Below are 56,914 nucleotides of genomic sequence, written 5' to 3'. Positions count from 1 at the left end.
ACCCAGCCGGTGCTGCCGGCGTGGCCCTGCTTGATCGCCCACAGGGTCTGCGGGAACGCGGCGCAGATCTGAGTGAAGATCAGCACCGACATGCCGTTGCCGACACCGCGTTCGGTGATCAGCTCACCCAGCCACATGATGACGCCGGTGCCCGCAGTCATGGTGAGGATCATCACCACGATCGGGAAGATGCCGGTGTCGTGCAGCAAGCCGGTGCAGTTGGTGAAGAGCTGATCGTTGCGGGCCAGGGTGATGAAGGTGGTCGACTGCAGCACGCCGAGCACCAGGGTCAGATACCGGGTGTAGCCGGTGATCTTGTTCTGCCCGGACTGGCCTTCCTTCTTGAGGGCCTCCAGTCGGGGGATGACCACCGTCAGCAACTGCAGGATGATGCTCGCGGTGATGTACGGCATGATGCCGAGCGCGAAGATCGCCAATTGCAGCAGCGCGCCACCGGAGAACAGCGAGAGCAGCGAGTAGAGCCCCGCCTGGGCGCCGGTCTGGGCTGCGGTGGCGCAGGTGTGGAGTTGGCCGACGTTGACGTTGGGTACCGGGACGACGGAGCCGATCCGGTAGACGACGATGATCCCGAGGGTGAACAGGAGCTTCTTGCGCAGGTCGGGCGACCTGAAAGCCCCGGCGAAGGCGGTGAGCAAACTGATTCCTTCTCTCTGCTGCGACCCGTCCGGATCAGACTCGATCGGTCACCCGGGTGCGATTCCGGATTTCGTCACCGAACCGCTCGACAATATCAAGCGGGAGCCCGGAACCAAGACTTACGGCTGAGGGCTGGTACAGATGAGGGGACGGACTCCACAGGTGGAGCCGTCCCCTCACATGTCCAGGCGGGTCCGAAGCCTCAGAGTTCGGTGGTGCTGCCGCCCGCGGCAGCGATCTTGTCCTTGGCGGAGGCAGAGAACTTGTGCGCGCTGACCTGGACCGCGACGCTCACCTCGCCCGAGCCGAGCACCTTGACCGGCAGGCCGGCCCGCACGGCGCCCTTGGCGACCAGATTCTCCGGGTTGACCTCTCCGCCCTCGGGATAGAGGGCCGAGATCCGGTCCAGGTTGACGACCTGGTACTCGGTCCGGAACGGGTTGATGAAGCCGCGCAGCTTCGGGGTCCGCATGTGCAGCGGCATCTGGCCACCCTCGAATGCCTCGGGGATGGTGTTGCGGGCCTTGGAGCCCTTGGTGCCGCGGCCGGCGGTCTTGCCCTTGGAGCCCTCACCACGACCGACCCGGGTCTTGGCCTTGTGGGCCCCCGGAGCCGGGCGAAGGTGATGGACCTTGAGCCCGGTCGCCCCATTGCTCTGGGACTTGGGGGCCTCAGTCTCTTCGTTGGCCATAATCAGTCGACCTCCTCGACGGTGACCAGATGGCGCACCGTCGCGATCATGCCTCGTACGGTTGGGGTGTCCTCGTGGGCGGAAACGTCACCGATCCGCTTCAGGCCGAGCGTCCGCAGCGTATCCCGCTGGTTCTGCTTGCCACCGATCGTGGACTTGGTCTGGGTGACCTTCAGCCGGGTGCTCATACGTGAGCCCCCTCTCGGGTTCCGGCCGCCCGTGCCTTGAGCAGCGCCGCCGGGGTGACATCCTCCAGCGACTTGCCGCGCCGGCGGGCCACCTCCTCGGGCTCCTCGAGCATCTGCAGGGCCGCGACGGTCGCATGCACCACGTTGATGGCGTTGGCCGAGCCCAGCGACTTGGCGAGCACGTCGTGCACACCCGCCGCCTCGAGCACTGCGCGGCAGGCGCCGCCGGCGATCACGCCGGTACCGGGGGAAGCCGGACGCAGCATGACCACGCCGGCAGCCTTCTCACCCTGGACGGGATGCGGGATGGTGCCCTGGATCCGCGGCACGTGGAAGAAGTGCTTCTTGGCCTCTTCAACGCCCTTGGCGATCGCGGCCGGCACCTCTTTGGCCTTGCCGTAGCCGATGCCGACGGAGCCGTCGCCGTCGCCGACAACGACCAGCGCGGTGAAGCTGAACCGGCGACCACCCTTGACGACCTTGGCCACGCGGTTGATCGCGACGACCTTCTCGACGTAGTTGCTCTTGTCCTGGCCCTGACCTCGGCGGTCACCACCGCGGCGGTCTCCGCCGCCTCGACGCTGTGATCCACTCATTTCAAATACCTCTCAGTCTTCCTCGTCAGGACCGTCTCAGAACCCAAGGCCCTGTTCGCGGGCGGCATCAGCCAGCGCCGCGATCCGGCCGTGGTACTTGTTGCCGGCCCGGTCGAAGACGACCTGCTCGACACCGGCGGCCTTGGCCCGCTCGGCGACCAGTTGGCCGACCTGCCGTGCTTTCTCGGTCTTGGTGGCCTTCTCGGTCTTGTCGCCCTCGACTCCGCGCAGGGCGGTCTCCATCGTGGACGCGTAGGCCAGCGTGTGGCCGCGGGTGTCATCGATCACCTGGGCACTGATGTGCTTGGCGGACCGGGTGATCACCAGGCGCGGCCGCTCGGCCTCGCCGAAGATCCGCTTCCGGCCGCGCAGCTGGCGGCGCAGGCGCGATGCCGTGCGACCAGCGGTGTGCTTGCGCGCAGACAGGGAAACAGCCATCGTCACTTACCAGCCTTTCCGACCTTGCGGCGGACGATCTCGCCCTCGTACCGCACACCCTTGCCCTTGTACGGCTCGGGCTTGCGAAGCTTGCGGATATTGGCCGCAACCTCGCCCACCTGCTGCTTGTCGATACCAGCCACCGAGAACCTGGTCGGCGACTCGACGGCGAAGGTGATGCCCTCCGGCGCCTTGATGTTGATCGGGTGGCTGTAGCCCAGGTTGAACTCCAGCTCCGTCGGACCCTTGGAGATCACCCGGTAACCGACGCCGACGATCTCCAGCTTCTTGGAGTAACCCTCCGAGACGCCGGTGACCATGTTGGCGACCAGGGTGCGGGACAGACCGTGCAGGGACTTGGACTCCCGCTCGTCGTCCGGCCGACCCAGCACCAGCTGGCCGTCCTCGCCACGCTCGATCGTGATCGGGTTGACGACCGTGTGCTGCAGCTGGCCCTTGGGGCCCTTCACCGAGACCACGGAGCCGTCGATGGTCACCTCGACCCCGGACGGCACCGGAACCGGAACCTTGCCAATGCGTGACATGTTCGCTAGTCCTTTCTTCTTGGTCTCGTGCTCACCAGACGTAGGCGAGGACTTCTCCGCCTACCCTGCGAACGTGTGCTTGCTTGTCGGTCAGCAGGCCGCCCGACGTGGAGATGATGGCGATACCCAGGCCGCCGAGAACCTTCGGCAGGTTCGTCGACTTGGCATACACCCGAAGACCCGGCTTGGAGATCCGACGGATGCCGGAGATCGACCGCTCGCGGTTCTGGCCGTACTTGAGGTTGATCAGCAGGGACTTGCCGACCTCACCCTCGGCAGGCTCCTTGACCTCGAAGCCGGCGATGTAGCCCTCTTCGGTGAGGATCTGGGCGATCCCGACCTTGATCGTCGAGGACGGCATCACGGCCGTGTCGTGGTACGCCCTGGAGGCGTTCCGTACGCGGGTCAGCATGTCCGCGATCGGATCTGTCATGGTCATTGGTGGTTGTTCCTTCTCGAGTGGTTTCCGCGCCGGCGATTCAGCTCGACGGGACCTGTCTCGCTGTATGGGTCTTGGGTTTGGTGGATCACCAGGAGGACTTGGTGATGCCCGGCAGCTCGCCGGCATGCGCCATCGTCCGCAGGCAGATCCGGCACAGCCCGAACTTGCGGTAGACCGCTTTGGGCCGTCCGCACTTCTGGCAGCGGGTGTAGGCACGGACGCCGAACTTCGGCTTACGAGCCTGCTTGACCCTCAGTGCTGTCTTCGCCACGAAAGTTCTTCCTAACTCAGTTGGCCTGGAACGGGAAGCCGAGATGCCGCAGCAATGCCCGGCCCTCGTCGTCGGTGGTCGCCGTGGTCACGAAGGTGATGTCCATCCCCCGCACCCGGTCGATCTTGTCCTGATCGATCTCGTGGAACATGACCTGCTCACTCAGACCGAAGGTGTAGTTGCCGTTGCCGTCGAACTGGCGCGGCGACAGACCACGAAAGTCACGGATCCGCGGCAGTGCCAGGGTCAGCAGCCGGTCGGCGAACTCCCACATCCGATTGCCCCGCAGGGTCACGTGGCAGCCGATCGGCTGACCCTCGCGCAGCCGGAACTGTGCGACGGACTTGCGGGCCCGGGTGATCTGCGGCTTCTGCCCGGTGATCGTGGTCAGGTCGCGTACGGCGCCGTCCATGATCTTGGAGTCGCGAGCGGCGTCGCCGACACCCATGTTGACCACGATCTTGGTCAGCCGCGGGATCAGCATCGGGTTGGCGAAGGTGAACTCGTCCTGCAGAGCCGGCGCGATCGCGTCGGCGTAGCGCTGCTTCAGCCGCGGCACGTAATGCTCTGTTGATGAGTCAACGGTTGCGCTGGTCATCAGATCTCCTCCCCGGTCTTGCGCGCGATCCGCACCGACCGGAATGTGGTGTACTCAGTGCCGTCGGGGCGACGCTTGGTCACCTCGTCGCGGCGGTGGCCGATCCGGGTGGCGACCTCGTTGCCGTCACCGTCCTTGACCAGCAGGGCCACGTTCGACACGTGCACGGGTGCCTCGCTGGAGACGATCCCGCCCTGGGTCCGCTGGCCACTCTGCGGCTGCGCGGACGTGTCCTTGAGATGCCGCTTGACGATGTTCACACCCGAAACCGTGACCAACTCACGATCGGGCTGCACCGCCAGCACCTCGCCGACCAGGCCCTTGTCCTTGCCGGACAGCACCTTGACGCGGTCACCCTTGCGGATGTCGACCTTGCCGTGCGCGCGGGTCGTCGTATGGCTGACCTTCGCCATTCAGATCACCTCCGGAGCGAGCGAGATGATGCGCATGAAGCGCTTCTCGCGGAGCTCCCGGCCCACCGGGCCGAAGATACGAGTGCCGCGCGGCTCACCGTCGTTACGCAGGATCACTGCGGCGTTCTCATCGAACTTGATGTACGAACCGTCCGGGCGACGACGCTCCTTGACGGTGCGGACGACGACGGCCTTGACGACCTCGCCCTTCTTGACGTTGCCGCCAGGGATCGCGTCCTTGACCGTGGCGACGATCTGATCGCCGATACCGGCGTAGCGACGGCCGGAACCGCCGAGCACCCGGATGCACAAGATCTCCTTGGCACCCGTGTTGTCGGCGACCTTGAGCCGCGACTCCTGCTGGATCATTTCCTTTTTCTCCTACGACCCTGATTGGCCTACTGGGGTCCTACTTGGCCTTCTCGACGATCCGGACCAGCCGCCAGCGCTTGGTGGCGCTCAGCGGACGGGTCTCCATCACCACGACCCGGTCACCGATACCCGCCGAGTTCTCCTCGTCGTGCACCTTCAGCTTGGTGGTCTGGGTCAGGACCTTGCCGTACAAGCGGTGCTTGATCCGATCCTCGACGGCGACAACGACGGTCTTGTCCATCTTGTCGCTGACCACCAGGCCCTCGCGGACCTTGCGGCGGCCACGATCGGCCGCGGTGTGGGCGATCTCCGCCGCGACGTTCTCGACGTTCTGCTCGCTCACAACATTCCCCTGCTCACTCATCTCACGCACCAGCCTCAACGGTCTCGTCCGCATGGACATCGTCGGAGTCGATATCGGCATCCGGGTCATCGACGATGCCCAGGTTGCGCTCCTGGATCACGGTGTAGATCCGGGCGATGTCCTTGCGGACCTCACGCAGCCGGCCGTGGGACTCGAGCTGACCGGTCGCAGCCTGGAAGCGGAGCGTGAACAGCTCCTCTTTCAGTTCCTTGACCTTGTCGTTCAGCTCGGAGCGACTCTGCGACCGCAGCTCGGCGGCCTTCACGATGTTCGCCATCAGATCTCTCCCTCACGTGTGACCACGCGGCACTTCATCGGCAGCTTGTGGATCGCCAGCCGCAGCGCCTCACGGGCTACCTCGTTGTCAACACCGGAGAGCTCGAACAGCACGCGGCCGGGCTTGATGTTGGCGATCCACCACTCCGGGGAACCCTTGCCGGAACCCATCCGGGTCTCGGCAGGCTTCTTGGTCAGCGGACGGTCCGGGTAAACGTTGATCCAGACCTTGCCACCACGCTTGATGTGCCGGGTCATGGCGATACGAGCGGACTCGATCTGCCGGTTGGTGAGGTAGGCGGCCTCGATGGCCTGGATGCCGTAGTCACCGAACGCCAGCTCGGTACCGCCCTTGGCCACGCCGGTGCGCTTGGGGTGGTGCTGCTTGCGGAATTTGACTCTGCGCGGAACCAACATGGCTTATGCCTCCTGACCGGTGGGTGCGGACGCCGGTGCGGCACCGGTGGCTGCCGGCGCCTCGGTCGGCGCGCTCTCCTGGCGGCGACGGCCACCGCGGTCCGGACGGTCGCCACGATCGGGACGATCGCCACGGCCGGGACGGCCACCGCGGGACGGACGCCGGCCACTGCCCTGGGCCGCGTTGCGGGCGGCCTTCTGGGCGGCCCGCTCGGCCCGGGTGCCGGAGACGTCACCCTTGTAGATCCAGACCTTCACGCCGATCCGGCCGAAGGACGTACGAGCCTCGAAGAAGCCGTAGTCGACGTCGGCGCGCAGCGTGTGCAGCGGGACCCGACCTTCGAGGTAGAACTCCGAACGGCTCATCTCGGCGCCGCCCAGACGACCGGAGCACTTGATCCGGATGCCCTTGGCACCGGCCCGCATCGCGGTCTGCTGCGCCTTGCGCATGGCACGGCGGAATTGCACCCGCCCGGCCAGCTGCTCGGCAACACCCTGGGCGACCAACTGGGCGTCGGTCTCGGTGTTCTTGACCTCGAGGATGTTCAGCTGGACCTGCTTGCCGGTCAGCTTCTCCAGTTCGCCACGGACCCGTTCCGCCTCGGCGCCGTTACGGCCGATGACGATGCCCGGGCGGGCGCTGTAGATGTCGACGCGCACCCGGTCCCGGGTCCGCTCGATCTCGATGCTGGAGATGCCGGCCCGCTCCAGGCCCTTGTGCAGGGACTGCCGGATCTTGACATCCTCGCCGACGTAGTCGGAGTACTGCTTGTCGGCGTACCACCGGCTCTTGTGATCGGTGGAGATGCCGAGCCGGAAGCCGTGCGGGTTGATCTTCTGACCCATGATCAGGCCTCCTTCTTCTCTACGACGACGGTGATGTGGCTGGACCGCTTGAGGATGCGGCTGGCCGAGCCCTTGGCCCGCGGCCGGATCCGGCGCATGGTCATGCCCTCGTCAACGAACGCCTGGGACACGAACAGGTCCTCGGCGCGCAGGTTGTCGGTGTGCTGGGCGTTGGCCGCAGCACTGGCGATCACCTTGCTGACCGGCTCGGCCGCAGCCTGCGGCGCGAACTTCAGGGCGTCCAGGGCGTCGGTGACGTCCAGGCCGCGGATCACGTCGACGACGCGACGGACCTTGGTCGGCGACATCCGGACACCGCGGGCGATCGCGTACGAGCCCTGCCGGTCACCGAGGAGGGCAGCCCGCCGGGTCGGCCGGGTCTTCTCTGCGTTAGTCATCAGATAAGTTCCTTGATTCCTCAGCGACGGCGCGACTTGCGGTCGTCCTTCTCATGACCGCGGAAGGTCCGGGTCGGGGCGAACTCACCGAGTTTGTGTCCGATCATCGACTCGGAGACGAACACCGGCACGTGCTTGCGACCGTCGTGCACCGCAATGGTGTGGCCGATCATGTCCGGCGTGATCATCGAGCGGCGCGACCAGGTCTTGATCACGGTCTTGGTGCCCTTCTCGTTCTGAGCATCGACCTTCTTGGCCAGATGATCATCGACGAAGGGGCCCTTCTTCAGGCTGCGTGGCATTCCTCAGACTCCTGCTCAGCGCTTCTTGCCGGACTTGCGGCGACGGACGATCAGACGAGAGCTCGCCTTGTTCTTGTCACGGGTGCGGCCCTCCGGCTTGCCCCACGGGGAAACCGGGTGGCGACCACCGGACGTACGACCCTCGCCACCACCGTGCGGGTGGTCGACCGGGTTCATCACGACACCGCGGACCTTGGGCCGCTTGCCCTTCCAGCGGTTGCGGCCGGCCTTGCCCCAGTTGATGTTGGCCTGCTCGGAGTTGCCGACCTCACCGACGGTGGCCCGGCAGCGGACATCGACCATCCGCATCTCGCCCGAGGGCATCCGCAGCGTGGCGTAGGCACCCTCGCGGGCGACCAGCTGGATGGAGGCACCGGCCGAACGGCCGAGCTTGGCGCCACCGCCCGGGCGCAGCTCCACGGCGTGCACCGTGGTGCCGACCGGGATGTTGCGCAGCGGCAGGTTGTTGCCGGTCTTGATGTCGGCACCCTCACCGGCCTCGACCGGAGCGCCCTGCTTGAGGCCGTCCGGTGCGATGATGTAGCGCTTCTCGCCGTCGGCGTAGTGCAGCAGCGCGATCCGCGCGGTGCGGTTCGGGTCGTACTCGATGTGAGCGACCTTGGCCGGCACGCCGTCCTTGTCGTAGCGCTTGAAATCGATCAGCCGGTAGGCCTGCTTGTGGCCGCCACCGATGTGCCGGGAGGTGATCCGGCCGTTGTTGTTGCGACCGCCGGTCTTCGGGCTCGGCACGACCAGCGACTTCTCCGGGGTCGAACGCGTGACCTCGGCGAAGTCGGCCACCGAACCGCCGCGGCGGCCCGGAGTGGTCGGCTTGTACTTACGAATAGCCATGGTTGATGTCCTCTATCCCTCAGCCGACCGGTCCGCCGAAGATGTCGATGCTCTGGCCCTCGGCGACGGTGACGATCGCCCGCTTGGTGTCGGGGCGCTTGCCGGTGCCGTAGCGGGTGCGCTGCTTCTTGCCCTTGCGGACGAAGGTGTTCACGCTGGTGACCTTGACATCGAAGACCTTCTCGACCGCGATCTTGATCTCGGTCTTGTTGGCCTGCGGCGAGACGACGAAGGTGTACTTGTTCTCGTCCAGCAGTCCGTAGCTCTTCTCGCTGACGACCGGCGCGAGCAGGATGTCGCGATGATCGCAGATCTTGGCTTCGGCGCTCATTCGGCACTCTCCTCGGTCTCGGTCGCCTCGGTCTCGGTGGCGACCGCCTTGACGCTCTTGCCCTTGGCCGGGCCGGCGACGTAGGCGTCGAGCGCGGCAGAGGTGAAGACGATGTCGTCGTTGACCAGCACGTCGTAGGCGTTCAGCTGGTCGGCGACGATCACATGGGCGTTCGCGACGTTGCGCAGGCTCAGCCAGGCGGCGTCCTCGTCGCGCGACAGCACGACCAGCACCTTGTCGGAGCTGCTGACGCTCTTCAGCGCGGCCAGTGCCGCCTTGGTGGACGGGGTGTCACCCTCGACCAGCGAGCTGACCACGAACACCCGGCCGTTGCGGGCCCGGTCGGACAGTGCACCGCGGAGTGCGGCGGCAACCATCTTCTTGGGGGTGCGCTGGGCGTAGCCGTGCGGCTGCGGGCCGAAGACCGTGCCACCGCCGGTGAACTGGGGTGCGCGGATCGAGCCCTGACGAGCCCGGCCGGTGCCCTTCTGCCGGTACGGCTTGACGCCACCGCCGCGGACCTCGCCGCGGGTCTTGGTGGAGTGCGTGCCCTGCCGGGCCGCGGCCAGCTGGGCCACGACGACCTGGTGGATCAGCGGGATGTTGGTGGTGGCGTCGAAGAGCTCACCGGGCAGCTCGGCCGAACCGGACTTGCCGCCCTTGGCGTCGACGACGTCGACCGTCTTTGTCTCGCTCACGCCTTGACCTCCTTCTTGGACGCGGAGCGCAGGACGACGAGGCCGCCCTTGGCACCCGGGATCGCGCCCTTGATCAGGATCAGACCGCGCTCGGCATCAACCGAGTGCACGGCCAGGTTCTGGATGGTCTTGCGCTCGACACCCATCCGGCCAGCCATCCGCAGACCCTTGAAGACCCGGCCCGGGGTGGCGCAGCCACCGATCGAACCCGGCGAGCGGTGCTTGCGGTGCACACCGTGGGTGGCGCGCAGGCCACCGAAGCCGTGCCGCTTCATGACACCTGCGGTGCCCTTGCCCTTGCTGACTCCGGTGACGTCGAGGATCTCGGCCGCCTCGAAGACGTCAGCACCGAGCTCCTGGCCCAGGGTGTACTGATCGGCGTCGGTGGTCCGGATCTCGACCAGGTGCTTGCGCGGGGTGACACCGGCCTTCTCGAAGTGGCCGGCGCTCGGCTTGGTGACCTGCTTGGCCTTGATCGCACCGAAGCCGAGCTGGACGGCGGAATAGCCGTCGGCGTCGGCGGTGCGGACCTGGGTCACCACGCACGGGCCTGCGGCGACAACGGTCACCGGAACCACGCGATTGTTCTCGTCCCAGAGTTGGGTCATGCCGAGCTTGGTGCCCAGCAGTCCCTTCACTTTGCGCTCACTCATAACTCGTGCGTCCCTCAGAGCTTGATCTCGATGTCGACACCGGCCGGGAGGTCGAGACGCATCAGCGAATCAACCGTCTTCGGCGTGGGGTCGATGATGTCGATCAGCCGCTTGTGCGTACGCATCTCGAAGTGCTCGCGGCTGTCCTTGTACTTGTGCGGAGAACGGATCACGCAGAACACGTTCTTCTCCGTCGGCAGCGGCACCGGGCCGGCAACCTTCGCACCCGTCCGGGTCACGGTGTCGACGATCTTGCGCGCCGACCCATCGATGACCTCGTGGTCGTAGGCCTTGAGCCTGATGCGGATCTTCTGTCCCGCCACAGTCCGTCTCTCTTCCTGCTTCAGCTGTACGCACTCTGCTGTTGTCTATGCCCTGCACCTGGTCCGTCACCGGGCCCGGCTCGAGCGGTCCGCAGAGCCACGTTCTTGGCCTTGCGTGCTGCCCCGCCGTGCTTGCGCATGACCCTGGTCAGGTCCCGATCCGTGCGGATCGAGCGACCCCCGAGGTCGGGCGTGTCGCGCCACCCAAGCGCACGACCGCCCATCAGGACGGACTCTGCGTTGTGTGGAGCACCCGATCTTCGAGATCAGGCTCTGCGGGTCTCACGGTCCGGCGACTCGGTCCTCGCCTACGGTGTTTCCACCACGGCTCGGGCGCAACTCACCCCGGCGACCCCGTCGGAGCAACCCGTCTATCTTGTCAGACCGGGCGCGGCTTTCCAAATCCGCGACCGGATCGATCCGATCGGGCGACCCTTGAGGGCCGGGATGCCGTGCTCCTGCGTGCTCCATGGTGCCAGCCCCGGCCCCCGGATCCCAATCCCTGGGGCCGCTGGCCCTTTCGCATCCTTTTCGCAAAACAGCCAGAATCGCGTCCACTTTCCGACCGGGGTCGGATTTGGCCGTGGATCCGGACCGATCTGCGTACGGAATCCGATCGGGACCGAAATCAGTGCGGCAGGTCGAACTGCAGGGTCGCCGGCTGGTCGGAGGCGAAGTCGGCGGATACGCCATGGGCACTGACCGTCCCGGTCGGACGGAAGGTGAGGATCGCAGCGGTGGCGTCCGCGGGCACCTCGAAGGCCCAGGTGATGTCGGTGGCCGGATGCGCGGTGAGGTCGGCCTCAGTGGGGCTCTTGACCGGATGGACCGTGTTGTCCACGGTCAGGCTGAGGCTGGCCGGACGGTTGAGGCCGAAGGTCGCCCCCTTCGTCTTCTGGGTGTAGTCGGAGGTCTTGAGGATCACCCAAGCTTGGCCGGAGGGCGCCCATCCCAGCGCCGGGTCATAGCCAGTGATGCCGACGGAGTCGACAGTCAGTGACCACCGCCCGTCAGCGGTGATGACCTTCGGTTTGGCCGGCGGGGTCTGCTGACCCTTGGGATCGCCGCTGGGTGTCGAGGTCGGCGACGGTGTCGATGTCGCCGTCGAGGACGGTGTTGGCGTCGAGGTCGGTGTCGAACTCGCCCCAGGACTCGCTCCCGGAGTTGTGCCCGGCACGTTGATCCTGGCGTGGTAGGTGTCGGTCTTGACCGACTTGTTGATCTTGGTCGTCAGCTTGGTCCGCTGGTACTCGACCGATGAGACACTCCCCGTCACCGCCCCGGACGCAAGATCGACCGCCTGACTCGCACCGGCCGACTTCGACACCAAGGACACGGTGCCGGAGGCCGGAACCGTTGCCAGCACGGTGATCCGAGTCGTCCGCGGTTCGCACGGGTACGCCGCTGATCCGCTTGCCGCGCACGGCACCGCCAACGTCGACGATGCGCCACTGGCCCCGGTCTGGTCGCTGATCGCGATGTCGGTGCTCCCGGACCGCAACGCAAGCCCGGTGCTCAGATCGGGGGTGGTCGTCGAGCCGGAGGTCGCGGCCGGCACACTGCTGCTCGGCGGAGCGGAGATCTGCAGCTGGTAGGCGTACAACTTCTGCCCGGTGGCCGGCAAATAGTACGCGGCCTGCCCTGCCGGATCGTGCTGACCGGCGACCAGCGCATCTGGTACGTCCTTGGGCTGGGCGACCCCGATCACCGACACCTTCGCCGACGGAGTGATCACCGTGACCGGCTTGTCCGGTTTGCTGAAGGCCAGCCCCGCCGGCTGCGCGTTGTCCGCGACCGCTACGGCACGGTTGGTTACCGACGTCTGCGGCGCGCGCGGTGCCGGGACATCACTCACCGCGGCCGGCTTCACATCCGAGGCCGAGACCAGCAGCGAGGTGTCGACGGCAACGCCCTGGGCGGTGTGGTCGCCGACAGTCGCCACTGCGTCACCGTCGCTGTTGGAGGTGAAGCTCAGCTGGTAGCGGTCCCAGACCTGCGCATCGGAGAGCCCGAGCCGGCGGATCGGCCCGCAGACCGCTTGGTCGGAGACGCCCTTGGCGTCCTTGCCCGCCTTGGCGTAGAAGCAGGCGGTGCTGTTGGAGACGGTGATGCTGTTGTTCTGGATCCCTGCGTAGTTGTCCTTCTTGAGCTTCGCCAGCGCAGTGCTCAGCGCCGCGGAAGGATCGGCGAGCTTCTGCCCGGTACTGGCGACCTTCGGAGCGCACCCGGCGCTGACTGCCAGCACCGCCCCCACTCCGATCAGCGCTGCCACCGACCGCCGCCAACCACGCACGCCCGCACATCCCCCTCGTCACTTGTCGATCCGCCACTGTTCAACTCGGCGCTACCGCCTCCGTCCGATGATCCGTGACGGGCCGACCAATCCCGGCCAGACTCGCCGGACGCTCCCCGATTCCCAGCTTCGCCTCACCCAGGTTTGACAATCCCCGCGCACCTCCGCACCGCGAGCGCAGCGAGGTCGCCGCGGAGCCCGCGGAGCGGCGACGCCCCAAGCCGACCTGAGGACTGGACCGATCCGGGGTGTGGGGTCGCCCCCGCAAACGCAACCTACCCAGACCAGACCGCGGCAGCGGCACGAAGCGGACGAATCAAGTCAGCCAGCCGTTCTCGGTGGCGATCCGTACGGCTTCGGCGCGGGTGCCCGCGCCGAGCTTGCCCATCGCCGAGGAGAGATGGTTGCGTACGGTGCCCTCACTGAGGAAGACCGTCGCCGCGATGGCGCTGGTGGCACCGCCACGGGCCGCCGCACTGAGCACCTCGGTCTCACGTTCGGTCAGCGGCGACGAGCCGACGCTGAGACTGGCCGCTGCCAGCGTCGGGTCGACCACTCGCAGCCCCCGGTGCACCCGGCGGATGCCCTCGATCAGCTGATCCGCGGGCGCGTCCTTGACCATGTAGCCCACCGCACCGGCCTCCATGGCCCGGCGCAGGTAGCCCGGCCGACCGAAGGTGGTCACGATGATCACGCGGATCCTCGGATCGGCGGCGACGATCCGGGCCGTCGCGCTGATGCCGTCGCCGGTGCCCGACGGCTCCGGCATCTGGATGTCCATCACGATCACGTCGGGCTTGGTCTCGGCCGCCAGCCTGACCGCTTCCGTACCGTCGGAGGCCTGGCCGACGACTTCAAGATCATGTTCGAGATTCAGCAGTGCCGCGAAGGCCTGGCGGATGAGAAGTTGATCATCGGCCAGCATCACCTTGATCATCAGGCGGGTTGTCCTTCGACGCGATGGGGTGTCGGTTCAACGAACTCGGCCTCGACACGCTCAGCTGCGCCCGCGGTCTCGACGGCCCGTGCGGTCTCCGGCTTGAGCAGGGCCCGAACGACAGTGCCGCGCGGTTGTGCGGCAGTGACGGAGAAACTGCCGCCGGCCTCGGTGATCCGCCGGCGAAGCCCGTTCAGCCCCGAGCCGTCGGTCCGGCCGCTCGGCATCCCGACCCCGTCGTCGGAGATGGCGACGGCGCGGTCCTCGATCGTGATCATCACCCGGCTGGCCTCGGCATGGCGTACGACATTGGTCACCGCCTCCCGGACCGCATAGCCGAGCAGCTCGCTGTCCTTGTCCGGCAGCACCGGGATCGCCGACGGCACGACCGACTCGACGCCGGCGGCCAGCAGCACCGACCGGGCACTGGCGATCTCGGTGGCCAACCGCACTTGCCGCAGCCCGGAGGCCGTCGCGCGGACGTCACCGAGGGCGACCCGCGCGATCCGCTCGACCTCGACCATCTGCTCGCGCGCGGCCGCCGGGTCGACCTCGGCGAGCCGGGCCGCCAGCCCGGATTTGATCGAGATCGCGGTCAGCGAGTGGCCGAGGATGTCGTGCAGATCGCGGGCGATCCGTTCGCGTTCGGCGGCCACGGCCAGCGTCGAGACCCGTTGCTCGGCCCGGTCCAGGTGGCGGCGCAGCCGACCGCTCTCGATCGCGACACCGGTCGCGACACCGATGAACATGCCGATGCCGGCGATCACCGCAGGCGTCGCGTTCCACAGCACCAGGCTCAGTGCCATCAGCGCCAGATTCCAGCCGGTGAGGACCCACCGGGCCGTACGCCACGGGATCAGCGACACGATCACCATCGAGACGTAGGCGCCGTAGCTGACCCAGTCCCAGCCGTTGAACTCCGCGGTCAGCGCTGCCAGCAGGACGAATCCGACCAGATAGCACCAGCGCGTGACCAGACCGGTGTCAGCCATCCAGGAGGTCGCCAGGTAGGCCAGGCAGATCGCGATCGCGAGTCCGATCCGCAGGCTGAGCACCCACACGTCCGGCTGGCGCGAACCGATGTCGATCAGGGCGTACGGCATGAAGACCAGGCCGATCAGGTAGGTCCAGAACATGTTCTGGATCGCCCGCCGCCAGGTGAACCGCGGGGCCGCATTCGGATCGCAGTGGGCGACGGGCGCCGCGTTCGGGTCCTCACCGTCGGCGAAGGTTCCGGCGTACAGGAGGCGCCGGGCGAAACTGGCCAAGGCTCCTCCTCAGCGTTTGCTGGTAGCCGCAGCTCGACGATAACCCAGAGCACCGAGCACCGTCAGCACGATTGTCCACCCGGCGAGCACCGCGACGCCGTGCCAAGGGAACGCCTCCGCGGTGAACGGCCACCGTCCGAGCGCGGCCAGCCAGAAGGACGGCGTCAGTTCTGCCGCGATCCGCATGCCGTCGGGCATCAGCTGCGCTGGGAACCACAGTCCGCCCAGCAGCGACAGCACCAGCAACAGCAACGTATTCAGCGGTTGTACGGTCTCGGCCTTGACCCACAGCCCGACGACGAGTCCGAGCACCGCCAGCGGCACCAGCGAGACCCACAAGAGCAGCAAACCTGCCACCCAGTCCCCCAACGGCGCCCGGACGCCGCCGACCACGAGGCCGGCGGCGAAATTCAGCACCAGTGCGGGCAGGGTCACGACCATCACCACGGCCGCTTTGGCGAGCAGGAACGACCGGGGTTGCAGGCCGGTCACGCTCAGCTGCCGGAACCAACCGGAGCGCCGTTCGACGGCGAGCTGGGCACCTCCGCTCATCGCACCGCCGAGGGAGCCGTACGCCGCCATCGAGACCATGTAGACCGCCGACCAGTCGATGCCGCCGTCGGCAGTGCCGCCGAAGATCTGGCTGAAGACGACGTACAAGATCAACGGGGTGGCGATCGAGAAGATCACGTAGCCACGGTTCTTGAGTGTCAGCCGCAACGTGTGGAAGGCGTAGTGCAGCGGAGCCGGGACGCCTCGCCCGGCTCGGACCGGACCGGCCAGGACGGTCATCGTGCCTCCTGCGAAACTTGATCATGGTGGGTGAGTGCCAGGAAGGCCTCCTCGAGATCGGCCGACACAATGCCGATGTCGTGAGCGGCAGGGAATCGGGCGACCAGCGCCCGCAAGGTCAGGTCGGAATCGGTGGTGTGCAACGCGACCCGGCGCGATCGGCGATCAACCGAGGTCACAGCCGGAAGCGACGCCAGCTCCTCGGCCCGTAGGCCGTCCTCGGCGACCATGATCATCTTCCCGGCTACCCGGGACTTGATCTCGGCGCTGGTGCCGTCGGCGACGATGCGACCTCGGTCCAGCACCACGATCCGATCGGCGATCTGGTCGGCCTCCTGGAGGTAGTGGGTGGCGAAGAGCACGGTCCGTCCACCGTCGGACAGGGTCCGCATCGACGCCCAGAACGCCCGCCGCAGCTCCACATCCATCGCAACCGTCGGTTCGTCCAGGATCAGCAGGTCGGGATCGGCCATGATCGCCAGCGCGAACCGGAGTCGCTGAGCCTGGCCGCCGGAGAGCTTGTCGGTCTTGGTGGACAGGAAACCCGAGAGGTCGGCCAGCTCGATGATTTCCCCCATCGGCAGCGGGTGAGCGTGCAGGCCGTGCACCAGCCGCAGTACGTCGCGGATGCTGGCGTCGTAGAGCAGCGCGCCGCCCTGCAGCATCGCGCCGACCCGGCCGGCTGCGACCGCGGGCGACGGATCACCGCCGAAGATCCGGACCGAGCCGGCATCGGGACGCACCAGTCCGGTGATCAGCTCGGTGATGGTGGACTTGCCCGCCCCGTTCGGGCCGAGGATCGCGACCATCTCCCCTGCAGTGATCTGCAGCTCGAGGTCGTCGACAGCGCGCACCGGGCCGTACGACTTGGTCAGGCCGGTCATAGCGACCGCCGGAACCGCAGGCAGCGATCCGGATCGGAGTGCGGGTGCGAGCAGGGCGTCCGTCATAGCGTCGACTGTGCCGTCCGGCGGTCAGCGGTGCGTAGGCCGGCTGTCAGCGATCGGCCCTGACAGCTGTCACGTCGGCGGGATGGGACACCTCGCCGGCGCTGTTAAGCTGACCCCGCTGACGGAAAGGGAACCCGGTGCGATTCCGGGACTGCCCCGCAGCGGTGAGTGGGAACGACATCTGTGCCAACGCACTGGGAACTCCCGCGGTCCGGGCCTCGACCCGCTCCGCGGCCTCCTGGGAAGCGACAGAGAGTAGGTGGCCCCGACGGACAGGACGTCGTCAGGGCCGGGCCCACAAGTCCGAAAACCTGCCGTCGGTGTACAGGTCGCCGATCTGTACGTCGTGGGTTCCGAGGGAAGACCGCCGGCACGTCAACGGACTCCGATCAGGTGGCCGCGGGGGTGACGGAGGCAGGACTCCGGCATTCGTCGTACGCCCAGGAGTTTGAGCAGTCCATGATCACGAAGCTGATCACCCGCCTTCGCAGGCCGGCTGCGGTCGCGGTCCTCGCCGGCGCCGTGCTCGTCGCGGCCGCCTGCAGCAGCCAGTCATCCACCACGACCGCGCCCCAGAGCCGGCCCAGCACGAGCACCGGGGCCGACGGCTGCATCACCGACTTCAAGGCCGGGACCGACTATTTCCCGGTGAAACAGCACCTGCAGTATGCCAAGAACTTCACCCTGAGCTACCACAAGTCGTATCAGGTGCTGACGGTCAAGCAGCCGACGGTCGGCGGCAAGCCGGAGAGCTACGTGCTCGTCAAGTGCGGAGCACCCAAGCCGAAGCTGACCGGCGCCCTGGCCAAAGCGCCGGAGGTGACGACCCCGGTGGAGAGCCTGTTCTCCGCCTCGACCACCCATCTGCCCAGTCTCGAGGCGCTCGGCAAGCTCGACGTCCTGACCGGCGTGGCGTCGAAGTCGCTGATCAGCTCCAAGGCCGCCAAGGCGCGCGCCGACCAGTCCGACGTGGTCGAATTCGCACCGGCCGGGACCGCGGACGCGGAGAAGATCGTCGCGGCCAAGCCGGACGTGCTGATCACCGCCGGGCAGGACGATCCGGCGTACGCGACCGTCCGGCAGGCCGGTATCCCGGTGCTGGCCGACACCGAGTACCTGGAGCCGACCGCGCTCGGCGAGGCCGAATGGATCAAGTACTTCGCCGCGCTGACCGGCACCGAGCAGAAGGCGGCCGGCGTCTTCGACAAGATCGCCTCCAGCTACAACGCCGAAGTGCGGAAGGTTGCCGACGTCAAGCCGACCGAGGTGCTGGTCAACCAGCCCTACCAGGGCGTCTGGACGATGCCGACCGGCGGCACCCCGATGGGTCGGCTGATCACCGACGCGGGTGGCAGCTGGCCGTGGCAGCAGGACGAGTCGACATCGAGCAAGAACACCGATCTGGAGACCGTCTTCGCCAAGTCCGGCAGCGCCAAGCTCTGGATCACCTCGACGAACTGGAAGACCAAGAAGGAGGCGCTGGCCTCCGAACCCCGGTTCGCCGAATTCACCGCCTACAAGTCCGGACAGGTCTGGGCACCCAGCCTGCAGGTCAACGCGGCCGGCGGCAACAACATGTACGAGCTGGGGGTGCTGCGTCCCGATCTCGAGATCGGCGACCTGATCGCGATCCTGCATCCTGATCTTGAACCAGGCCACAAGTTCACCTTCTACCAGCAGCTGCACTGACGGAGGAGTTGATCATGGTCACCGCCCGCGCCGCGACGGCAACCGAGGAGCTCCGCTCCTCGGTCCGACCGCGACTGGCGCGCTCGGTGATCACCTTGATCATCCTGGCTGTGGCCGCGGTGCTGGCGCTGGGCGTCGGCGCCGCCGTCGGCTCGGTGACGATCGACTGGCACGACCTGGTGTCCTTCGTGATCAGCGGCCACGCCCATGATCCGACGACCACCGTGCTGCTGGGCGAGATCCGGATGCCGCGGGTGATCACAGCCGGCGCCGTCGGTGCCGGGCTGGCGATCTCGGGCCTGCTGATGCAGACGCTTTTCGCCAACCCGCTGGCCGATCCGTACGTCCTCGGGGTCTCCTCCGGCGCCTCACTCGGCGTCGCGCTGGTCACCCTGGGCACCGGCACCTTCACCAGCGGCTTCGTGACCCTGGTCGGCGGTGGGCGCTTCGCCATCGTGGTGGCCGCTGCGACCGGTTCGGCGGCGGTGCTGTTGCTGATCCTGGTGATCGGCCGCTGGGTGCGATCGGTGATCACGCTGTTGATCATCGGGGTGATGCTGTCCTCGGCGATCGGTGCGATCACGTCGCTGCTCCTGGCCTTCGCCGACCCCGATCGGCTGCAACGCTACGTGATGTGGGGACTCGGCTCCTTCAGCGGCGTGACCCGCGGTGACCTTGCCGTCCTGCTGCCCTTGATCATCGGGCCGGTGATCATTTCCGGACTGCTCGCCCGATCCCTGAACGCGATGCTGCTGGGTGAGCTGTACGCGCGGTCGATGGGCGTCCGGGCAGCACTCGTTCGAACCGTCGCGATGATCCTGGCGGCCGTGATCGCAGGCACCGTGACCGCCTACTGCGGCCCGATCGCCTTCCTGGGGATGGCCGTACCGCACCTGGCGCGGCTGGTGATCGGCAGTTCCGACCACAGGGTGCTGATGCCCGCCACGATTGGTATGGGCGTGATCACCTCGAGCATCTGTTCGGTGATCGCCCAGCTTCCGGGTGACAACGCGGTACTGCCGATCAACGTCACGTCGGCGCTGATCGGCGCCCCGGTGGTGATCATGGTGCTGCTGCGGTCCCGGCGGCTGTCGGCAGGAGCGGTCTGATGCTCACCCTCACCGACGTCGCGGCCGGTTACCGGCACCGCGGCCGCGAGCGGGTCATCGTCGACGAGGTCGACGCCGTCGCCCCGTCCGGTGCGGTGACGGCACTGCTGGGTCCCAACGGTGCCGGGAAGTCGACCCTGCTCCGATCGCTGGTCGGCCTGCAGCCGTTGCTGCGCGGCAGGGTCACGCTCACCGACGCCCGGGGCCGGGACGCGGAACTGCTCCAGCTGTCACCCCGCGAGCGGGCCCGTCGTACGGCCGTGGTGCTGACCGAACGCATCGACGCGGGTCTGCTGACCGGCCGTGAGGTGGTCGAACTCGGTCGCCATCCCTACCTGGGACTGATCGGCCGGCTGACCGATCGGGACCGGTTCCTGGTCGGCGAGACGCTGGCCGAACTGCAGGCCGGCGACCTGGCCGGCGAGCGGTTCGCCGAGTTGTCCGACGGCCAGCGGCAACGGCTGCTGCTGGCTAGGGCCCTCGTCGGCGAGCCGGAGCTGCTGGTGCTGGACGAGCCCAGTGCCTTCCTCGACGTCGGCGCGCGGGTGGATCTGATGGCGCTGCTCAGGCGGATCGCCCGGGGCCGCGGCATCACGGTCGTGCTGTCCACTCATGAGGTGGAGCTGGCGCTGCGGATGGCCGACCGGCTGTGGCTGATCCAGGACCACCGGATCACCTCCGGCGCTCCGGACACGATGGTCGCCGACGGGCGGATCGCGCGCACGTTCGGCACCCGGCACGCGGTCTTCGACGCCGCATCCGGCACCTTCCGCGTCCGCACCTGACCGGACTCCCCCGCGACTGGGACCCCGGCGGGCCTGCTGGGTACTGTCAGCGGCGTGACCGCCCCGACCTCGACCTACCGCCTGCAGATCCGGCCCGGCTTCACCCTGGACGACGCGGCCGGGCTGGTCGACTATCTGACCGCACTCGGTGCCGGCGCCGTCTACCTGTCCCCCGTCCTGACCTCGACCACCGGCTCGGAGCACGGCTACGACGTGACCGACCCGACGACGATCGACCCGCAACGTGGCGGTGAGGAGGGCTTCGCGCAGCTGCTGGCCGCGGCCGCCGACGCCGGGCTGCCGGTCGTGGTCGACATCGTCCCGAACCACCTCGGCGTCGACGTTCCGGAACAGAACCCGGCCTGGTGGGACGTGCTGACAGCCGGCCGGGATTCGGCGTACGCAGGTTGGTTCGACATCGACTGGTCCGCAGACCGGCTGCTGCTTCCTGTGCTGGGCGACGGCCCGGACGAGCTGGACCGGCTCCAGGTGTCGGGCGGCGTACTGAGCTACTACGAGCACCGGTTCCCGATCGCTCCCGGGACCGGGGACGGGACGCCGCAGCAGGTCCACGATCGCCAGCACTACCGGCTGGTCAACTACCGGCTGGCGCAGACCGAGCTGGGCTATCGCCGGTTCTTCGCGGTCAGCGGCCTGGCCGGGCTGCGGGTCGAGGACCCCGCGGTGTTCGACGCCACCCACGCCCGGATCGCGTCCATGATCGACCGAGGGGTGGCCGGGCTGCGCGTCGATCATCCTGACGGCCTGGCCGACCCGGCCGGCTACCTGGACCGCCTGCGGTCGCTGGCGCCCGATGCCTGGATCACGGTGGAGAAGATCCTCGAACCGGGAGAGCAGCTGCCCAGCTGGCCGGTCGCCGGCACCACCGGGTACGACGCACTCACCGACTTCACCGGCATCTTCGTCGACACCACCGGCGAGGAGCAGCTGACCCGGATCTATCGCCGGGCGACTGGAGATGATCATGATGCAACCGAGCACGTACGGATCGGCAAACAGTTCGTGCTGGACACCCTGTTCGGCTCCGAGCTGCGACGGATCGCCCGACTGGCCCCGGACCTGCCCGCGGCCGGCGAGAAGATCATCGAGGTGATCAAGTCCGCGGCTGCCGCGTATCCGGTCTACCGCAGCTACCTGCCGGACGGCGCCGACTGCACCCGCCGGGTCCTTGATCAGGTCAGCGACCAGCACCCCGAGCTGGCGGCGACCGTCGACCGGCTGCGCGACCGGCTCACCGATCCGGCCGACGAACTGGCCGTACGCTTCCAGCAGCTCACGGGCGCGACGATGGCCAAGGGGGTCGAGGACACCGCCTTCTACCGCTATCACCGGCTTGCCGCACTCAACGAGGTCGGTGGCGACCCAGCTCACTTCGGTACGCCGGTCGAGGCGTTCCACGCCGCGCAACAGCTCCGGCTCACCGACTGGCCCGACACCATGACGACGCTGTCCACCCACGACACCAAGCGATCCGAGGACGTCCGCGCGGGGATGGCGGTGCTCGCCGAGCTCCCCGAGCAGTGGGCCGGATTCAGCGGATCGCTGGCCGAAGCCGTTCCCATGCCTGAGCCGGGCATCGGCTACCTGCTGGCCCAGACCGTCGCTGCGGTCGGCCTGATCGATCGGAAGCGGCTGACGGCGTACCTGATCAAGGCCGCGCGGGAGGCATCCGTCGGCACCGCCTGGATCGACGGCGATCCCGATTTCGAGGCGGCGATCGAAGCCGGTGTCGACCGGATCTACGAGACCGACGCGATTGCCCGACTGGTGACCGACTTCCACCGGCTGGTCCGGCCGGCATCCTTGGTCAACAGCTACGGACAGAAGCTGCTGCAGCTGCTGGCGCCCGGGGTGCCGGACGTCTACCAGGGCACCGAGTTGATCGACGATTCGCTCGTCGACCCGGACAACCGGCGCCCGGTCGACTTCGCCCGGCGCAGGAGGCTGTTGGCGGAGTTGGACTCCGGTGCGCGCCCCGGCGAGCCGGATGCGGTGAAACTGCTGATCACCAGCCGGGCGCTGCGGCTGCGCCGCGAGGTCGGCCTGCAGGGTTACCGTCCGCTGTACGCCTCCGGATCGGCCGCCGACCACCTGATCGGCTTCGATCGCGGCCCGGTGATCGCGATCGCCACCCGGCTACCGATTGGCTTGTCCGCGCGCGGCGGCTGGGACACGACCTCGATCGACCTGCCGGACGGTGAGTGGACCGATGTCCTCAGTCGGTCCGGCCACGCCGGACGGGTGCCGGTTCGTACGCTGCTGGCCGACTTCCCGATAGCCCTGCTGCGCCGCGTCGACTGACCTGGCGGTATTCCTGCCGGCCCTGTTCCAAGTGGCCCTGTTCCAGCGGACCCTGCTCCCGCTGAGCCTGCTCCCGCTGAGCCCGCTCCAGGGCCGGGTCGTCAGGCTGGCTCCCGGTCTGGGTGTCTGGCGCCAACTCCTCGAGGCGCAGATCCCGCAACGGCTTGCGCAGCAGGCCCAGGCCCATCAGGACCATCATCCCGATGCCGCAGATCACTGTGGTCGGCGTCAGCCCGATCCGGTCGGCGACCAGGCCGTAACCGACCAGGGCGAACGGGATCAGCGCGTCGTCGGCGAATCCCACGACGGCGAACACCCGGCCGACGTAATGGGAGGGGACGATCGCCTGAGCGGTGCCGGCCATCATCGGCGAGGCCAGGCCGGCGGTCAGACCGACGACGCCGAGGGCGACACCGGTGCCAACCATCGGCAGCAATCCGACCAGCCCCAGGGCGAGGCCCTGCACCACCAGCAGCGACAGGGCGAATCGCATCGGGTGCCGCGGTCGGATGCGCAGCGTGATCATCGTGCCGAGGGCAGCGCCGACACCGATGCAGGCGATCAGCAGGCCGAGCACCTGGGCACTCCAACCCTGCTCGTGGGCACGGAGTGCGACGCCGATGTTGAGCACCGGAATGACGAAGAAGTTCAGGCCGACGAGGGCCTGCACGAGTGCCCGTGACGGGGTGTCGGAGCGCAGGAAGCCGAGCACGCTGCGGACCCCGGCGACAACCGATTCGCGAGCCTGGGGTTCACGCCCGAACCGCACCCGGACCAGCGAGAGCAGGACCGCCGCAACGACGAAGACCGCCAGCAGGCCGGCGACCGCACCCTTCAGCGCGACGGCGGCGAGGACGACGCCGGCCAGCGCCGGGCCGCCCAACAGCGCCAGCCGGTTGACCAGCTGCCGCAGACCCGCTGCCCGGACGACGTGATCGACGCCGACGATCTGGCGGGGCATCGTGAAGGTGGCCGGCTTGTGCAGCGCGTCGGCGGCGCCGAAGAGGACCGCCACGGCAACGATGATCGGGATCGTGTGGCCGGGAAATCCGATCAGGGCCAGCAACCCGGCGGCCAGCGCGAGCACGCGGGCAGCGGCGACGCCGACCAGGAGCGGACGGGTCGGCAGCCGGTCGGCGATCGCGCCGCCGAACAGATCGAAGACCGCGCGAGGCACAGTACCGGCGGCGACGGTCAGCGTGGCGGTCACCGCCGAGCCCGATTGTGCTGCGGCGTAGGCGAGGATGACGATCCACGCCTGGTCACCGATGTCGGCCGCGGCAGCGCCGCCGAGGAACGTCAGATAGCGGCGGTCGCGGATCGGGGAGGATGCACTGACCGCAGCCGGGTCCCCGTCCCACTTCGCTGCCACGGACTCACCCTAGGTGAATGCTGGAATTGCGCAAGACCCGTACGGGCACTTCCGGGGTTTTGTTATCAGCACAGCATTAGGACAATTCCCGACCTGTTCGGATTTGTCCGATCCGGACATATCTGAGCGCGTCCGATCCGGACAAACCGCGATGCCACGGCAAAAAGAAACTCGCCCGGGCCAGTCGGCCCGGGCGAGTCTCGGTGGAACGTGAAGCGTCAGATCACTTGATGATCTTGGTGACGCGGCCTGCACCGACCGTACGACCACCCTCACGGATGGCGAACTTCAGGCCCTCCTCCATGGCGATCGGCTTGATCAGCTGAGCCGTCATGGTGGTGTTGTCGCCCGGCATCACCATCTCGGTGCCGGCCGGCAGCTCAACGACGCCGGTCACGTCGGTGGTCCGGAAGTAGAACTGCGGACGGTAGTTGTTGAAGAACGGCGTGTGACGGCCGCCCTCCTCCTTGTTCAGGACGTAGACCTGCGCCTCGAAGTCGGTGTGCGGGGTGATGGTGCCCGGCTTCACGACGACCTGGCCACGCTCGACGGCCTCACGCTTGGTGCCACGCAGCAGCAGAGCGGCGTTGTCGCCGGCCTGGGCCTGGTCGAGGACCTTGCGGAAGACCTCCATCGAGGTGACGGTGGTCTTGAACGAATCGCGGAGACCGACGATCTCGACCTCTTCGTTGACCTTCAGCACACCGCGGTCGACCAGACCGGTGACGACGGTGCCACGACCGGTGATCGTGACGACGTCCTCGATCGGCATCAGGAACGGCTGGTCGGTGTCGCGCTCCGGCTGCGGGATGTACTCGTCGACCGCATCCATCAGCTCGAGGATCGACTTGGCCCACTTCTCGTCGCCGTTCAGCGCCGGGAAGGCAGCGACCCGGACGACCGGGGCGTTGTCGCCGTCGAACTCCTGGTTGCTCAGCAGCTCGCGGACCTCGAGCTCGACGAGCTCCAGGATCTCCTCGTCGTCGACCATGTCGCACTTGTTCAGCGCCACGACCATGGCCGGGACGCCGACCTGGCGGGCCAGCAGCACGTGCTCGTGGGTCTGCGGCATCGGGCCGTCGGTGGCGGCGACCACGAGGATCGCGCCGTCCATCTGGGCCGCACCGGTGATCATGTTCTTGACGTAGTCGGCGTGACCCGGGCAGTCGACGTGCGCGTAGTGACGCTTCTCGGTCTGGTACTCGATGTGAGCGATCGAGATCGTGATGCCGCGCTGCCGCTCCTCAGGCGCCTTGTCGATCTGGTCGAACGCCTCGGTATTCGGGTTGGCAACCGGGTCCTGGTCGTGGAGCACCTTCGAGATCGCCGCGGTCAGAGTGGTCTTGCCGTGGTCGATATGCCCGATGGTGCCGATGTTGACGTGCGGCTTGGTCCGCTCGAACTTGGCCTTGGCCACTAGGGGCTCCTTCTGAACTGTGCCGCCGCGCTGGTCGCGTGGCGAGCGTTGTTGTACTGACGTTTTGTTGTTACCCGGACCGGTGTAATCCCGCCTGAGCTGGGTTGAGTCGCTGGTGGGGCAATCCGGCCTAAGTTTTGTCCAGTGCACCCCCGCCGGTCAAACCGGATAGCTGATCCGGCCTGACGACCGGCGGGGACACACCGGTCGACTCACTGCGAGATCACTCGCCGCGGGCCTTGGAGACGATCTCGTCGGCGATGTTCCTCGGGGTCTCGGCGTAGGAGTCGAACTCCATCGAGTACGACGCCTGACCCGAGGTCTTGGACCGCAGGTCACCGACGTAACCGAACATCTCCGACAGCGGCACCAGCGCGGTGACCACCTTGTTGCCGTGCTGGTCGTCCATCGACTGGACCTGGCCACGGCGGGCGTTCAGGTCGCCGATCACGGTGCCCAGGTAATCCTCGGGCGTTGTGACCTCGACCTTCATCATCGGCTCCAGGATGGCCGGGTCGGCCTTCCGGGCGGCCTCCTTGAAGACCATCGAACCGGCGATCTTGAACGCCAGCTCCGAGGAGTCGACGTCGTGGTACTGACCGTCGGTCAGGGTGACCTTGATGTCCTCGACCGGATAGCCGGCGAGCACACCGAACTGCATGGCCTCCTGGATGCCCTCGTCGACGGCCGGGATGTATTCCCTCGGGATCCGTCCGCCGGTGACCGCGTTGACGAACTCGTAGCCCGAGCCCGCTTCCTGCGGCTCCAGGTCGATGATGACCTTCGCGTACTGACCCGAACCACCCGACTGCTTCTTGTGGGTGTACTCGACCTTCTGCACCGCCCGGCGCAGGGTCTCGCGGTAGGCCACCTGCGGCTTGCCGATGTTGGCCTCGACCCGGAACTCGCGCTTCATCCGGTCGATCAGCACGTCCAGGTGCAACTCGCCCATGCCGGCGATGATGGTCTGACCGGTCTCCTGGTCGGTGTGCACCCGGAAGGTCGGATCCTCCTCGGCCAGCCGCTGGATGGCGTTGGCGAGCTTCTCCTGGTCGGACTTGGTCTTCGGCTCGATCGCCTGCTCGATGACCGGCGTCGGGAAGTCCATGGACTCCAGGATGACCGGGCTGTTCGGGTCGGCCAGCGTCTCGCCGGTGGTGGTGTCCTTCAGGCCCATCACCGCGACGATGTCACCGGCTCCGACGCTGTCGATCTCCTCGCGCTTGTTGGAGTGCATCCGGTAGACCTTGCCGATCCGCTCCTTGCGCTGCTTGGTCGCGTTCAGCACCTGGGCGCCCGCGGCCAGCACACCGGAGTAGACCCGTACGTAGGTCAGCTTGCCCAAGTGCGGGTCGGCCGCGATCTTGAACGCCAGAGCCGACAGCGGCTCGTCGTCGCTGGGGTGACGCTCGATCTCGACGCTCTCGTCACCCGGCTTGAAGCCCTGGATCGCGGGCACGTCGAGCGGCGACGGCAGGTAGTCGTTGACCGCATCGAGCAGCGGCTGGACGCCCTTGTTCTTGAACGCCGAACCGCAGAACACCGCAGTCAGCGAGCTGGACAGCACGGCGCGCCGCACGGCGGCCTTGAGCTGCTCGACGCTGGGATCCTCGTCTGAGAGGTAGAGCTCCATCAGCTCGTCGTCATGCTCGGCGACGGTCTCGATCAGCTCGGCACGGGCGGCCTCGGCCGCATCCTGCATGTCGGCCGGGATCTCCTCGACCTCGTAGTCCTCGCCGATCTTGGTCTCGCCGCGCCAGGTCAGCGCACGCATCCCGACCAGGTCGACAACGCCGAGGAAGTCCCCCTCGGAACCGATCGGCAGCTGCATCACGGCCGCGACCGCATTCAGCTTCTCGCGGATCGTCTGAACGCAGTAGTCGAAGCTCGCGCCGGTCCGGTCCAGCTTGTTGACGAAGCAGATCCGCGGCACCTTGTAGCGGTCGGCCTGGCGCCACACAGTCATGCTCTGCGGCTCGACGCCGGCGACGCCGTCGAAGACGGTGACCGCACCGTCGAGCACCCGCAGGTTGCGCTCCACCTCGACGGTGAAATCGACGTGACCCGGGGTGTCGATCAGGTTGATCTTGTGGTCTTTCCAGAAGCAGGTGGTGGCAGCGGAGGTGATGGTGATCCCCCGCTCCTGCTCCTGCTCCATCCAGTCCATCGTGGCCGCGCCCTCGTGGACCTCGCCGATCTTGTAGTTGATACCGGTGTAGAACAAGACCCGTTCGGTGGTGGTGGTCTTGCCGGCATCGATGTGCGCGATGATGCCGATGTTGCGGACCTTGTTGAGATCGATCTTGGTTTCGACGGCCATCTCTGGTCTGAGTCCTTAATTCGAAAGTGGTGGCCGGCCCGCGATCGTCATCCGACGATCATCGGAGCAGCCGGAAATCACCAGCGGTAATGGGCGAACGCGCGGTTGGCGTCGGCCATCTTGTGAGTGTCCTCACGCCGCTTCACCGAGGCGCCGAGGCCGTTGGAGGCGTCCAACAGCTCATTCATCAGGCGCTCGGCCATGGTCTTCTCGCGGCGCTGCCGGGAGAAGCTGACCAGCCAGCGCATGGCCAGGGTGGTGGAGCGGGCCGGCTTGACGTCGACCGGCACCTGGTAGGTGGCGCCACCGACGCGGCGGCTCTTCACCTCAAGGCTCGGGCGGACGTTGTCCAGCGCGCGCTTCAGGGTCTGCACGGGATCGACACCGGTCTTCGCGCGGGTGCCCTCCAGCGCGGTGTAGACGATGTTCTGTGCGACCGTCTTCTTGCCGTCCAGCAGGATCTTGGAAACCAGCTGGCTGACCAGCGGCGATCCGTAGACCGGGTCGACGAGGACCGGTCGCTTCGGGGCGGGACCCTTGCGCGGCATTACTTCTCCTTCTTCGCGCCGTACTTGCTGCGAGCCTGCTTGCGGTTCTTGACACCCTGGGTGTCGAGCGAACCGCGAACGATCTTGTAGCGGACACCCGGGAGGTCCTTCACGCGGCCTCCGCGGACCAGGACCATCGAGTGCTCCTGCAGGTTGTGGCCGACACCCGGGATGTAGGCGGTGACCTCGACCCCGGAGGACAGCCGGACGCGCGCGACCTTGCGCAGCGCGGAGTTCGGCTTCTTGGGGGTGGTGGTGTACACACGCGTGCACACGCCGCGGCGCTGGGGGGATTCCTTCAGCGCGGGCGTCTTGTTCTTCGCCACCTTGTCGGCACGGCCCTTACGGACCAACTGCTGGATTGTGGGCACCGCTTCTCTCTCTGTTCTGTTCGGCTGAACTGATCGAACCTGTCGTACGTTGCTGCACGGGCCAGGTCCGGTCGCGATCCTCGGCCCAGTCGTCTGGGTGGGAATCAGCCGGTGATATCGGTCGCGCCGCCACAGATCGCTGGTGCTCACCTGGGGCGCGCTCGGGCACGCGCAAAGTGTCGGGCAAGCCCGAACACAAGGAACAAGGTTATCCGCTCAACAGCGGAGGGTCAAAATAGCGCCTCCAGGCCCGCTCACACGCCCGCGACGCGTACTCAATTCTACTTCGGGCACCAAATCCGGCCGGGCCCGTGACGGTCAGCCTGCGGCCGTCGCGATCGCCTCGTACGACTCGTCGTCCAGGCTCAGCGACGCAGCGCCGATGTTCTCCTCCAGGTGCTCGACCGAACCGGTGCCCGGGATCGGCAGCATCACCGGCGAGCGGCGCAGCAACCAGGCCAGAGCGACCTGTGACGAGGTGGCTCCCAGCTTCTCGGCCGCCTCGGCCACCGGACCACCGGGCTGGGCCAGCGCTCCGGCGGAGATCGGCGCCCACGGAATGAAGCCGATGCCCTCGGCCTCGCAGTAGTCCAGGACGTCCTCGGACTTGCGATCGGTGAGGTTGTAGCGGTTCTGGACCGTCGCGACGGTGAAGTACTCGCCGGCCTTCTTGATCTCCTCGACGCTCACCTCGGAGAGCCCGAGCGCGGCCACCTTGCCCTCGGACTGGAATTTCGCCAGCGTCTCGAACTGCGGCTCGGCCGGCATGGTCGGATCGATGCGGTGCAACTGGAGCAGGTCGAGCTTGTCGACCTTGAGCCGACGCAGGCACATCTCGATGGCCTGGCGCAGATATTCGGGACGACCGACCGGGACCCACTGGTTCGGACCCTGCCGGGTGTGGGCGATCTTGGTGGCGATCTTCACCGCGCCGTAGGGATGGATCGCCTCGCGGATGATGTCCTCGCTCACCTCCGGGCCGTAGGCGTCGGCGGTGTCGATGAAGTCGACACCGAGTTCGACCGCGCGGCGGACGACCTGGCGGGCGACCTCGCGATCGGCCGGCTCACCCCAGATGCCGGGACCGGTGATCCGCATCGCGCCGAAGCCGAGCCGATAGACCGGCCCCAGTTCCTTGATCTCGAAGGTGCCGCTCGGGTGTGCACTCAGTTCTGCCGATTCGGTCATGGGTTCCAGCTTAGAAGAGGTCGAAACCGCCCCGTACGGCGACCGTCTCGCGCAACTCGTCCGTCAGGTCCTCCCCCGCGGCCAGCAGCCGAGGCAGCAGGTCGCGCTCGGTCGTCGTCGCGCGGTAGATCAGCGAGATGCTGACCTCGTGATCGGGGCGCCGGACCACCGTGACCGGGTCGCCACCGGCCACCGTGCCCGGCTGCAGCACCCGGAAGTACGCTCCCGGCCGGGCAACCTCGGTGAAGGTCCGCAGCCAGCCCTTCTCTCCCACCCAGCCGCGGAAGGTCGAGCACGGGATCCGCGGCTCGGTCACCTCGAGCAGCAGGCAGTCGCAGGCGGGAGCTGTATCGCCGTGGCCGTCGTGATCACCGATCCGCCAGCGTTCGCCGACCCGGCAGTCGTTGACGTCGATGCCGCGGGTGCTGAGGTTCTCGCCGAAGAAGCCGTTCGGCAACTCCCGGCCGAGCCGCTGTTCCCAGGCGTCGAGATCCTCACGGGCGAAGGCGTACACGGCCTGGTCGTCGCCGCCGTGACTCTTGCGGTCGCCGATGAAGTCACCGACCAGTCCGCTTCCCAGACCACCGGCCTTCGGACCCGGGGCACGGACCGGGATGCGTCCCGGTACCGGCCGCTTGCCGATGCCCGTACTGACGGTGTCCTTGTACGGATTGGGCTGTGCCGTCGCGATGTTGACCGAGTCGATCCGGGCCGGACCGACGAACTGCGGGACCTGATGCACCGGCCCAGCATAGGGCGGACCGACCGGGTCAGTGTCTGGATCTAATCACTGGCCGGATTTGTGGGTGGCGACGTAGTGCGCCAGCGTGTCGTGCTGCAGCGCCGCGGCCAGTTCCTTCATCGCTTTGCTGTCCACCACGTCGATCGACTGCCCGTCCGCGGTTCCGGTACCCGAGACCGGAGCCTGCAGGGTGACCAGCGCGGACGCCGCGGCCTGCATCGAGTGGGCCAGCCCGAGGATGGCCTGGTCCGTCAGGCCCTTGTCCACCGTGACGTACTTGGCCAGGTTGGAGACCACCTGTGACAGCTTCGTCGGATCGGCCAGCGTCTGCGGCTTGGCCAGCTTGGCAGCCAGCGCCTTGACCACCTTCCGCTGGTTGGCGGCCCGGCCGAAGTCGCCGTTGGGCAGCGCGTGGCGTTCGCGGACGAACCAGAGCGCCTTCTTGCCCGACAACGTGATCCGGCCCTTGGGATAGCTGTAGCCGTGGCTGTGGAAGGCGTAGGAGTTGTCGATCGTCACTCCGCCGACGGCGTCGGTGAGCTGGTCGAAACCGGAGAAGTCGATCACCGCGGCGTGGTCGACGGTGATACCAGCCAGGTCGTTGATCGTCTCGGCCAGCAGTTTGGTGCCTCCCCAGGCATAGGCGGCGTTGATCTTCGCCTTGCCGTGGCCCGGGATCTCGACCCACATGTCGCGGGGGAAGGAGATCAGGTACGCGTGCTTCCGGTCTGCATCCAGATGCAGCACCATGATCGTGTCGCTGCGACCGTCGGCGGCATCGCTGGTGTCGCGGCTGTCGGAGCCGAGCAGCAGGATGTTCACCGCGCGGCCCTTGTCCGGGTCGACGGTGGTCTGGGTGTTCGGCTTGCCTGCGCTCGGACTGGCCCCCGGGAGGTCGAGGGTGCGGTGCAGCTGGCCCAGGCCGTTGGTCACCGAGTAGGCCTCGTAACCGCCGAAGGCGGCCACCGGCACGGCGATCAGCCCGGCCACCAACAGCACGCGTCGGCGGATCAGGCGTCGATGAGTCTGGTCGCTTTCGGAAGCCATCAGTCCTGTTTAATAGCCGATCCGGACCGAAAGCCGTGGATTTGCCCAAACTTTGCCGTGAATCGAGTCACGATCCCGGCGCAGCCATGCGATCACCGCGGGTAGACCTCGATCTCGGACGCCTTGACGGTCGCCCACAGCCGGTCGCCGATCGTCAGCCCGAGGTCGGCGACAGCGGCGGGCGTGACCTCTGCCACGAAGCTCAGATCGGAGGCCGACTCCAGCTCGACCCGCACACTGTCGCCGTACGGTTCCAGGCCGCGGACGACAACCGACCAGACGTTGCGCGGACTGCCGTCCGGGCGGGTGCGCCACAATGCGACCGCCGACGGCCGGAACGCGGCGAACACCGGCCCGGCCACCGGCGACGGCACGGTGATCAGCGAGCCGTCGGCGAGCCGTACGCCGTGATCAACGCCGACGCCGGGGAGCAGATTGAGCCCCGACAGTCGCGCCACATAATCGGTACGCGGTCGGCGGGCGACCTCCTGCGGCGTGCCGGTCTGGACCATCCGGCCGTTCTCGATCACCACCAGCCGGTCGGCCAGCACTGCGGCATCGGTCGGATCGTGGGTGATCACGATCGTCGCTCCGGTGAAGCCGGCCAGATGCCGGCGCAACTCCCCCCGGATCAGCAGCCGGGTGCGGGCGTCGAGCGCGGCCAGCGGCTCGTCCAGGAGCAGCAGCCGGGGCTCGGGCGCCAGCGAACGGGCCAGCGCGACCCGCTGCGCCTGCCCTCCGGAGAGCTGCTGAGGCCGCAACGGAGCAAGATCACCGGCGTCCATCCGTGCCAACCACTCCGCGGCCCGCGCCCGAGCAACGGAGCGAGCGAGCCCTCGGGTCCGCAGCCCGAAGGCGACGTTGTCGAGCACCGTCAGGTGCGGAAAGAGCAGATAGTCCTGGAAGACCACCCCGACCGGCCGCTGGTAGGGCGGCAGCCAGACCCGGGTGTCGGCCAGGACCTGTCCGTCGACCAAGATCGACCCGCGCTGGGGTGCGAGCAGGCCGGCAAGCACGCGCAGGGTCGTGGTCTTGCCGGCACCATTCGGCCCGACCAGCGCGACCACCTCACCCGGTTCTGCGGTCACCTGCAGTTCAAGATCGAAATCGCCCCGTCGGACCTGGAAATCTGCTACCAGTAAGGGATTCAGCGCCTGGTCGCGAGCCGTCACCATTGGCGTACCCAGCGATCACGCAGCAGTGCCAGCACTGCGATCGACACCGCCAGCAGCAGGACCGACAACAGCAGGGCGGCATCCGGATCGGTCTCCAGCGCCAGGTAGACCGCCAGCGGCATGGTCTGGGTGGTGCCAGGGAAGTTGCCCGCGAAGGTGATCGTCGCACCGAACTCGCCCAGCGCCCGGGCCCAGGCCAACACGGCGCCGGCCGCGACGCCGGGACCGATCAGCGGCAGGGTGACCCGCCAGAAGACGACCGCCGGTCGCGCACCCAGGGTCTGGGCGGCGTCCTCGTAGCGGCGGTCGGCGGCCCGCAACGCCCCCTCGACCGACAGCACCAGATACGGCAGGGCGACGAAGGTCTGGGACAACACCACGGCGTACGGGGTGAACGGGAAAGCGAAGCCGGTGAGCTGATACAGCGGATGGCCGAGGATCCCCGACCGTCCGAGGACGGTGAAGAGGGCCACACCGCCGACCACCGGCGGCAGCACCAGCGGGACCGTGATCAACGCCCGCAGCGCCGACCGGAACCGGCCCTGCGGTCTGGCCAGGAACCAGGCCAGCGGCACCCCGAGAACCAGAGCCAGGACGGCTGCGGCGGTCGACGTGATCAAGGACAGCCGCAGGGCCGGCCAGGCATCGCTGCCGGCCAGGATCGCGCCCGTACGCGACCACGGCGCGCGGACCAGCAGGCCGACCAGCGGCAGCACCAGGAACGCGAGCCCGATCATCGCCGGTGTGATCAACACCGCCGGCAATCCGGCCGCACGCCCGGCGCCCGCCCCGCGGCTCACGGCGCGCCGAAGCCTGCCTGCTGCAGCACCTGCTCCCCGGGCCCGGTCACGTAACCGACGAACGCGGCGGCCGTAGCGGAGTTCCTGGACTCCTTGAGCGCGACGATCGGATACTGGTTGACGACCTTCTGCGCCTCGGGAAAGGTCACGCCCTGGACCTTGTCGCCGGCCGAGGAGACGTCGGTCCGATAGACCAGGGCCGCGTCCGCCTCGTTCTGCTCCACCTTGGTCAGGGCCGCCTTGACGTCGGTCTCGTAACTGACCGGCTTGGGCGTGATCCCGGCCAGGGTGAAGACCTGCTGGGCCGCCGAGCCGCAGGGCACCTGTTTGGCGCACAGCACGGTCTTCTTCGAGCTGTCGGCGAAATCCTTCAGGCCGGTGACCTTGGCCGGATTGCCCGGCGGGACAGCGATCTCCAGCGTGTTGGTCGCAAACAGCGTCGGGCCGGAAGCGTTGCCGGCGTCGGTGACCAGCTTCATCGTCTTCTGGTCGGCGGAGGCGAAGACATCGGCCGGAGCACCCTGGTTGACCTGGGTGGCCAACGTCGCACTCGAACCGAAGGAGAAGGTGACCTTGGTGCCTGGATGGGCCTTCTCGAAGTTCTTGCCGATCGTGGTGAACGTCTCGGTCAGGGACGCGGCGGCGAGCACGGTGATGTCGCCGCTGATCTTGCCGGATGCGCTCGGGGAGGCCGCGCCCGAGGCAGTTGGACCGGAGGTCGTCCCGGACCCGCTGTCGGAAGTGCCGCCGGAACAGCCGGCCAGTGCCACCATGCCGGCCAGGCCGATCACGGCAATCGGCCCACGGATCCATCGCTTCATGATCGTCACTACTCCTGACGCGCTCATGGTCGTGGCACCTCGACCACCACCGTCGTTGCCTTCACCGATGCCACGGCCAGGACGCCCGGTTCCAGTCCCAGCTCGTCGGCCGCCTCCGAACTCATCAGGGAGACGACCCGGAAGGGGCCGCACTGCAACTCGACCTGGGCCATCACGACATCCTTGGTGACCTTGGTGACCAGGCCGGTCAAGCGGTTCCGAGCACTCTCGGCGACCTGCTGGCCGCCGGTCGGTGCCGTGGCCACCTGGGTGGCCAGCCTGGCTAGATCCGCCCCGTCTATCTCGGTCGGTCCATCCCCCGCGATCGCGGCGAGACGCCCGGAGTCGATCCAGCGGCGGATGGTGTCGTCGCTGACTCCCAGCAGTCGGGCTGCCTGAGAAATCCGATATTGCGGCACCGATCCAGCGTACGGTATCCGCGTCTGCGGCGCATCCGATGCCTCAGCCGGAGCACATCAGTCGGCTGGGTACCCTGAGCCTCATGTGCGGCATCGTCGGCATCGTCTCGACCGAACCGGTCAACCAACAGATCTACGACGCACTGCTGACCCTGCAGCATCGCGGCCAGGACGCGACCGGGATCGTCACGATGGACGACACCACGTTCCACGGATCGAAGACCCGCGGCCAGGTCCGCGAGGCGTTCCGCACCCGGGACATGCGCTCGCTGCTCGGAACCGTCGGACTGGGCCACGTCCGCTACACCACGCGCGGTGATGCCGCCAACGAGCGCGAGGTGCAGCCGTTCTACGTCAACGCCCCGTACGGGATCACGTTGGTGCACAACGGCAACCTGACCAATGTCCGGGAGCTGGCCGATGATCTCTTCCACATCGACCGCCGGCACATGAATTCGACCAGCGACACCGAGATGCTGGTCAACGTGCTGGCCACGGAGTTGCAGTCGGTGATCAGCGGGATCGAGTTGGAGCCGGAGCAGATCTTCGCGGCGGTGCGCAAGACGCACGAGCGACTCGAGGGCTCGTACGCGGTGGTGTCGCTGATCGCCGGCTACGGCCTGCTCGCCTTCCGGGACCCGTACGGCATCCGCCCGTTGATCATCGGGCGACGGGATTCGATCAGGGTCCCGGGCCGCACCGAGTGGATGATCGCTTCGGAATCGGTTGCCCTGGAGACATCCGGCTTCACCGTCGTCCGCGATGTCGAGCCGGGCGAGGCGATCTTCATCGCCGAGAACGGCGAACTGTTCGCCCGGTCCTGCGCCGATCACGCCCGACTGGTGCCGTGTGCCTTCGAGTACATCTACCTCGCCCGACCAGATTCGATCATGAACGGCATCTCGGTGTACGCGGCCCGGCTGCGGCTCGGCGAGCGGCTCGCCGACACCATCGCCCGGCAGGTGCCGGCCGGCGACATCGACGTGGTCATGCCGGTCCCCGACACCGCGCGGCCGGTGGCGATCCAGGTCGCCCGCCGGCTCGGGATCGACTACCGGGAAGGCTTCTACAAGAACTTCTACGTCGGACGTACCTTCATCATGCCCGGACAGGCGCACCGGCGGCAGAGCGTACGACAGAAGCTCAATCCGATGCCGACCGAATTCGCGGGCCGGAACGTGCTGATCGTCGAGGACTCGATCGTCCGGGGCACGACGTCGACGCAGATCATCGAGCTCGCCCGGGCATCGGGTGCCAACTCGGTCACCTTCGCCTCTGCTGCGCCCCCGCTGCGCCATCCCAACGTCTACGGGATCAACCTGCCGACGCCTGAGGAATTCGTTGCCCACAACAGAACTGTCGAGGAGATCACGAAAGACCTCGGCGCCGACCGGCTGATCTACCAGGAGATCGACGATCTCGAGGCCGCGATCATCGAGGACTCGGACGTCAAGGAGCTCGAGCTGAGCTGCTTCACCGGCGACTACGTCACCGGCAAGGTCAGCGACGACTACCTCAGCTGGGTCCGCGAGACCCAACTCTCCTAGCCGCGCCGCCTGCGTCACAACACGCCGATCAAGATCGGCGGGTGCTGGAGGTCGTCCCAGATCCATCGGACGACGATGTATCCGAGTTCACGCAGTGCGTCCTCCCGTCGCTTCTCCCGGAAGACGGCGTCCCCGGGTGACTCGCCCGCCTTCAGGAGGCGCCCTTACTTGATCTTGCCAGTGCTACATCGCCGGCCGCCACGCCGTCGACCAGCGGGACAACCCGCGCAAGATCGGGCCTCGCTCCGCCGTGGACAGGCGATCCGCACCAAAAGCCGAGATCCGCACCAGCTGCAGCTGGTGCGGATCTCGGAAGGTAGTGCGGATCGGGGGACGTTACCGGTAGTCGCCCAGGTCGAACTCCTCCAGCGGCACGGCAGCACCGCTGCCGGAGCCGAAGTCGTAGTCGAACGGGTCGTAGCCGACCATCGAGTACGCCTGCGCCCGCGCCTCCGGAGTGGGCTCCACCCGGATGTTGCGGTAGCGCTCCAGGCCGGTACCGGCCGGGATCAGCTTGCCGAGGATGACGTTCTCCTTCAGACCGACCAGGGAGTCGGACTTGCCGTGGATCGCAGCATCGGTCAGGACCTTGGTGGTCTCCTGGAAGGAGGCCGCCGACAGCCAGGACTCGGTGGCCAGCGAGGCCTTGGTGATGCCCATCAGGACCGGACGACCCGAGGCCGGGGTGCCGCCCTCGGCCACCACCTTGCGGTTGGCGGCTTCGTACGACGGCCGGTCGACCAGGTCGCCGGCGAGCAGCTCGGAATCACCGGACTCGATCACCGTCACCCGGCGCAGCATCTGCCGGATGATGATCTCGATGTGCTTCTCGTGGATATCGGCACCCTGGGTCCCGTAGACCTTCTGGACCTCTTCCACCAGGTGCTCCTGCACCTTGCGGACACCGAGGATGCGCAGCACGTCCTGCGGATCCGGGGTACCGGCGGTCAACTGCTGACCGACCGTGACGTGATCGCCCTCGTCGACCAGCAACCGGACCCGGCGGCTGACCGCGATCTCGATCTTGTCGGAGCCGTCGTCGGGAGTGATGATCAACTTCTTGGAGCGGTCACCATCCTCGATCTCGACCCGGCCGGCGGACTCGGCGATCGGCGCCTTGCCCTTGGGCTGTCGGGCCTCGAACAGCTCGACCACACGCGGCAGACCCTGGGTGATGTCGTCGCCACCCAGCACACCACCGGTGTGGAAGGTACGCATGGTCAGCTGGGTGCCCGGCTCACCGATCGACTGCGCCGCGACGATACCGACCGCCTCGCCGACGTCGACCAGCTTGCCACTGGCCAGCGACCGGCCGTAGCACATCGCGCAGGTACCGGAGGCGGACTCACAGGTGAGCACGCTGCGGACCCGCACCTGGGTGATGCCGTTGTCGATCAGCAACTTGATGTTGACATCGCCGAGATCGACACCGGCCGGCAGCAGCACGTTGCCGTCGGAGTCCAGGACGTCGATCGCCAGGGTCCGGGCGTACACCGCGGTCTCGGCATGCTCGTCGGCGACGAGGACACCGTTCGACCCCTCGCCTCCCTCCCGGGTGGCGATGGTCTTGGTCAGACCACGCTCGGTGCCGCAATCCTCCTCGCGGATGATCACGTCCTGGCTGACATCCACCAGACGCCGGGTCAGGTAACCCGAGTCGGCGGTCCGCAGTGCGGTGTCGGCCTGACCCTTACGACCACCGTGGGTGGAGTTGAAGTACTCCAACACGGTCAGGCCCTCACGGAAGTTGGACTTGATCGGCCGCGCGATGATCTCGCCCTTGGGGTTGACCACGAGGCCGCGCATAGCGGCGATCTGCCGCATCTGCACCATGTTCCCGCGGGCGCCCGAGTGCACCATCATGTAGATCGGGTTGGCCTTGGAGAAGTTCTTCTCCATCGCCGTACCGAGCACGCTGGTGGCGTCGGTCCAGATCTCGATCAGTTCCTGGCGCCGCTCGTCCTCGGTGATCAGGCCGCGGTCGTACTGGGTGTCGATCTTCTTGGCCCGGTTCTCGTACTCGGACAGGATCTCGGCCTTGTCGGCCGGGGTCGACACGTCGCCGATCGAGACCGTCACGCCCGAGCGGGTCGCCCAGTGGAAGCCGAGCGCCTTCAGGTTGTCCAGGCAGTCGGCCACCTCGACCTTCGGGTAGCGCTCGGCCAGATCGTTGACGATCGTGCCCAGCTGCTTCTTGCCGACCTCGTGGTTGACGAACGGGTAGTCGTCCGGCAGCGCCTCGTTGAACAGCGCCCGACCGAGGGTCGTCTCCAGCAGGATGGTGCCATCGGCACGCAACTCCTGACCGGCCGGCGGGACGATGTCCCGCATCCGGATCCGGACCGGGGCCTGGACGTCGATCTCCTTGAGATCGAAAGCCATCTGGGCCTCGGCGACCGAGCCGAAGACCCGGCCGTCTCCCTTGGTTCCTTCGCGATCCATGGTCAGGAAGTAGCCGCCGATGATCATGTCCTGGGTGGGCATGGTGACCGGGCGGCCGTCGGCCGGCTTCAGGATGTTGTTCGTCGACAACATCAGGATCCGGGCCTCGGCCTGGGCCTCGGCGGACAGCGGCAGGTGCACAGCCATCTGGTCGCCGTCGAAGTCGGCGTTGAACGCGGTGCAGACCAGCGGATGGATCTGGATGGCCTTGCCCTCGATCAACTGCGGTTCGAAGGCCTGGATGCCCAGCCGGTGCAGGGTCGGTGCGCGGTTCAGCAACACCGGATGCTCGGCGATGACCTCTTCCAGGACGTCCCAGACGACCGGACGCTGACGCTCGACCATCCGCTTGGCGGACTTGATGTTCTGCGCGTGGTTCAGGTCGTCCAGCCGCTTCATCACGAACGGCTTGAACAGTTCCAGGGCCATCGCCTTCGGCAGACCGCACTGGTGCAGCTTGAGCTGCGGGCCGACGACGATGACCGAACGGCCGGAGTAGTCGACGCGCTTGCCGAGCAGGTTCTGGCGGAACCGGCCCTGCTTGCCCTTGAGCATGTCGGAGATCGACTTCAGCGGACGGTTGCCCGGTCCGGTGACCGGACGGCCGCGGCGACCGTTGTCGAACAGCGAGTCGACGGCCTCCTGCAGCATCCGCTTCTCGTTGTTGACGATGATCTCCGGTGCACCGAGATCCAGCAGTCGCTTCAGCCGGTTGTTCCGGTTGATCACGCGACGGTACAGGTCGTTGAGATCGGACGTGGCGAACCGGCCACCGTCCAACTGCACCATCGGGCGCAGATCCGGCGGGATGACCGGAACGGCGTCCAGCACCATCGCGTCAGCGGCGTTGCGGGTCTGCAGGAACGCGGACACGACCTTCAGCCGCTTCAGGGCACGGGTCTTGCGCTGGCCCTTACCGGTCTGGATGGTCTCGCGCAGGTTGGCGGCCTCGGCGTCCAGGTCGAAGGTCTGCAGTCGCTTCTGGATCGCGTCGGCACCCATCGAGCCCTCGAAGTACCGGCCGAACCGGTTCTTCATCTCGCGGTAGAGGATCTCGTCGCCCTCGAGGTCTTGGACCTTGAGGTTCTTGAACCGGTTCCAGACCGCGTCCAGCCGGTCCAGCTCGCGCTGGGCCCGGTCACGCAGCTGCTTGACCTCGCGCTCGGCGCCCTCGCGCACCTTGCGCTTGGCGTCGGACTTGGCACCCTCGGACTCGAGGGTCGCCATGTCCTCCTCGAGCTTCTTCATCCGGTTCTCGATGTCGGAGTCCCGCCGACCCTCGAGCTGCTTGCGCTCGGTGTCGATCTTGGCCTCCAGCGAACTCAAGTCGCGATGCCGCGCCTCGTCGTCGACGCCGGTGATCATGTACGCCGCGAAGTAGATGACCTTCTCGAGGTCCTTCGGGGCGATGTCGAGCAGGTAGCCCAGGCGGCTCGGGACACCCTTGAAATACCAGATGTGGGTGACCGGGGCGGCGAGCTCGATATGGCCCATCCGCTCGCGCCGGACCTTGGATCGGGTCACCTCGACGCCGCAGCGCTCACAGATGATGCCCTTGAAGCGGACCCGCTTGTACTTACCGCAGTAGCACTCCCAGTCCCGGGTGGGACCGAAGATCTTCTCGCAGAACAGGCCGTCACGTTCCGGCTTCAGGGTCCGGTAGTTGATGGTCTCCGGCTTCTTGACCTCGCCATAGGACCATGCACGGATCTCGTCGGCGCTGGCCAGACCGATCCGGATCGTGTCGAAGAAGTTCACATCGAGCACAGTGTCTGTCTCTCTTATCTCTTAACTAGCAGAGGTTGGTGTTGGCTCTTGGGACTGACCGTGGCGGTCAGACTTCTTCGACTCCGAGATCGGCGCCGGGGCGACGGGAGAGGTCGATGCCGAATTCGTCCGAGGCGCGGTAGTTGTCCTCGTCGGAATCCCGCAACTCGACCTCGGTGCCGTCGCTGGACAACACCTCGACATTCAGGCAGAGTGACTTCATCTCCTTGACCAGCACCTTGAACGACTCGGGGATGCCCGGCTCGGGGATGTTCTCGCCCTTGACGATCGCCTCGTAGACCTTGACGCGGCCCGGGATGTCGTCGGACTTGATGGTCAGCAGCTCCTGCAGGGCCCAGGCGGCGCCGTACGCCTCCAGTGCCCAGACCTCCATCTCGCCGAACCGCTGGCCACCGAACTGCGCCTTACCGCCCAGCGGCTGCTGGGTGATCATCGAGTACGGGCCGGTCGAGCGAGCGTGGATCTTGTCGTCGACCAGGTGGTGCAGCTTCAGCATGTAGATGTAGCCGACACCGACCGGATCCGGGAACGGCTCACCGGTCCGTCCGTCGAACAGCTTGGCCTTGCCGTCGGAGTTGACCATCCGCTGGCCGTCCCGGTTGGGCAGGGTGTTGGCGAGCAGACCGGTGATCTCCTCCTCGCGGGCGCCGTCGAAGACCGGCGTGGCCAGGCGGGAATCGCCCGGCACGTGAGTCAGACCGACCGTACGCAACCGCTCGGCCCAGGGCTCGTCGACGCCTTCGACGTCCCAGCCCTGCTTGCCGACCCAACCGAGATGGGTCTCCAGCACCTGGCCGACATTCATCCGGCTCGGCACACCCATCGGGTTCAAGATGATGTCGACCGGGGTGCCGTCCTCCAGGAAAGGCATGTCCTCGGCGGGCAGGATCTTGGAGATGACGCCCTTGTTGCCGTGCCGGCCGGCGAGCTTGTCGCCGTCCTGGATCTTGCGCTTCTGGGCGACGTACACCCGGACCAGCTGATTGACGCCCGGGGACAGCTCGTCGTCGGACTCGCGGTCGAAGACCCGGACACCGATGACGGTGCCGGACTCACCGTGCGGGACCTTCAGCGAGGTGTCGCGGACCTCACGCGCCTTCTCACCGAAGATCGCGCGCAGCAGCCGCTCCTCCGGGGTCAGCTCGGTCTCGCCCTTCGGGGTGACCTTGCCGACCAGGATGTCGCCGGTGCCGACCTCGGCGCCGATGCGGACGATGCCGCGCTCGTCGAGATCGGCCAGCATCTCTTCGCTGACGTTGGGGATGTCGCGGGTGATCTCCTCGGCGCCCAGCTTGGTGTCGCGGGCATCGACCTCATGCTCCTCGATGTGGATCGAGGTGAGGACGTCGTCCTGGACCAGCCGCTGGTTGAGGATGATCGCATCCTCGTAGTTCAGGCCCTCCCAGGGCATGAACGCGACCAGCAGGTTGCGGCCCAGCGACATCTCGCCGCCGTCGGTGCAGGGACCGTCGGCGATCGGCGTACCGACCTCGACGCGCTGACCGGCGGAGACCAGCGGACGCTGGTTGATGCAGGTGCCGTGGTTGGAGCGCTGGAACTTCTCCAGCTTGTAGACCTTGTAGGTGCCGTCGTCCTGGGCGATCTCGACCAGGTCGGCCGAGACCGACTGGACGACGCCGGGAGCCTTGGCAGTGGTCACATCGGCGGCATCGACCGCACCGCGGTACTCCATGCCGGTGCCGACGAACGGCGCCTCGGACTTGACCAGCGGAACTGCCTGGCGCTGCATGTTCGAGCCCATCAGGGCCCGGGACGCGTCGTCATGCTCCAGGAACGGGATCATCGCGGTCGCGACCGAGACCATCTGCCGTGGCGAGACGTCGATGTAGTCGACGTCGGCGGCGTGGATCTCGTCGGTCTCGCCGTGACGCTTGCGGACCAGTACCCGCTCCTCGGTGAAGCGGCCGTTCTCGTCGACCTGGGCGTTGGCCTGGGCGACGTCGAAGCGGTCCTCCTCATCGGCGGTCAGGTAGTCGATCTGGTCGGTGACCTGGCCGTCGACGACCTTGCGGTACGGCGTCTCGATGAAGCCGAACGCGTTGACCCGGGCGAAGCTCGCCAGCGAACCGATCAGGCCGATGTTCGGGCCCTCAGGGGTCTCGATGGGGCACATCCGGCCGTAATGGCTGGTGTGCACGTCGCGGACCTCCATGCCGGCCCGGTCACGGGACAGACCGCCCGGACCCAGTGCCGACAACCGGCGCTTGTGCGTCAGGCCGGCCAGCGGGTTGGTGTCGTCCATGAACTGGGACAGCTGGGAGGTGCCGAAGAACTCGCGCAGCGCAGCGGTCACCGGGCGGACGTTGATCAACGTCTGCGGGGTGATGGCCTCGACGTCCTGAGTGGTCATCCGGTCGCGGACGACACGCTCCATCCGGGACAGGCCCGTACGCAGCTGGTTCTGAACCAGCTCGCCGACGGTCCGCAGCCGGCGGTTGCCGAAGTGGTCGATGTCGTCCTCTTCGATCACCAGGTCGGTGCCACTGGTCGACGGCAGGCTCTCCTTGCCCTCGTGCAGCGCGACCACGAACTCGATCGTGGAGACGATGTCCTCGATGGTCAGCACCTGCTGGTCGAACGGCAGGTCGACACCGAGCTTCTTGTTGATCTTGTACCGACCGACCTTGGCCAGGTCGTACCGCTTCGGGTTGAAGTAGTAGTTCTCCAGCAGGGTCTGGGCGGCCTCACGGGTCGGCGGCTCGCCCGGGCGCAGCTTGCGGTAGATGTCCAGCAGCGCCTCGTCAGCGGTGGAGGTGTGGTCCTTCTCCAGGGTCAGCCGCATCGACTCGTACTCGCCGAAACGCTCCAGGATCTGGGCATCGGTCCAGCCGAGCGCCTTCAGCAGCACGGTGACATTCTGCTTGCGCTTGCGGTCCAGCCGCACGCCGACGGTGTCGCGCTTGTCGATCTCGAACTCCAGCCACGCACCGCGCGACGGGATGATCTTGGCGGTGAAGATCTCCTTGTCGGAGGTCTTGTCGGGGGTCTGCTCGAAATAGACGCCCGGGGACCGGACCAGCTGGGAGACGACGACCCGCTCGGTGCCGTTGACGATGAACGTGCCCTTGTCGGTCATCAGCGGGAAGTCGCCGATGAAGACGGTCTGGCTCTTGATCTCGCCGGTCTCGTTGTTCATGAACTCGGCGGTGACGAAGAGCGAGGCGGCGTAGTTGACGTCGCGCTCCTTGCACTCCTCGACCGAGTACTTCGGCGGCTCGAAGCGATAGTCGCGGAACGACAGCGACATGGTCTGGGAGAAGTCCTCGATCGGGGACAACTCCTCGAAGACCTCTTCGAGTCCTGACTTGGTGTTGACGTCGGTACGACCGGCGGCCAAATCGGCTTCGACGCGGGCCTTCCACACGTCGTTGCCGATCAGCCAGTCGAAGGACCGGGTCTGCAGATCCAGCAGATTGGGAACTTCGAGGGGCTCGTCGATCTTGGCGAAAGAGATCCGGCCGGAAGTCATGACAGGAGACTTCGTACGGGTTGAGGCGGTGCGCGAGGCGGCCAAGAGTGGTCCTTCCGAGAACTCGCGGGCGGTTCGGCGGGTTGCGTCTATTCAGTTGACAGTTACAAGCTGCGGGGGCGGACCGGCTCCGGTTCGCGTCCCGATCCCACGCACGCCAAACGACCCGTGTCAAGTGGATTCAAGTGAAACGGGTCGACGGAAAGCATGGGCGAAATAACAGAGTACAACGCGAGTCGCGGATTGTAAACCCCGACGGGCACGCCGCTCAAGGACCATCCGATCCGAGTCCTCGGTGACCCGGTTCGCACGAAGTGTCACAGCTGGTGTGAGGCACCTCGGGTCCGTACGCCATGTGAGCATACTCAACCCGGGTCCGCCTGCAAGGCGAAACACCGTAAGACGAAACGCCGCTGCCGCGGCCCCGACAACGGGACCGCGGCAGCGGTGTGTGCTTCTGATTCAGATCGTCACTTGACGGTGACGGTGGCGCCGGCGGCCTCGAGGGCCTCCTTCGCCTTGTCGGCAGCGTCCTTGGCGACCTTCTCCAGGACAGCCTTCGGCGCGCTCTCGACCAGGTCCTTGGCTTCCTTGAGGCCGAGGGAGGTGAGGGTGCGCACCTCCTTGATGACCTGGATCTTCTTGTCGCCGGCGGCCTCGAGGATCACGTCGACCTCGTCGGAACCGGTGTCCTCGGCGCCGGCGTCACCGGCACCACCGGCGGCCGGGGCCGCGGCGGCAACGGCGACCGGAGCGGCCGCGGTGACCTCGAAGGTGTCCTCGAACTTCTTCACGAACTCGCTGAGCTCGATCAGCGTCATCTCCTTGAAGGCGTCAAGGAGCTCTTCGGTGCTGAGCTTCGCCATGATCGGCGTCCTTCCTTAGTTCTCGTCTGCAGCGTCTGCTGCGGGGGTGCTGTCTTCCGCAGCGGGTGCTGCAGCAGTTTCGGTGGCTTCCGGCGCCGCGGCCTCGCCGGCGGCGGCTGTGCCGGCACCCGCGATAACTCCAGGGTCTTCCTGGGCCTTGGCTTCCAGGGCAGCGATCACGCGGGCTGCCTGGCTGAGGGGGGCGTTGAAGAGGGATGCCGCACCTGCCATGGTGCCCTTCATGGCACCGGCCAGCTTGGCAAGCAGCGTCTCCCTCGACTCGAGATCGGCGAGCTTGTTCACCTCGTCGGCGCTGAGGGTCTTGCCCTCGAGCACGCCGCCCTTGATCACCAGAAGCGGATTGGCCTTGGCGAAGTCCCTCAAGCCCTTGGCGACGGTGACCGGGTCACCGTCGATGAAGGCGATCGCGGTCGGGCCGGCGAGTTGCTCGTCGATCCCCTCGATGCCCGCTTCACGGGCTGCGATCTGGGTCAGGGTGTTCTTCGTCACGGCGTAGGTGGCGTCCTCACCGAGCGAGCGGCGCAGTTCGCGCAGCGACGCGACGGTGAGACCGCGGTACTCGGTCAACACGGCGCCGTTGGAGCTGGTGAACTTGTCCTTCAGCTCCGCGACGGCGGCTGCCTTGTCCGGCCTCGCCATGGGTCTCCCTTCGGTTTCTTCTCACCCGGTCGGCAAACTGCCGCCCGGCACCGAAGCCGATGGGCCTGTCCCAAACGCCCGGAAGCGAAGCGTCCCGGAAAACAAAAACGCCCCGGGTGCGCAGGCACCGGGGCGAACTACGTCGCAAGCGCATCGGTCAGGACGCGCCCCCGTCGTGGGAGCTTCCAGTCATACCTGCGCGGGTCGTTCCGATATCGGAACTCTTCGGATCCAGACGTGCGATCGACCAGCGGTCTTCGGTAGATCCAAGCCTACGACCCCGGACGACCGCGGCCAAATCCCTCCTGATCCTCCCTGTCGGATCCCCTGTCGGATCCTCACTAGCGGCACCCAGCGTTACGCGCACGTCCATGATCTCGTACGTGACCCGTTCCGGTGCGCTGATAGGTTCCCGAGCCGGTTGAGGCGACCGCGGACACGACCGGGATGGAGCACTACATGAGCACTGACCACGTACTGGTGATCGGCATCGACGGCGTCCGCTATGACAGTGTGCGCCGGCTGCCGACTCCTCATCTCGACAGCATCGCCGAACGCGGCTTCCTGGTCCCGACCCGGGTCAACGACGCCGGACCGACCATCTCCGGCCCGAGCTGGGCGACCGTGTTCACCGGTGTGCTCGCCGACCGGCACAGGATCTTCAACAACGATTTCCGCGGCAACATGCTGGCCGACTTTCCGGACGTCCTGACGCTGGCAGGCAGGCTGCGCCCCGGCATCGAGACCTGGGTCGGCGCGGCCTGGCCGCCGCTGGTCACCGCCGACAGCGGTGGGCCGCTGTTCGCGGGCGGCGGCGTCGGCCCGGGCCTGCCGGCAGAGCACGAGCCGGACTGGAGTGAGCTGGACGAGTTGATCACTGCGCAGGCGGCGCGGTTCATCGCCGAGCACGATGGCGGTGCCGGCAGCCTGCTGGTCTGTTATCTCGGCGCACCGGACGAGATAGCCCACCGGCACGGTGTCAGCACCTTGTACGAGGAGTCGATCATCGCCTCCGACCGCCGGATCGGCCGGCTCCTGGCGGCGATCGAGGGCCGCCGGGGTGAGGACTGGACGGTGATCGCCGTCACCGACCACGGCCACGTCGACGCCGGCGGTCACGGTGGCGAATCGCCGCAGGAGCGTACGGCCTGGATCGCCGCCTGTGGGCCGGATATCAGCCCCGCCCCTGATGATGACGCCCCCGACGACACCGACGGCACCGACGGTCAGCACCACTGGCCGCAACAGGCCGATGTCGCAGCCCATGCGATGGCCACCCTGCGCGCTCCCGCGGAGGCCTGGTCGTACATGACCGGCCGCCCCTTCACCTGGTGACCAGCCTGGTGAGCGACCTGGGTGACCGCCGTTGCGCGGCCTCCGCAGGCTCATCCGTCACAGCCGTATCAGGCGCCGACTCCCCTGAGATTGACCGGCAGCGAGTACCCACCTCAGAACCAGCCGAAACCAGACAACGGGTCACTCAGCGGTTTCTTTGGAAGCTCCAAGTTTCTCCTTGAGGACCACCCGATCCATTTGCCATCGAATGTCTCGAAAAGATAACGTCCCGGACCATGCCCCACCGTCGGGATGTCGGGGCATCAACCAGCGGGATCCTCGTTCCCCGCCGGCTGTGTTCATACCGAGGGGAGTCACAGCATGCGCGCATCCGGCCCGAAGCCGGCGGCGCGGCGCGCCGACCTCAGTGCGTCGAAGCCATCCAACCAAGCCAAGGTCACACCACGCCGGGCCGCTACGCCGGTCCCCGAGCCAGGAAGTGCCTTTCTGAAGCAGGCAGGCAGAACTACTGTCGGTCTGGCCGCGGGAGCGGCGATCGTCGGCGGCCTTGTCGCCGGCACCGCCCAGCCCGCCTCCGCCAATGTCGCCCACAAAGCGCCCACCCTGCACCAGGGCGATTCCGGGGCCATGGTCGTACGCCTGCAGCGCGAACTCAGCGCCAACGGCAAGAACGTTCCGGACACCGGATACTTCGGCAGCCAGACCAAGGCACGGGTCAACGCCCTGAAGGCCAGGCACGGCTGGCGTCAGAACGGCATCGCCGGTTACCGGGTGTGGAACGTGCTGCTGCACGACGGCCACAGCGTCTCCAGCCCGTCGTTGGTCCACAAGAGCAGCACCAAGCACAAGTCGAAGGCCAAGCACGCCAAGAAGGCCAAGGTCGTCAGCTCCAAGGCGGAGCTGAAGGCACTGAAGTACGCCAAGGCCCATCTCGGTGACAGTTACGTCTACGGTGCCGCCGGCCCGCACTCCTTCGACTGCTCCGGCCTGACCATGGCGGCGTACAAGTCGGCGGGGATCAAGCTGGCACACAACTCGACCACCCAGTACCGCCAGGTCAGGCATGTGTCGAAGTCCAACCTGAGACTCGGCGATCTGGTCTTCTTCTACGGCGGGCGCAGCCACGTGGCGATCTATGCTGGACACGGCAAGGTAATTCACGCCGGAGAGCCCGGTCAGCCCATCGAATACATCAAAATGAAGTACATGCCCTACAACGGCGCTGGTCGTCCGGCCTGATCACCCCCAGCTGATCTCGCCGGCGTCCCCCCGAGGGTCCTGGGCCTGTCGATCGACCGGGTTGTCCGGTCGCCTCCGCGACAGGCTCAGGGCCCATCTTCGTCTTCGGCCCCGTGGCCATCGGTTACCGTGACCGGCATGCCGATCCGCGAAGCCACCGAAGACGACCTCGATGAGATCGTTGCTTTGATCAAGGAACTCGCCGCCTACGAGAAGGCCCCGGACCAGGCCCGCGCCACCGTCGAGGATCTGCGCGCGGCTCTCTTCAGCGAGCATCCCCGCGTCTTCTGCCGGATCGCTGAGACCGACCAGCACGAGGTCGCCGGATTCGCCCTCTACTTCTACAACTTCTCCACCTGGGAGGGCCGCCACGGCCTCTACCTGGAGGATCTCTTCGTCCGCCCCGCCTTCCGGGGCCGCGGTTTCGGCGGCGCATTACTGCGGCATCTGGCCGGGATAGCCACCACGAACGGCTTCGCCCGGATGGAGTGGTCGGTGCTCAAGTGGAACACTCCGGCGATCGCTGTCTACGACCGAATCGGTGGCGTTGCGATGGAGGACTGGACCACCTACCGGCTGACCGGTACGGCGCTGGCCGAACTCGCGAACAAGGACTGACAACGACCGGCTCGGAAGAAATCTCCGCCGTCACGCTACGGTGACGTAACAAACCTGCGATCTTGGTCGCGAGGCAGTCGTTTCCGTGCCAGATTGAGGGCCGCAGTTCTCACCGGAAGAGGATCATGTTGCCCAACCGCACTCCTGGACGACGATTCACCGTCACGCCCCGTCTTCTCATCACGCCCCGTCTTCTCATCACACCCCGTCTTCTCATCACACCCCGTCTTCTCATCACACCCCGTCTTCTCGTGAAGCGTGGCCTGGCCGTCTCGGCGGCCCTGGCCATGCTCGCCACCGCCGCTTGCAGTTCCAACAGCGGCTCCACCTCCGAGGACGGTGGGTCGGGCGACACCGCCAAGACCATCCATCTGGCGCTCGGTCAGGACGTCGACACCCTGCTGCCGATGGACTCCAGCGTCGGTGACAACATCGGCGTCCTGGACGTCGTCTTCGACGGGCTGGTCCGCTACGACGCCAAGACCGGCAAGCCGTACAACTACGTCGCCCAGAGCATCCAGACCAAAGACAACTTGGTCTGGACGATCAAGATCAAGGACGGCCTGACCTTCTCCAACGGAGAGCCGGTTGATGCGGCATCTTTCGCCCGCTCCTGGAACTACTCCGCGTACGGCCCCAACGCGATGGCGAACAACTACTACTTCAAGCGCATCAAGGGCTACGACGCCATGCAGGGCGAGACCGATGACGACGGCAACGTGACCGTCAAGCCGAAGGCCAAGTCGCTGTCCGGGCTGAAGGTCATCGATCCGCAGACCCTCCAGGTGACCCTCACCGCGCCGTTCGCCGGCTTTTCGATCATGCTCGGCTACACCGGCTTCTATCCGGCCGCCAAGGCCTGCATCGCCGACATCAAGGCCTGCACGAAGAAGCCGATCGGCAACGGTCCGTTCGTGATCGACAACTGGAACCAGGGCACCGAGCTGACCGCGAGCAAGCGCAAGGACTACAAGCTCTCCGAGACGCCGAACTACGACAAGATCGACTGGAAGGAGTACGCAGGATCCAGCTCCTGGCCGGACTTCCAGGCCGGCGATCTCGATCTCGGTGCGCCGCCGCCCGAGCAGTGGCAGCAGGCCAACAGCGATCCCGACCTCAGCTCCCGCAAGGTCACCAAGGAGACCGCAGACCTGACCTATCTCGGCTTCCCGCTCTACAAGAAGGGGCCGTGGGACAGCATCGACTTCCGCAAGGCGATCTCGATGGCGATCGACCGGCAGAAGGTGATCAACGCCGTGATCCCGGGTCAGTCGGTGCCGGCGACCAGCTGGGTCGCGCCGAACATTCCGGGCGGCAAGGCAGGTACCTGTCAGTGGTGCACGTTCAACCCGACTGCCGCCAAGGCGGCGCTGGCCAAGGCCGGCGGCTGGCCGGCCGGACAGACGCTCAACATCTACCTGGGCAAGGACGACACCTCCGAGGCGTACTTCAAGGCCATCGGCGACCAGATCACGCTCAACCTCGGCATCAAGTACAAGCTGATCCCCAGCGAGGACTTCTTCGCCGAGCGCAGCGCCCGCAAATTCGACGGCGCCTTCCGCAACAACTGGTTCCCCGACTACCCGCTGAACGAGAATTTCCTGGCCGAGGTCTACGCCAGTGGCGATCCGAAGAACGGCAACACCAACTTCGGGTACTACGACGCGGCCTTCGAGAAGGCGATCAAGGCCGGCGACGACGCACCGGACATCGACACCGCAATCACCAAGTACGCCCAGGCCGAGCAGGTGCTGGCCAAGGATTTCCCGACAATCCCGCTCGACTACTCCAACTCGGTCACCTTCTACAGTGACCGGGTGGACAACGTGGCGATCAATCCGTTCAGCGGCGCGACCGAACTCCGGCTGCTGAAGTACGTCGGCTGACCGAAGAACGCCCTGATCGATCTTGGTTTCCTACGTCATCAGGCGGGTGCTGCTCGGGCTGTTCACCGTACTGCTGGTCCTGCTCCTGCTGCACCTGCTGACCACTCTGGCGATCCAGTTGAACGGCAACCCGGCGTTGGCGTTCTTCGGTGATCACGTCCCGACCGCATCCCAGTTGCATGCCGTCGAGGTCCGCTACGGGCTGGGGGATTCCTGTTACCAGCAACCGGGAAACCCCTGCCTCGGCCCGTTCTGGCACCGGCTGTCGGAGTACGCCCACGGCGACTTCGGCACCGACCTCGAGGGCCGGCCGCTGACCGACCTGCTGGCCCAGGCGCTGCCCAACACGCTGCGGCTGTTCGTGATCGTGACGATCACCTGGTTGATCATCGGGATGTTGCTCGGCTCGGTCGCGGCGCGCTTCCGCGGCCGCCCGATCGATCACTCGATCCGGCTGACGTCGGTGCTGATCGACGCCTTCCCGGTGTTCGTGATGCTGGTTGTCTACCGCTTCATCTTCACCGTGCCGCTGACCACCTGGGCCCGCCGGACCTTCGGCTCGGACTCGATCCCGGCGCTGCTCTTCAAACCGTCCTACAGCGAGGAGCACCCGTGGCTGACCTTGATCATCCCCGGGCTCCTGCTCGGCCTGACCGGGTGTGCGCCGTTCTTGCGACTGGTCCGGGCAGCGCAGTTGGAGAACTACAACGCCGAACACGTACGGACCGCCCGCTCCAAGGGGCTGAGCAATGCCCACGTCACCGCGTACCACATCGTGCGGAACTCATCGGTCCCAGTGGTCACGGCCGTCGGCTTCGTCTTCGCCGACGCCTTGTCCGGTGCGGTGATCACCGAGGGCGTGATGAACATCCGCGGGATGGGCAACCTGCTGTGGCAGTCGGTGCAGAAGAGCGACGTCTCCGTGGTGGTCGGCATCGTCACGATCCTGTCGGTGGTGACGATCGGCGTGATGCTGCTGGTCGACCTCGCCTACGCCGCGCTCGACCCGAGGATCCGTCTTGACTAGCGCCGCCGTCGATCTGGAAGTCGTCACCGACCAGCCGGGCGGGACCTGGGCGACGGTCGGCCGGCACATGCTGCGCCGCCCCGACGTGATCCTGGCAACCCTGGTCAGCCTGTTCTTCATCGTGGTCGCCGCGTTTCCGGGGCTGTTCAGCCGGACCGATCCACAGCACTGCGACATCAGTGTCGCCAAGATCAAGCCGCAGGGCTTCGGGCATCCGCATCCCTTCGGCACCGATCCATCCGGCTGCGACGTGTTGGCCCAGCTCGCCCACGGCGCCCGCCCGTCGTTGTTGTTGGCGTTCACCGTCGTCGGGGCTTCCTTGATCATCGGGATCGCTCTGGGGCTGTTGTCCGGCTTCTACCTCGGCTGGGTGGACGCGGTCGTGTCCCGGCTGCTCGAGGTCTTCCTGGTCATCCCGCTGCTGCTGGCCGCGCTGCTGCTGCTGTCGCTGTTCCGCAACATCGACGCCGGAGACGGAGACTTCGCCACCATCGTGCAACCGGCGATCGTGCTCACCGGATTCGGCTGGATGGGCTACACCCGCTACGTCCGGGCGGCGGTCCTGGAGTCGAAGAACCTGGACTACGTACGGGCCGCCCGGGCGCTGGGCGCCTCGGACCTGCGGCTGATGTTCAGCCACATCCTGCCGAACGCCATCGCCTCGGTGACCGCTCTCGTACCGACGGCCATCGCAGGGGTGATCTCGGCCGAGGCCGTGCTCGCCTTCCTCGGAATCGGAGTCCGGCCGCCGGCGATCAGTTGGGGCATCATGATCAGCAGCGGGGCTCCTTGGTTCACCGGCGGATATCCGTACCTGCTGCTGTTCCCGCTGGGCTGCCTGCTGGCGACCGTGCTGTCCTTTGTGGTGATCGGCGACAACCTCCGTGACGCCCTCGACCCGAAACTCAAGTGATCATGACCGAGACGCTGACCGACACGCGCGCCGACCGGGCAGTCGCGCCACTGCTCGAGGTGGACGACCTGCATGTCGAGTTCCGGAGCGGACGCGAGGTCGTCTCCGCGGTCAACGGCGTGACATTCACGCTCGAGGCCGGCCGCACGCTGGCCATCGTCGGCGAATCCGGCAGCGGCAAGAGCGTCACCGCGCAGGCGATCATGCGACTGCTCCAGACACCGCCGGCCAGGATCAGCGGCGGCGAGATCCGCTTCCGCGGCCAGGACCTGCTCGCACTGCCCGAGCCGGAGCACCGGGCGGTCTGCGGCGAGCACATCGCGATCGTCTTCCAGGACGCCCTGGCCGCCCTGAATCCGGTCTACACGGTCGGGTTCCAGCTCACCGAGGCACTGCGATCCAGGCGGCACGTTCCGCGGTCCGAGGCCAGGAACCGGGCCGTCGACCTGCTGGACCTGGTCCAGGTGCCGAATCCCCGGCAGCGGATCAAGGAGTATCCGCACCAGTTCTCCGGCGGCATGCGGCAACGGGTGATGATCGCGATGGCGCTCGCCCTGGAGCCCGAGGTACTGATCGCCGACGAGCCGACCACCGCCCTGGACGTGACCGTGCAGGCCCAGATCATGCGGCTGCTCGGCGAGATCCAGGCCGAGCGGGAGATGGGGCTGATCCTGATCACCCACGATCTGGGGGTCGTCGCCGAGGTCGCGGACCAGGTCAACGTGATGTATGCCGGGCGGATGGTCGAGGCCGCCCCGGTCGAGGAGATCTTCGCCCGCCCGGCGCATCCGTACACCGGTGCCTTGCTGCGCTCGATCCCGCGGTTGGACCAGAAGGGCCAGCAACTCGAGGCGATCGGCGGCCGGCCGCCCGAGCTCAGTCACATCCCTTCCGGCTGCCCGTTCCACCCCCGCTGCCCGCGCGACGAGGACGTCTGCCGGACCGATCCCCCGCCGCAACTGCGCGATCTCGGCGACGACCGGTACGCCGCCTGCCACTTCGCCGAGGAGTCACAAATCCCCTGATTTCTGCGGCGTGTCGTCGGGGCTGACGGATCACGTCCGACGACACGCCGCGCAGATTGAGGAATATGTGACCCCTCGGCCGGTGGGGCGTGGGTGACGGGCGGGCCGATACCGTTGGCGCATGCGGCTGGGCGTACTCGACATCGGTTCCAACACCGGACACCTGTTGGTGGTCGATGCCCACGGCGGGGCGGCGCCGTTGCCGGCGTTCTCGATCAAGGAGCCGCTACGGCTGGCCGAACACCTCGATTCCGACGGCGCGGTCACGCCGACCGGGATCAGCGCGCTGACTGAATTCGCCGCTACGGCCGTCCGCGCCGCCGAGGACAAGGGCTGTGAGGAGATGCTCGGCTTCGCGACCTCTGCGGTCCGCGATGCCGTCAACACCGATGCCGTACTGGACCGGGTGCGGGAGCGGACCGGGGTCGCGATCTCGGTGCTGTCCGGTGAGGACGAGGCGCGGCTGACCTTCCTGGCCGTACGCCGCTGGTTCGGCTGGTCGGCCGGCCGGCTGGCGGTCTTCGACATCGGCGGCGGCTCGCTGGAGATCGCCGCCGGACCGGACGAGGCGCCCGACGCGGCCTGGTCGCTGCCGCTCGGCGCGGCGCGACTTGCCCGCTCGCGGCTGGGGTCACCCCTCGACGAAGGGTCGCTGCGGGACCTGCGGAGGTCGATTCGCGCCCAGATCGCCCACGACGCCGGTCACCTGCTGCGGGGCGGCTCGCCGGACCGAGCCGCGGCGACATCCAAGACATTCCGCTCGCTGGCGCGGATCTGCGGCGCCGCACCGAGTGCGGAAGGCCCGCTGGTGCGGCGCGTGCTGCCGCGCGAAGAGCTGCGGAACTGGGTCGCGAAGCTGATCGACATGTCCTTGGAGGAGCTGTCCGGACTGCCCGGAGTCTCCAGCAGCCGAGCCCACCAGATCGTCCCCGGCGCACTCGTGGCTGAGGCCTGCATGGACATCTTCGAGTTGCCGGAGCTCGAGCTCTGCCCGTGGGCGCTGCGCGAGGGCGTCATCCTGGAGCGCTTCGACCAGATGAGCGTCATCGGGCAGTCGTAGACCCGGTTCGGGGGCGGGCGCCCCGCTTGACGGATAGATTACCGATCGGTTTACTCCGCCCGCAGCCGCTCCGACAGGCCGAACGCTGGCTTGCCGATCGCACCGCCTACTGGAGCGCGACGCTCGATCGCCTCGGCGAGCTGGTCGAGACCAGGCAGCCACCGACGAAAAGGTGATCATGACCGCGAGTACAAGACTGGTGCGCCATTTCCGGGCGTCCCGCCAAGATCTGTTCCGCGCCCGGACGGACCCGGAACTGCGGGTCGGTGGTACTCCCCCAATCCGCAACTGAGCATCGAATTCAAGGGGGTGGTAGCTGCCCGCCATTCGTACGAGTTGATCATGGGCGGCAGCTACACGGCCCGTGGCAGCCACCGTGGCTCACTCATCGTGATCTTGTCGACCCGACCGAGGCGGACGGGCATACCGAGGGCTGGGACCTCGAGTTCAACCGGCTGGCGATCTTGCTCGGTCGGGACCGCTGAACCGGTCGACCACGAGCCGGACCCGCGCGTCGTGGTTCGGCCCCGAGAGTCGGCCGGCACGGCCCAGCATCGCCAGCCCGTGCAGCGCGCTCCACACAACCTCGGCAAGGATCCCGGGGTCGTCCGGGCCCGCCGCCGGCGTCACCGACTCTTGCACCGCGGCAAACGCGTCCCTCAACGGGGCGGGTGAGCCGGGGTCGGCGAAGACCAGTGTCGTCGGCGCCGTGAACATGATCCGGTAGAGCTCGGGATTCGCCTCGGCGAAGCCGAGATAGGCTTCGGCCAGCCGTAACAGGAGCGTCCGCGGCGCCCGTGCAGTCCCCCGGCGGTCCCGGATCGCCGCACCGAGCTCCCGAGCGCCGACCAGGGCCAGCGCAGCAGCGATGCCGGCCTTGCCATCCGGGAAATGTGAATACAGCACAGGTTGGCTGTACTCGATCGCCTCCGACAACCGGCGGGTGGTCACGGCCTCCCAGCCGTCCCGCTCGGCCACCTCACGGGCCACCCGGAGGATCCGCTGCTCCCGCTCTGTACGCTCCCGGGCTCGTCGATCGGATATCGCCATGGCAGACAATCTAGCACCGCTAGACATTGTTGCGCCCCGGTCGTAGTATCGCTCGTATTTCTAGCACTGCTACCATACGGAGCGAACCATGCACCTCATCGGACTGATACTGGTCTGGCTGCCCTGCGTCATGATCATCTACGTGGGAATCATGTATCTGTTGAAGAATCAGGCCAACGCGGCTGGCTTCGGGCTGCCGAACCTCCCGGATCCTCCGGCTCGGGGATGGTGGCAGCTGAAAGGCGTACGCGACATCGCCAGTGGCATCGCGCCGATCCTGGTGATGTTCGTCCAGCCGGCAGCGCTGCCCTGGGTGTTCATGGTCGAGACGCTGATCCCGATCGGCGACATGTCCGTCGTGCTGGCGAACCACGGCAGTCGGGCCCGCGCCCTCGGTGTCCACGGCCTGACCGCAGCGGTCATGATCATCGCCGTCGTCCTGCTGTGGCTGGGCTGAGGACCCCGTACGCCTCAGGATCGACCCACAGTCCGTCTGCGGGCTGATCTTGGGCCCCGACGGTGATGATCGCCGGCAGGCTGCACCCCGCCGGATCCTACGTTGCAGGAGCCGGCCCGATCCCGGGTCGGTCCCCACGTCGATCCAGGAGGATCAGATGCCAAAGAAGTCAACCATCGCGCGAGTGGCGGCCGCCGGAGCCGTCGCGGTCGGTCTCGCCAGTGTCGCCATGACGCCCGCTGCTCACGCAACGGACAACTCACCGTGCGGAGCGAAATTCCACCATGCCGGAACGACGGTCCAATACTGCAAGCTGTGGCGCGGGAACGTCCCCGTCCTGAACAGTTCGTGGACCAAGGTCGGCACCCTGGTCGACGGCGGCTCGGCGAACTGGTTCGAGTGCCAGGCGAAGGGCGGTGAATACACCTATCAGGGAGACAAGAACGACTGGTGGGCCTACACCGAGGCCGACAACGGCAAATGGGGCTGGGTCTCCGAGGTGTTCTTCTCCGGC

The 56,914-nt window shown here is 67.1% G+C and carries 59 protein-coding genes and 1 riboswitch (2 of these 60 only partly in view); of the genes, 15 read left to right on the top strand and 44 right to left on the bottom strand.

Features of this window, described 5'->3' with window-relative positions; all coding sequences use genetic code 11:
• From secY to IEY07_RS19640, 27 genes are all read right to left on the bottom strand, one after another.
• On the bottom strand, positions 1–656 hold the 5' portion of the coding sequence (gene secY / locus IEY07_RS19770; RefSeq protein WP_188897122.1) for a preprotein translocase subunit SecY. 658 nt of this gene lie to the left of the window's left edge; 656 of the gene's 1,314 nt are visible here — the first part of the coding sequence; its start codon is at positions 654–656; the stop codon falls past the left edge of the window.
• Between the two features lie 203 nt (positions 657–859).
• A complete protein-coding gene (gene rplO, locus IEY07_RS19765; protein WP_188897121.1) occupies positions 860–1,348 on the bottom strand; it encodes a 50S ribosomal protein L15 in 489 nt (162 codons plus the stop codon).
• A 2-nt stretch (positions 1,349–1,350) separates the two neighbouring features.
• Entirely contained in the window at positions 1,351–1,536 is a 186-nt protein-coding gene (gene rpmD / locus IEY07_RS19760) for a 50S ribosomal protein L30 (RefSeq protein WP_188897120.1), read from the bottom strand.
• On the bottom strand, positions 1,533–2,132 hold the full coding sequence (gene rpsE, locus IEY07_RS19755; RefSeq protein WP_188897119.1) for a 30S ribosomal protein S5: 600 nt from the start codon (positions 2,130–2,132) through the stop codon (positions 1,533–1,535). The genes rpmD and rpsE overlap by 4 nt, the downstream gene beginning before the upstream one ends.
• 36 nt (positions 2,133–2,168) lie before the next feature.
• Positions 2,169–2,570 (bottom strand): 50S ribosomal protein L18, encoded by a 402-nt coding sequence (gene rplR / locus IEY07_RS19750; protein WP_188897118.1) that lies wholly within the window; start codon positions 2,568–2,570, stop codon positions 2,169–2,171.
• Positions 2,571–2,572: 2 nt separating this feature from the next.
• Positions 2,573–3,115 (bottom strand): 50S ribosomal protein L6, encoded by a 543-nt coding sequence (gene rplF, locus IEY07_RS19745; protein ID WP_188897117.1) that lies wholly within the window; start codon positions 3,113–3,115, stop codon positions 2,573–2,575.
• A gap of 31 nt (positions 3,116–3,146) precedes the next feature.
• A complete protein-coding gene (rpsH, locus tag IEY07_RS19740; protein ID WP_188897116.1) occupies positions 3,147–3,554 on the bottom strand; it encodes a 30S ribosomal protein S8 in 408 nt (135 codons plus the stop codon).
• 88 nt (positions 3,555–3,642) lie between these two features.
• A complete protein-coding gene (locus tag IEY07_RS19735) occupies positions 3,643–3,828 on the bottom strand; it encodes a type Z 30S ribosomal protein S14 (protein WP_188897115.1) in 186 nt (61 codons plus the stop codon).
• A gap of 16 nt (positions 3,829–3,844) precedes the next feature.
• Positions 3,845–4,426: a 50S ribosomal protein L5 gene (gene rplE, locus IEY07_RS19730; RefSeq protein ID WP_188897114.1), complete on the bottom strand. Its 582-nt coding sequence runs from the start codon at positions 4,424–4,426 to the stop codon at positions 3,845–3,847.
• The gene (gene rplX, locus IEY07_RS19725; RefSeq protein WP_188897113.1) at positions 4,426–4,839 is read right to left on the bottom strand and encodes a 50S ribosomal protein L24; all 414 of its coding nucleotides are present in this window, start codon (positions 4,837–4,839) and stop codon (positions 4,426–4,428) included. Before rplX ends, rplE begins: the two co-directional genes overlap by 1 nt.
• A complete protein-coding gene (gene rplN, locus IEY07_RS19720; protein WP_188897112.1) occupies positions 4,840–5,208 on the bottom strand; it encodes a 50S ribosomal protein L14 in 369 nt (122 codons plus the stop codon).
• A 40-nt stretch (positions 5,209–5,248) separates the two neighbouring features.
• Positions 5,249–5,554, bottom strand: a complete 306-nt coding sequence (gene rpsQ / locus IEY07_RS19715) for a 30S ribosomal protein S17 (protein ID WP_308422961.1) — start codon at positions 5,552–5,554, stop codon at positions 5,249–5,251.
• A 22-nt stretch (positions 5,555–5,576) separates the two neighbouring features.
• Positions 5,577–5,852, bottom strand: coding sequence for a 50S ribosomal protein L29 (gene rpmC / locus IEY07_RS19710; protein WP_308422960.1), 276 nt, complete (start codon positions 5,850–5,852; stop codon positions 5,577–5,579).
• On the bottom strand, positions 5,852–6,268 hold the full coding sequence (gene rplP / locus IEY07_RS19705) for a 50S ribosomal protein L16 (protein ID WP_188897110.1): 417 nt from the start codon (positions 6,266–6,268) through the stop codon (positions 5,852–5,854). The genes rpmC and rplP overlap by 1 nt, the downstream gene beginning before the upstream one ends.
• Before the next feature lie 3 nt (positions 6,269–6,271).
• On the bottom strand, positions 6,272–7,114 hold the full coding sequence (gene rpsC, locus IEY07_RS19700) for a 30S ribosomal protein S3 (protein WP_188897109.1): 843 nt from the start codon (positions 7,112–7,114) through the stop codon (positions 6,272–6,274).
• Between the two features lie 2 nt (positions 7,115–7,116).
• Positions 7,117–7,512, bottom strand: coding sequence for a 50S ribosomal protein L22 (gene rplV, locus IEY07_RS19695; RefSeq protein ID WP_188897108.1), 396 nt, complete (start codon positions 7,510–7,512; stop codon positions 7,117–7,119).
• Positions 7,513–7,532: 20 nt separating this feature from the next.
• Positions 7,533–7,814 (bottom strand): 30S ribosomal protein S19, encoded by a 282-nt coding sequence (gene rpsS, locus IEY07_RS19690; protein WP_188897107.1) that lies wholly within the window; start codon positions 7,812–7,814, stop codon positions 7,533–7,535.
• Between the two features lie 15 nt (positions 7,815–7,829).
• The gene (rplB, locus tag IEY07_RS19685; RefSeq protein WP_188897106.1) at positions 7,830–8,666 is read right to left on the bottom strand and encodes a 50S ribosomal protein L2; all 837 of its coding nucleotides are present in this window, start codon (positions 8,664–8,666) and stop codon (positions 7,830–7,832) included.
• Positions 8,667–8,685: 19 nt separating this feature from the next.
• On the bottom strand, positions 8,686–8,997 hold the full coding sequence (rplW, locus tag IEY07_RS19680) for a 50S ribosomal protein L23 (RefSeq protein ID WP_188897105.1): 312 nt from the start codon (positions 8,995–8,997) through the stop codon (positions 8,686–8,688).
• Positions 8,994–9,695, bottom strand: a complete 702-nt coding sequence (gene rplD, locus IEY07_RS19675; protein WP_188897104.1) for a 50S ribosomal protein L4 — start codon at positions 9,693–9,695, stop codon at positions 8,994–8,996. The genes rplW and rplD overlap by 4 nt, the downstream gene beginning before the upstream one ends.
• Positions 9,692–10,348 (bottom strand): 50S ribosomal protein L3, encoded by a 657-nt coding sequence (gene rplC, locus IEY07_RS19670; RefSeq protein ID WP_188897103.1) that lies wholly within the window; start codon positions 10,346–10,348, stop codon positions 9,692–9,694. Before rplC ends, rplD begins: the two co-directional genes overlap by 4 nt.
• Positions 10,349–10,362: 14 nt before the next feature.
• Positions 10,363–10,671, bottom strand: a complete 309-nt coding sequence (gene rpsJ / locus IEY07_RS19665; protein WP_091526937.1) for a 30S ribosomal protein S10 — start codon at positions 10,669–10,671, stop codon at positions 10,363–10,365.
• A gap of 628 nt (positions 10,672–11,299) precedes the next feature.
• On the bottom strand, positions 11,300–12,943 hold the full coding sequence (locus tag IEY07_RS19660) for a hypothetical protein (protein WP_188897102.1): 1,644 nt from the start codon (positions 12,941–12,943) through the stop codon (positions 11,300–11,302).
• 337 nt (positions 12,944–13,280) lie between these two features.
• Complete coding sequence (locus tag IEY07_RS19655; protein WP_188897101.1) at positions 13,281–13,901, bottom strand: response regulator transcription factor; 621 nt, start codon at positions 13,899–13,901, stop codon at positions 13,281–13,283.
• Positions 13,901–15,169, bottom strand: coding sequence for a sensor histidine kinase (locus tag IEY07_RS19650; protein WP_188897100.1), 1,269 nt, complete (start codon positions 15,167–15,169; stop codon positions 13,901–13,903). Before IEY07_RS19650 ends, IEY07_RS19655 begins: the two co-directional genes overlap by 1 nt.
• A gap of 9 nt (positions 15,170–15,178) precedes the next feature.
• The gene (locus IEY07_RS19645) at positions 15,179–15,961 is read right to left on the bottom strand and encodes an ABC transporter permease (RefSeq protein ID WP_188897099.1); all 783 of its coding nucleotides are present in this window, start codon (positions 15,959–15,961) and stop codon (positions 15,179–15,181) included.
• Positions 15,958–16,911, bottom strand: coding sequence for an ABC transporter ATP-binding protein (locus IEY07_RS19640; protein WP_188897098.1), 954 nt, complete (start codon positions 16,909–16,911; stop codon positions 15,958–15,960). Before IEY07_RS19640 ends, IEY07_RS19645 begins: the two co-directional genes overlap by 4 nt.
• Positions 16,912–16,990: 79 nt before the next feature.
• Positions 16,991–17,244: riboswitch (cobalamin riboswitch) on the top strand.
• Positions 17,245–17,316: 72 nt separating this feature from the next.
• On the opposite strand from IEY07_RS19640, the gene IEY07_RS19635 reads away from it, so the two are divergent.
• From IEY07_RS19635 to treY, 4 genes are read left to right on the top strand one after another with little or no spacing between them, the layout of a single operon-like run.
• On the top strand, positions 17,317–18,600 hold the full coding sequence (locus IEY07_RS19635) for an ABC transporter substrate-binding protein (protein WP_229670379.1): 1,284 nt from the start codon (positions 17,317–17,319) through the stop codon (positions 18,598–18,600).
• A 14-nt stretch (positions 18,601–18,614) separates the two neighbouring features.
• Positions 18,615–19,709: a FecCD family ABC transporter permease gene (locus IEY07_RS19630; protein ID WP_188897097.1), complete on the top strand. Its 1,095-nt coding sequence runs from the start codon at positions 18,615–18,617 to the stop codon at positions 19,707–19,709.
• Entirely contained in the window at positions 19,709–20,494 is a 786-nt protein-coding gene (locus IEY07_RS19625; RefSeq protein WP_188897096.1) for an ABC transporter ATP-binding protein, read from the top strand. The genes IEY07_RS19630 and IEY07_RS19625 overlap by 1 nt, the downstream gene beginning before the upstream one ends.
• A gap of 54 nt (positions 20,495–20,548) precedes the next feature.
• Positions 20,549–22,816 carry a malto-oligosyltrehalose synthase gene (treY, locus tag IEY07_RS19620; RefSeq protein ID WP_188897095.1) on the top strand — a complete coding sequence of 756 codons (2,268 nt, stop codon included), beginning with the start codon at positions 20,549–20,551 and terminating at the stop codon, positions 22,814–22,816.
• Here treY and IEY07_RS19615 read toward each other — a convergent pair.
• The 12 genes from IEY07_RS19615 to IEY07_RS19560 form a co-directional block, all read right to left on the bottom strand.
• On the bottom strand, positions 22,731–24,188 hold the full coding sequence (locus tag IEY07_RS19615; protein WP_188897094.1) for an MFS transporter: 1,458 nt from the start codon (positions 24,186–24,188) through the stop codon (positions 22,731–22,733). The genes treY and IEY07_RS19615 overlap by 86 nt on opposite strands.
• 223 nt (positions 24,189–24,411) lie before the next feature.
• Positions 24,412–25,605 carry an elongation factor Tu gene (gene tuf / locus IEY07_RS19610; RefSeq protein WP_188897093.1) on the bottom strand — a complete coding sequence of 398 codons (1,194 nt, stop codon included), beginning with the start codon at positions 25,603–25,605 and terminating at the stop codon, positions 24,412–24,414.
• A gap of 223 nt (positions 25,606–25,828) precedes the next feature.
• Positions 25,829–27,925 (bottom strand): elongation factor G, encoded by a 2,097-nt coding sequence (gene fusA, locus IEY07_RS19605; RefSeq protein WP_188897092.1) that lies wholly within the window; start codon positions 27,923–27,925, stop codon positions 25,829–25,831.
• A 77-nt stretch (positions 27,926–28,002) separates the two neighbouring features.
• Entirely contained in the window at positions 28,003–28,473 is a 471-nt protein-coding gene (gene rpsG / locus IEY07_RS19600; RefSeq protein WP_188897091.1) for a 30S ribosomal protein S7, read from the bottom strand.
• Positions 28,473–28,844 carry a 30S ribosomal protein S12 gene (gene rpsL / locus IEY07_RS19595; RefSeq protein WP_188897090.1) on the bottom strand — a complete coding sequence of 124 codons (372 nt, stop codon included), beginning with the start codon at positions 28,842–28,844 and terminating at the stop codon, positions 28,473–28,475. Before rpsL ends, rpsG begins: the two co-directional genes overlap by 1 nt.
• Positions 28,845–29,162: 318 nt before the next feature.
• Positions 29,163–30,032 (bottom strand): aldo/keto reductase, encoded by an 870-nt coding sequence (locus tag IEY07_RS19590; RefSeq protein ID WP_188897089.1) that lies wholly within the window; start codon positions 30,030–30,032, stop codon positions 29,163–29,165.
• Positions 30,033–30,042: 10 nt separating this feature from the next.
• Entirely contained in the window at positions 30,043–30,774 is a 732-nt protein-coding gene (locus IEY07_RS19585; RefSeq protein ID WP_188897088.1) for an MOSC domain-containing protein, read from the bottom strand.
• Between the two features lie 45 nt (positions 30,775–30,819).
• Positions 30,820–31,821, bottom strand: a complete 1,002-nt coding sequence (locus IEY07_RS19580) for an LCP family protein (protein ID WP_188897087.1) — start codon at positions 31,819–31,821, stop codon at positions 30,820–30,822.
• A gap of 92 nt (positions 31,822–31,913) precedes the next feature.
• A complete protein-coding gene (locus IEY07_RS19575) occupies positions 31,914–32,996 on the bottom strand; it encodes an ABC transporter ATP-binding protein (RefSeq protein WP_188897086.1) in 1,083 nt (360 codons plus the stop codon).
• Complete coding sequence (locus tag IEY07_RS19570; RefSeq protein WP_229670378.1) at positions 32,990–33,796, bottom strand: ABC transporter permease; 807 nt, start codon at positions 33,794–33,796, stop codon at positions 32,990–32,992. Before IEY07_RS19570 ends, IEY07_RS19575 begins: the two co-directional genes overlap by 7 nt.
• Entirely contained in the window at positions 33,793–34,644 is an 852-nt protein-coding gene (gene modA, locus IEY07_RS19565; protein ID WP_229670376.1) for a molybdate ABC transporter substrate-binding protein, read from the bottom strand. Before modA ends, IEY07_RS19570 begins: the two co-directional genes overlap by 4 nt.
• Complete coding sequence (locus IEY07_RS19560; RefSeq protein ID WP_188897085.1) at positions 34,641–35,036, bottom strand: TOBE domain-containing protein; 396 nt, start codon at positions 35,034–35,036, stop codon at positions 34,641–34,643. Before IEY07_RS19560 ends, modA begins: the two co-directional genes overlap by 4 nt.
• 83 nt (positions 35,037–35,119) lie before the next feature.
• Here IEY07_RS19560 and purF point away from each other — a divergent pair, with 83 nt between their 5' ends.
• The gene (gene purF / locus IEY07_RS19555; protein ID WP_188897084.1) at positions 35,120–36,583 is read left to right on the top strand and encodes an amidophosphoribosyltransferase; all 1,464 of its coding nucleotides are present in this window, start codon (positions 35,120–35,122) and stop codon (positions 36,581–36,583) included.
• A gap of 336 nt (positions 36,584–36,919) precedes the next feature.
• Here purF and IEY07_RS19550 read toward each other — a convergent pair whose 3' ends face one another.
• The 4 genes from IEY07_RS19550 to rplJ form a co-directional block, all read right to left on the bottom strand.
• Positions 36,920–40,792: a DNA-directed RNA polymerase subunit beta' gene (locus IEY07_RS19550; protein ID WP_188897083.1), complete on the bottom strand. Its 3,873-nt coding sequence runs from the start codon at positions 40,790–40,792 to the stop codon at positions 36,920–36,922.
• A 67-nt stretch (positions 40,793–40,859) separates the two neighbouring features.
• Positions 40,860–44,348: a DNA-directed RNA polymerase subunit beta gene (gene rpoB, locus IEY07_RS19545; RefSeq protein ID WP_188897082.1), complete on the bottom strand. Its 3,489-nt coding sequence runs from the start codon at positions 44,346–44,348 to the stop codon at positions 40,860–40,862.
• A 425-nt stretch (positions 44,349–44,773) separates the two neighbouring features.
• On the bottom strand, positions 44,774–45,169 hold the full coding sequence (rplL, locus tag IEY07_RS19540; protein ID WP_188897081.1) for a 50S ribosomal protein L7/L12: 396 nt from the start codon (positions 45,167–45,169) through the stop codon (positions 44,774–44,776).
• Between the two features lie 15 nt (positions 45,170–45,184).
• A complete protein-coding gene (rplJ, locus tag IEY07_RS19535; protein WP_188897080.1) occupies positions 45,185–45,829 on the bottom strand; it encodes a 50S ribosomal protein L10 in 645 nt (214 codons plus the stop codon).
• A 459-nt stretch (positions 45,830–46,288) separates the two neighbouring features.
• Here rplJ and IEY07_RS19530 point away from each other — a divergent pair, with 459 nt between their 5' ends.
• From IEY07_RS19530 to IEY07_RS19495, 8 genes are all read left to right on the top strand, one after another.
• On the top strand, positions 46,289–47,164 hold the full coding sequence (locus IEY07_RS19530; RefSeq protein ID WP_188897079.1) for an alkaline phosphatase family protein: 876 nt from the start codon (positions 46,289–46,291) through the stop codon (positions 47,162–47,164).
• A gap of 321 nt (positions 47,165–47,485) precedes the next feature.
• Positions 47,486–48,364 (top strand): C40 family peptidase, encoded by an 879-nt coding sequence (locus IEY07_RS19525; RefSeq protein ID WP_188897078.1) that lies wholly within the window; start codon positions 47,486–47,488, stop codon positions 48,362–48,364.
• Between the two features lie 138 nt (positions 48,365–48,502).
• Entirely contained in the window at positions 48,503–48,982 is a 480-nt protein-coding gene (locus IEY07_RS19520) for a GNAT family N-acetyltransferase (protein WP_188897077.1), read from the top strand.
• Between the two features lie 251 nt (positions 48,983–49,233).
• On the top strand, positions 49,234–50,868 hold the full coding sequence (locus IEY07_RS19515) for a peptide ABC transporter substrate-binding protein (protein ID WP_188897076.1): 1,635 nt from the start codon (positions 49,234–49,236) through the stop codon (positions 50,866–50,868).
• 22 nt (positions 50,869–50,890) lie between these two features.
• On the top strand, positions 50,891–51,895 hold the full coding sequence (locus IEY07_RS19510) for an ABC transporter permease (protein WP_188897075.1): 1,005 nt from the start codon (positions 50,891–50,893) through the stop codon (positions 51,893–51,895).
• The gene (locus tag IEY07_RS19505; protein ID WP_229670374.1) at positions 51,888–52,808 is read left to right on the top strand and encodes an ABC transporter permease; all 921 of its coding nucleotides are present in this window, start codon (positions 51,888–51,890) and stop codon (positions 52,806–52,808) included. The genes IEY07_RS19510 and IEY07_RS19505 overlap by 8 nt, the downstream gene beginning before the upstream one ends.
• A gap of 2 nt (positions 52,809–52,810) precedes the next feature.
• Entirely contained in the window at positions 52,811–53,833 is a 1,023-nt protein-coding gene (locus IEY07_RS19500; protein ID WP_188897074.1) for an ABC transporter ATP-binding protein, read from the top strand.
• A 121-nt stretch (positions 53,834–53,954) separates the two neighbouring features.
• Complete coding sequence (locus IEY07_RS19495) at positions 53,955–54,893, top strand: Ppx/GppA family phosphatase (RefSeq protein WP_188897073.1); 939 nt, start codon at positions 53,955–53,957, stop codon at positions 54,891–54,893.
• 447 nt (positions 54,894–55,340) lie between these two features.
• On the opposite strand, the gene IEY07_RS19490 is transcribed toward IEY07_RS19495, so the two are convergent.
• Positions 55,341–55,943, bottom strand: a complete 603-nt coding sequence (locus tag IEY07_RS19490; protein WP_188897072.1) for a TetR/AcrR family transcriptional regulator — start codon at positions 55,941–55,943, stop codon at positions 55,341–55,343.
• An 88-nt stretch (positions 55,944–56,031) separates the two neighbouring features.
• Here IEY07_RS19490 and IEY07_RS19485 point away from each other — a divergent pair, with 88 nt between their 5' ends.
• Together IEY07_RS19485 and IEY07_RS19480 are read left to right on the top strand one after the other, a co-directional pair.
• A complete protein-coding gene (locus IEY07_RS19485) occupies positions 56,032–56,400 on the top strand; it encodes a DUF4267 domain-containing protein (RefSeq protein ID WP_188897071.1) in 369 nt (122 codons plus the stop codon).
• A 157-nt stretch (positions 56,401–56,557) separates the two neighbouring features.
• Positions 56,558–56,914, top strand: the 5' portion of a protein-coding gene (locus IEY07_RS19480) for a hypothetical protein (RefSeq protein ID WP_188897070.1). 42 nt of this gene lie beyond the right edge of the window; only the first 357 of its 399 coding nucleotides appear in the window; its start codon is at positions 56,558–56,560; its stop codon lies beyond the right edge, outside the window.

Source organism: Microlunatus endophyticus, assembly GCF_014646195.1.
Classification (GTDB): Bacteria; Actinomycetota; Actinomycetes; order Propionibacteriales; family Propionibacteriaceae; genus Microlunatus; species Microlunatus endophyticus.
This window is presented reverse-complemented; position numbering and strand designations above follow the sequence as displayed.

What these genes read in the sequence shown, in the direction of transcription:
- IEY07_RS19500 (WP_188897074.1), top strand. Translation starts at nt 52,811, where the DNA reads ATGACCGAGACGCTGACCGACACGCGCGCCGACCGGGCAGTCGCGCCA.
- IEY07_RS19490 (WP_188897072.1), bottom strand. Translation starts at nt 55,943, where the DNA reads ATGGCGATATCCGATCGACGAGCCCGGGAGCGTACAGAGCGGGAGCAG.
- rplL (WP_188897081.1), bottom strand. Translation starts at nt 45,169, where the DNA reads ATGGCGAAGCTCAGCACCGAAGAGCTCCTTGACGCCTTCAAGGAGATG.
- IEY07_RS19520 (WP_188897077.1), top strand. Translation starts at nt 48,503, where the DNA reads ATGCCGATCCGCGAAGCCACCGAAGACGACCTCGATGAGATCGTTGCT.
- IEY07_RS19525 (WP_188897078.1), top strand. Translation starts at nt 47,486, where the DNA reads ATGCGCGCATCCGGCCCGAAGCCGGCGGCGCGGCGCGCCGACCTCAGT.
- rplE (WP_188897114.1), bottom strand. Translation starts at nt 4,426, where the DNA reads ATGACCAGCGCAACCGTTGACTCATCAACAGAGCATTACGTGCCGCGG.
- IEY07_RS19575 (WP_188897086.1), bottom strand. Translation starts at nt 32,996, where the DNA reads ATGGTGACGGCTCGCGACCAGGCGCTGAATCCCTTACTGGTAGCAGAT.
- rpmD (WP_188897120.1), bottom strand. Translation starts at nt 1,536, where the DNA reads ATGAGCACCCGGCTGAAGGTCACCCAGACCAAGTCCACGATCGGTGGC.
- IEY07_RS19495 (WP_188897073.1), top strand. Translation starts at nt 53,955, where the DNA reads ATGCGGCTGGGCGTACTCGACATCGGTTCCAACACCGGACACCTGTTG.
- fusA (WP_188897092.1), bottom strand. Translation starts at nt 27,925, where the DNA reads ATGGCCGTCGAAACCAAGATCGATCTCAACAAGGTCCGCAACATCGGC.
- rplN (WP_188897112.1), bottom strand. Translation starts at nt 5,208, where the DNA reads ATGATCCAGCAGGAGTCGCGGCTCAAGGTCGCCGACAACACGGGTGCC.
- rplR (WP_188897118.1), bottom strand. Translation starts at nt 2,570, where the DNA reads ATGGCTGTTTCCCTGTCTGCGCGCAAGCACACCGCTGGTCGCACGGCA.
- rpsH (WP_188897116.1), bottom strand. Translation starts at nt 3,554, where the DNA reads ATGACCATGACAGATCCGATCGCGGACATGCTGACCCGCGTACGGAAC.
- IEY07_RS19530 (WP_188897079.1), top strand. Translation starts at nt 46,289, where the DNA reads ATGAGCACTGACCACGTACTGGTGATCGGCATCGACGGCGTCCGCTAT.
- purF (WP_188897084.1), top strand. Translation starts at nt 35,120, where the DNA reads ATGTGCGGCATCGTCGGCATCGTCTCGACCGAACCGGTCAACCAACAG.
- IEY07_RS19580 (WP_188897087.1), bottom strand. Translation starts at nt 31,821, where the DNA reads ATGGCTTCCGAAAGCGACCAGACTCATCGACGCCTGATCCGCCGACGC.
- IEY07_RS19590 (WP_188897089.1), bottom strand. Translation starts at nt 30,032, where the DNA reads ATGACCGAATCGGCAGAACTGAGTGCACACCCGAGCGGCACCTTCGAG.
- IEY07_RS19640 (WP_188897098.1), bottom strand. Translation starts at nt 16,911, where the DNA reads ATGACGGACGCCCTGCTCGCACCCGCACTCCGATCCGGATCGCTGCCT.
- rpmC (WP_308422960.1), bottom strand. Translation starts at nt 5,852, where the DNA reads ATGGCGAACATCGTGAAGGCCGCCGAGCTGCGGTCGCAGAGTCGCTCC.
- rplV (WP_188897108.1), bottom strand. Translation starts at nt 7,512, where the DNA reads ATGACTAACGCAGAGAAGACCCGGCCGACCCGGCGGGCTGCCCTCCTC.
- IEY07_RS19625 (WP_188897096.1), top strand. Translation starts at nt 19,709, where the DNA reads ATGCTCACCCTCACCGACGTCGCGGCCGGTTACCGGCACCGCGGCCGC.
- rpsC (WP_188897109.1), bottom strand. Translation starts at nt 7,114, where the DNA reads ATGGGTCAGAAGATCAACCCGCACGGCTTCCGGCTCGGCATCTCCACC.
- rplF (WP_188897117.1), bottom strand. Translation starts at nt 3,115, where the DNA reads ATGTCACGCATTGGCAAGGTTCCGGTTCCGGTGCCGTCCGGGGTCGAG.
- IEY07_RS19655 (WP_188897101.1), bottom strand. Translation starts at nt 13,901, where the DNA reads ATGATCAAGGTGATGCTGGCCGATGATCAACTTCTCATCCGCCAGGCC.
- rplJ (WP_188897080.1), bottom strand. Translation starts at nt 45,829, where the DNA reads ATGGCGAGGCCGGACAAGGCAGCCGCCGTCGCGGAGCTGAAGGACAAG.
- rplB (WP_188897106.1), bottom strand. Translation starts at nt 8,666, where the DNA reads ATGGCTATTCGTAAGTACAAGCCGACCACTCCGGGCCGCCGCGGCGGT.
- rplO (WP_188897121.1), bottom strand. Translation starts at nt 1,348, where the DNA reads ATGGCCAACGAAGAGACTGAGGCCCCCAAGTCCCAGAGCAATGGGGCG.
- rpsG (WP_188897091.1), bottom strand. Translation starts at nt 28,473, where the DNA reads ATGCCGCGCAAGGGTCCCGCCCCGAAGCGACCGGTCCTCGTCGACCCG.
- IEY07_RS19645 (WP_188897099.1), bottom strand. Translation starts at nt 15,961, where the DNA reads ATGACCGTCCTGGCCGGTCCGGTCCGAGCCGGGCGAGGCGTCCCGGCT.
- rplW (WP_188897105.1), bottom strand. Translation starts at nt 8,997, where the DNA reads ATGAGCGCCGAAGCCAAGATCTGCGATCATCGCGACATCCTGCTCGCG.
- rpsE (WP_188897119.1), bottom strand. Translation starts at nt 2,132, where the DNA reads ATGAGTGGATCACAGCGTCGAGGCGGCGGAGACCGCCGCGGTGGTGAC.
- rplX (WP_188897113.1), bottom strand. Translation starts at nt 4,839, where the DNA reads ATGGCGAAGGTCAGCCATACGACGACCCGCGCGCACGGCAAGGTCGAC.
- IEY07_RS19630 (WP_188897097.1), top strand. Translation starts at nt 18,615, where the DNA reads ATGGTCACCGCCCGCGCCGCGACGGCAACCGAGGAGCTCCGCTCCTCG.
- rplC (WP_188897103.1), bottom strand. Translation starts at nt 10,348, where the DNA reads ATGAGTGAGCGCAAAGTGAAGGGACTGCTGGGCACCAAGCTCGGCATG.
- modA (WP_229670376.1), bottom strand. Translation starts at nt 34,644, where the DNA reads ATGAGCGCGTCAGGAGTAGTGACGATCATGAAGCGATGGATCCGTGGG.
- rplP (WP_188897110.1), bottom strand. Translation starts at nt 6,268, where the DNA reads ATGTTGGTTCCGCGCAGAGTCAAATTCCGCAAGCAGCACCACCCCAAG.
- IEY07_RS19485 (WP_188897071.1), top strand. Translation starts at nt 56,032, where the DNA reads ATGCACCTCATCGGACTGATACTGGTCTGGCTGCCCTGCGTCATGATC.
- rpsS (WP_188897107.1), bottom strand. Translation starts at nt 7,814, where the DNA reads ATGCCACGCAGCCTGAAGAAGGGCCCCTTCGTCGATGATCATCTGGCC.